The organism is Novosphingobium mangrovisedimenti, assembly GCF_025153475.1.
In the GTDB taxonomy this organism is placed as follows: Bacteria; Pseudomonadota; Alphaproteobacteria; order Sphingomonadales; family Sphingomonadaceae; genus Novosphingobium; species Novosphingobium mangrovi_A.
Window position 1 is genome coordinate 55,967 of sequence record NZ_JANZXA010000003.1, and the last position, 56,446, is coordinate 112,412.

Annotated in this window: 53 protein-coding genes and 1 tRNA gene (2 of these 54 cut by a window edge); 20 read left to right on the forward strand and 34 right to left on the reverse strand. The window is 65.7% G+C overall.

What is annotated here, in order from left to right; translation table 11 throughout:
• The 13 genes from ahpF to NZK81_RS05975 all read right to left on the reverse strand — a co-directional run.
• Window positions 1-287 carry the start of an alkyl hydroperoxide reductase subunit F gene (gene ahpF / locus NZK81_RS05915; RefSeq protein ID WP_260044841.1) on the reverse strand. 1,303 nt of this gene lie to the left of the window's left edge, so the window shows 287 of its 1,590 coding nt (coding positions 1-287); the start codon lies at window positions 285-287; the stop codon falls past the left edge of the window.
• Window positions 288-420: 133 nt separating this feature from the next.
• Entirely contained in the window at window positions 421-984 is a 564-nt protein-coding gene (gene ahpC, locus NZK81_RS05920) for an alkyl hydroperoxide reductase subunit C (protein ID WP_260044843.1), read from the reverse strand.
• Window positions 985-1,497: 513 nt separating this feature from the next.
• Window positions 1,498-1,956: a hypothetical protein gene (locus NZK81_RS05925; protein ID WP_260044845.1), complete on the reverse strand. Its 459-nt coding sequence runs from the start codon at window positions 1,954-1,956 to the stop codon at window positions 1,498-1,500.
• Between the two features lie 175 nt (window positions 1,957-2,131).
• Window positions 2,132-2,605 (reverse strand): hypothetical protein, encoded by a 474-nt coding sequence (locus tag NZK81_RS05930; protein ID WP_260044847.1) that lies wholly within the window; start codon window positions 2,603-2,605, stop codon window positions 2,132-2,134.
• A gap of 148 nt (window positions 2,606-2,753) precedes the next feature.
• Window positions 2,754-4,004 (reverse strand): adenosylmethionine--8-amino-7-oxononanoate transaminase, encoded by a 1,251-nt coding sequence (locus NZK81_RS05935; protein ID WP_260044848.1) that lies wholly within the window; start codon window positions 4,002-4,004, stop codon window positions 2,754-2,756.
• Window positions 4,001-4,636 carry a dethiobiotin synthase gene (gene bioD, locus NZK81_RS05940; protein ID WP_260044850.1) on the reverse strand — a complete coding sequence of 212 codons (636 nt, stop codon included), beginning with the start codon at window positions 4,634-4,636 and terminating at the stop codon, window positions 4,001-4,003. The genes NZK81_RS05935 and bioD overlap by 4 nt, the downstream gene beginning before the upstream one ends.
• Before the next feature lie 6 nt (window positions 4,637-4,642).
• A complete protein-coding gene (locus NZK81_RS05945) occupies window positions 4,643-5,410 on the reverse strand; it encodes a methyltransferase domain-containing protein (RefSeq protein WP_260044851.1) in 768 nt (255 codons plus the stop codon).
• The gene (locus NZK81_RS05950; protein ID WP_260044852.1) at window positions 5,407-6,027 is read right to left on the reverse strand and encodes an alpha/beta fold hydrolase; all 621 of its coding nucleotides are present in this window, start codon (window positions 6,025-6,027) and stop codon (window positions 5,407-5,409) included. Before NZK81_RS05950 ends, NZK81_RS05945 begins: the two co-directional genes overlap by 4 nt.
• Window positions 6,024-7,187 (reverse strand): 8-amino-7-oxononanoate synthase, encoded by a 1,164-nt coding sequence (gene bioF, locus NZK81_RS05955; protein ID WP_260044854.1) that lies wholly within the window; start codon window positions 7,185-7,187, stop codon window positions 6,024-6,026. The genes NZK81_RS05950 and bioF overlap by 4 nt, the downstream gene beginning before the upstream one ends.
• A gap of 389 nt (window positions 7,188-7,576) precedes the next feature.
• Window positions 7,577-8,527 carry an endonuclease domain-containing protein gene (locus NZK81_RS05960; protein ID WP_260044856.1) on the reverse strand — a complete coding sequence of 317 codons (951 nt, stop codon included), beginning with the start codon at window positions 8,525-8,527 and terminating at the stop codon, window positions 7,577-7,579.
• A gap of 387 nt (window positions 8,528-8,914) precedes the next feature.
• Entirely contained in the window at window positions 8,915-9,118 is a 204-nt protein-coding gene (locus tag NZK81_RS05965) for a hypothetical protein (RefSeq protein ID WP_260044858.1), read from the reverse strand.
• A complete protein-coding gene (locus tag NZK81_RS05970; RefSeq protein ID WP_260044860.1) occupies window positions 9,118-9,300 on the reverse strand; it encodes a DUF4169 family protein in 183 nt (60 codons plus the stop codon). Before NZK81_RS05970 ends, NZK81_RS05965 begins: the two co-directional genes overlap by 1 nt.
• Window positions 9,301-9,313: 13 nt before the next feature.
• Entirely contained in the window at window positions 9,314-10,801 is a 1,488-nt protein-coding gene (locus NZK81_RS05975) for a helicase HerA domain-containing protein (RefSeq protein ID WP_260044862.1), read from the reverse strand.
• Window positions 10,802-10,945: 144 nt separating this feature from the next.
• Between NZK81_RS05975 and NZK81_RS05980 the strand changes: the two genes are divergently transcribed.
• Both NZK81_RS05980 and NZK81_RS05985 read left to right on the forward strand, forming a co-directional pair.
• Window positions 10,946-11,815, forward strand: coding sequence for an NTP transferase domain-containing protein (locus NZK81_RS05980; RefSeq protein ID WP_260044864.1), 870 nt, complete (start codon window positions 10,946-10,948; stop codon window positions 11,813-11,815).
• An 88-nt stretch (window positions 11,816-11,903) separates the two neighbouring features.
• Window positions 11,904-12,521 carry a hypothetical protein gene (locus tag NZK81_RS05985; protein WP_260044866.1) on the forward strand — a complete coding sequence of 206 codons (618 nt, stop codon included), beginning with the start codon at window positions 11,904-11,906 and terminating at the stop codon, window positions 12,519-12,521.
• An 80-nt stretch (window positions 12,522-12,601) separates the two neighbouring features.
• Here the strand turns inward: NZK81_RS05985 and NZK81_RS05990 are convergent, their stop codons facing one another.
• Window positions 12,602-13,039, reverse strand: a complete 438-nt coding sequence (locus NZK81_RS05990; protein ID WP_260044868.1) for a nuclear transport factor 2 family protein — start codon at window positions 13,037-13,039, stop codon at window positions 12,602-12,604.
• A complete protein-coding gene (locus NZK81_RS05995) occupies window positions 13,036-13,614 on the reverse strand; it encodes a c-type cytochrome (protein WP_260044870.1) in 579 nt (192 codons plus the stop codon). The genes NZK81_RS05990 and NZK81_RS05995 overlap by 4 nt, the downstream gene beginning before the upstream one ends.
• A 154-nt stretch (window positions 13,615-13,768) precedes the next feature.
• Here NZK81_RS05995 and NZK81_RS06000 point away from each other — a divergent pair, with 154 nt between their 5' ends.
• From NZK81_RS06000 to bla, 4 genes are all read left to right on the forward strand, one after another.
• Complete coding sequence (locus NZK81_RS06000; protein WP_260044872.1) at window positions 13,769-15,157, forward strand: MATE family efflux transporter; 1,389 nt, start codon at window positions 13,769-13,771, stop codon at window positions 15,155-15,157.
• Between the two features lie 168 nt (window positions 15,158-15,325).
• Window positions 15,326-15,610 carry a co-chaperone GroES gene (locus NZK81_RS06005; protein WP_260044874.1) on the forward strand — a complete coding sequence of 95 codons (285 nt, stop codon included), beginning with the start codon at window positions 15,326-15,328 and terminating at the stop codon, window positions 15,608-15,610.
• A 124-nt stretch (window positions 15,611-15,734) separates the two neighbouring features.
• A complete protein-coding gene (groL, locus tag NZK81_RS06010; RefSeq protein ID WP_260044876.1) occupies window positions 15,735-17,387 on the forward strand; it encodes a chaperonin GroEL in 1,653 nt (550 codons plus the stop codon).
• Between the two features lie 308 nt (window positions 17,388-17,695).
• Window positions 17,696-18,688 carry a class A beta-lactamase gene (bla, locus tag NZK81_RS06015; RefSeq protein WP_260044878.1) on the forward strand — a complete coding sequence of 331 codons (993 nt, stop codon included), beginning with the start codon at window positions 17,696-17,698 and terminating at the stop codon, window positions 18,686-18,688.
• A 106-nt stretch (window positions 18,689-18,794) separates the two neighbouring features.
• Here the strand turns inward: bla and NZK81_RS06020 are convergent, their stop codons facing one another.
• Window positions 18,795-19,106 carry a hypothetical protein gene (locus NZK81_RS06020; protein ID WP_260044880.1) on the reverse strand — a complete coding sequence of 104 codons (312 nt, stop codon included), beginning with the start codon at window positions 19,104-19,106 and terminating at the stop codon, window positions 18,795-18,797.
• Window positions 19,107-19,353: 247 nt separating this feature from the next.
• Here NZK81_RS06020 and polA point away from each other — a divergent pair, with 247 nt between their 5' ends.
• From polA to NZK81_RS06040, 4 genes are all read left to right on the forward strand, one after another.
• Complete coding sequence (gene polA, locus NZK81_RS06025) at window positions 19,354-22,194, forward strand: DNA polymerase I (protein ID WP_260044882.1); 2,841 nt, start codon at window positions 19,354-19,356, stop codon at window positions 22,192-22,194.
• A 243-nt stretch (window positions 22,195-22,437) separates the two neighbouring features.
• Complete coding sequence (locus NZK81_RS06030; RefSeq protein ID WP_260044884.1) at window positions 22,438-23,577, forward strand: mechanosensitive ion channel family protein; 1,140 nt, start codon at window positions 22,438-22,440, stop codon at window positions 23,575-23,577.
• A 189-nt stretch (window positions 23,578-23,766) separates the two neighbouring features.
• Window positions 23,767-23,837 (forward strand) — tRNA-Phe (locus tag NZK81_RS06035).
• A gap of 437 nt (window positions 23,838-24,274) precedes the next feature.
• On the forward strand, window positions 24,275-25,420 hold the full coding sequence (locus tag NZK81_RS06040) for a slipin family protein (protein WP_260044886.1): 1,146 nt from the start codon (window positions 24,275-24,277) through the stop codon (window positions 25,418-25,420).
• Window positions 25,421-25,494: 74 nt separating this feature from the next.
• Here the strand turns inward: NZK81_RS06040 and NZK81_RS06045 are convergent, their stop codons facing one another.
• The 3 genes from NZK81_RS06045 to NZK81_RS06055 form a co-directional block, all read right to left on the reverse strand.
• Entirely contained in the window at window positions 25,495-27,810 is a 2,316-nt protein-coding gene (locus NZK81_RS06045; RefSeq protein WP_260044888.1) for a CDC48 family AAA ATPase, read from the reverse strand.
• 528 nt (window positions 27,811-28,338) lie between these two features.
• Complete coding sequence (locus NZK81_RS06050; RefSeq protein WP_260044890.1) at window positions 28,339-29,121, reverse strand: universal stress protein; 783 nt, start codon at window positions 29,119-29,121, stop codon at window positions 28,339-28,341.
• A gap of 121 nt (window positions 29,122-29,242) precedes the next feature.
• Window positions 29,243-30,124, reverse strand: coding sequence for a LysR family transcriptional regulator (locus NZK81_RS06055; RefSeq protein WP_260044892.1), 882 nt, complete (start codon window positions 30,122-30,124; stop codon window positions 29,243-29,245).
• 89 nt (window positions 30,125-30,213) lie between these two features.
• Between NZK81_RS06055 and NZK81_RS06060 the strand changes: the two genes are divergently transcribed.
• The 4 genes from NZK81_RS06060 to NZK81_RS06075 all read left to right on the forward strand — a co-directional run bounded on the left by NZK81_RS06060 (window position 30,214) and on the right by NZK81_RS06075 (window position 33,262).
• Window positions 30,214-30,921, forward strand: coding sequence for a CoA transferase subunit A (locus NZK81_RS06060; protein WP_260044894.1), 708 nt, complete (start codon window positions 30,214-30,216; stop codon window positions 30,919-30,921).
• Window positions 30,921-31,574 carry a CoA transferase subunit B gene (locus tag NZK81_RS06065; RefSeq protein ID WP_260044896.1) on the forward strand — a complete coding sequence of 218 codons (654 nt, stop codon included), beginning with the start codon at window positions 30,921-30,923 and terminating at the stop codon, window positions 31,572-31,574. Before NZK81_RS06060 ends, NZK81_RS06065 begins: the two co-directional genes overlap by 1 nt.
• A 111-nt stretch (window positions 31,575-31,685) precedes the next feature.
• On the forward strand, window positions 31,686-32,642 hold the full coding sequence (locus NZK81_RS06070; protein ID WP_260044898.1) for an NAD-dependent epimerase/dehydratase family protein: 957 nt from the start codon (window positions 31,686-31,688) through the stop codon (window positions 32,640-32,642).
• 74 nt (window positions 32,643-32,716) lie between these two features.
• On the forward strand, window positions 32,717-33,262 hold the full coding sequence (locus tag NZK81_RS06075; protein ID WP_260044900.1) for a glutathione peroxidase: 546 nt from the start codon (window positions 32,717-32,719) through the stop codon (window positions 33,260-33,262).
• A 73-nt stretch (window positions 33,263-33,335) separates the two neighbouring features.
• Here the strand turns inward: NZK81_RS06075 and NZK81_RS06080 are convergent, their stop codons facing one another.
• Window positions 33,336-34,187: a sulfurtransferase gene (locus NZK81_RS06080; protein ID WP_260044902.1), complete on the reverse strand. Its 852-nt coding sequence runs from the start codon at window positions 34,185-34,187 to the stop codon at window positions 33,336-33,338.
• A gap of 4 nt (window positions 34,188-34,191) precedes the next feature.
• Entirely contained in the window at window positions 34,192-34,314 is a 123-nt protein-coding gene (locus NZK81_RS06085) for a hypothetical protein (protein WP_260044904.1), read from the reverse strand.
• 340 nt (window positions 34,315-34,654) lie between these two features.
• On the opposite strand from NZK81_RS06085, the gene NZK81_RS06090 reads away from it, so the two are divergent.
• Complete coding sequence (locus NZK81_RS06090) at window positions 34,655-36,706, forward strand: S46 family peptidase (RefSeq protein WP_260044906.1); 2,052 nt, start codon at window positions 34,655-34,657, stop codon at window positions 36,704-36,706.
• Between the two features lie 117 nt (window positions 36,707-36,823).
• Here NZK81_RS06090 and metK read toward each other — a convergent pair whose 3' ends face one another.
• From metK to hisS, 6 genes are all read right to left on the reverse strand, one after another.
• Entirely contained in the window at window positions 36,824-38,038 is a 1,215-nt protein-coding gene (gene metK, locus NZK81_RS06095) for a methionine adenosyltransferase (RefSeq protein WP_260044909.1), read from the reverse strand.
• Between the two features lie 47 nt (window positions 38,039-38,085).
• Window positions 38,086-39,768, reverse strand: coding sequence for an apolipoprotein N-acyltransferase (gene lnt / locus NZK81_RS06100; protein ID WP_260044911.1), 1,683 nt, complete (start codon window positions 39,766-39,768; stop codon window positions 38,086-38,088).
• 73 nt (window positions 39,769-39,841) lie between these two features.
• Window positions 39,842-40,615, reverse strand: coding sequence for a DUF4167 domain-containing protein (locus NZK81_RS06105; protein WP_260044913.1), 774 nt, complete (start codon window positions 40,613-40,615; stop codon window positions 39,842-39,844).
• A 233-nt stretch (window positions 40,616-40,848) separates the two neighbouring features.
• Window positions 40,849-41,706, reverse strand: a complete 858-nt coding sequence (gene prmC / locus NZK81_RS06110) for a peptide chain release factor N(5)-glutamine methyltransferase (RefSeq protein ID WP_260044915.1) — start codon at window positions 41,704-41,706, stop codon at window positions 40,849-40,851.
• A complete protein-coding gene (prfA, locus tag NZK81_RS06115) occupies window positions 41,703-42,773 on the reverse strand; it encodes a peptide chain release factor 1 (protein ID WP_260044917.1) in 1,071 nt (356 codons plus the stop codon). Before prfA ends, prmC begins: the two co-directional genes overlap by 4 nt.
• Window positions 42,770-44,014, reverse strand: coding sequence for a histidine--tRNA ligase (gene hisS / locus NZK81_RS06120; protein ID WP_260044919.1), 1,245 nt, complete (start codon window positions 44,012-44,014; stop codon window positions 42,770-42,772). Before hisS ends, prfA begins: the two co-directional genes overlap by 4 nt.
• Before the next feature lie 104 nt (window positions 44,015-44,118).
• Between hisS and NZK81_RS06125 the strand changes: the two genes are divergently transcribed.
• Window positions 44,119-46,062, forward strand: coding sequence for a M61 family metallopeptidase (locus NZK81_RS06125; RefSeq protein WP_260044921.1), 1,944 nt, complete (start codon window positions 44,119-44,121; stop codon window positions 46,060-46,062).
• Between the two features lie 109 nt (window positions 46,063-46,171).
• Window positions 46,172-46,711 carry an inorganic diphosphatase gene (ppa, locus tag NZK81_RS06130; protein ID WP_260044923.1) on the forward strand — a complete coding sequence of 180 codons (540 nt, stop codon included), beginning with the start codon at window positions 46,172-46,174 and terminating at the stop codon, window positions 46,709-46,711.
• Between the two features lie 148 nt (window positions 46,712-46,859).
• On the opposite strand, the gene NZK81_RS06135 is transcribed toward ppa, so the two are convergent.
• The 6 genes from NZK81_RS06135 to NZK81_RS06160 all read right to left on the reverse strand — a co-directional run bounded on the left by NZK81_RS06135 (window position 46,860) and on the right by NZK81_RS06160 (window position 52,998).
• Window positions 46,860-47,609, reverse strand: a complete 750-nt coding sequence (locus NZK81_RS06135) for an SDR family NAD(P)-dependent oxidoreductase (protein ID WP_260044925.1) — start codon at window positions 47,607-47,609, stop codon at window positions 46,860-46,862.
• A gap of 90 nt (window positions 47,610-47,699) precedes the next feature.
• Complete coding sequence (locus tag NZK81_RS06140; protein ID WP_260044927.1) at window positions 47,700-48,590, reverse strand: alpha/beta hydrolase; 891 nt, start codon at window positions 48,588-48,590, stop codon at window positions 47,700-47,702.
• The gene (locus NZK81_RS06145) at window positions 48,590-49,753 is read right to left on the reverse strand and encodes an LLM class flavin-dependent oxidoreductase (protein WP_260044929.1); all 1,164 of its coding nucleotides are present in this window, start codon (window positions 49,751-49,753) and stop codon (window positions 48,590-48,592) included. Before NZK81_RS06145 ends, NZK81_RS06140 begins: the two co-directional genes overlap by 1 nt.
• A gap of 4 nt (window positions 49,754-49,757) precedes the next feature.
• On the reverse strand, window positions 49,758-50,576 hold the full coding sequence (locus tag NZK81_RS06150; protein WP_260044930.1) for an SDR family NAD(P)-dependent oxidoreductase: 819 nt from the start codon (window positions 50,574-50,576) through the stop codon (window positions 49,758-49,760).
• A gap of 41 nt (window positions 50,577-50,617) precedes the next feature.
• Window positions 50,618-51,817, reverse strand: a complete 1,200-nt coding sequence (locus NZK81_RS06155; protein ID WP_260044932.1) for an amidohydrolase family protein — start codon at window positions 51,815-51,817, stop codon at window positions 50,618-50,620.
• A 122-nt stretch (window positions 51,818-51,939) separates the two neighbouring features.
• A complete protein-coding gene (locus tag NZK81_RS06160; protein ID WP_260044934.1) occupies window positions 51,940-52,998 on the reverse strand; it encodes an AraC family transcriptional regulator in 1,059 nt (352 codons plus the stop codon).
• 120 nt (window positions 52,999-53,118) lie between these two features.
• On the opposite strand from NZK81_RS06160, the gene NZK81_RS06165 reads away from it, so the two are divergent.
• From NZK81_RS06165 to NZK81_RS06175, 3 genes are all read left to right on the forward strand, one after another.
• Window positions 53,119-54,168, forward strand: a complete 1,050-nt coding sequence (locus tag NZK81_RS06165) for a hypothetical protein (RefSeq protein ID WP_260044936.1) — start codon at window positions 53,119-53,121, stop codon at window positions 54,166-54,168.
• Between the two features lie 101 nt (window positions 54,169-54,269).
• On the forward strand, window positions 54,270-54,902 hold the full coding sequence (locus NZK81_RS06170) for a DUF1326 domain-containing protein (protein WP_260044938.1): 633 nt from the start codon (window positions 54,270-54,272) through the stop codon (window positions 54,900-54,902).
• A 38-nt stretch (window positions 54,903-54,940) separates the two neighbouring features.
• Window positions 54,941-55,729, forward strand: a complete 789-nt coding sequence (locus tag NZK81_RS06175; protein WP_260044941.1) for a DUF2182 domain-containing protein — start codon at window positions 54,941-54,943, stop codon at window positions 55,727-55,729.
• A 4-nt stretch (window positions 55,730-55,733) separates the two neighbouring features.
• On the opposite strand, the gene add is transcribed toward NZK81_RS06175, so the two are convergent.
• Window positions 55,734-56,446, reverse strand: the 3' portion of a protein-coding gene (gene add, locus NZK81_RS06180; RefSeq protein ID WP_260044943.1) for an adenosine deaminase. 415 nt of this gene lie beyond the right edge of the window; only the last 713 of its 1,128 coding nucleotides appear in the window; its start codon lies off the right edge, out of view; the stop codon is at window positions 55,734-55,736.

Here is a 56,446-nt window from a genome sequence, read left to right on the forward strand (position 1 = left end):
CACAGCAGGGCGAGCACCAGCGAGGTGAATTCATGGCCCATCGGCACGCCGGCGAAGCGCACTTCGGCTTCGGGCCGGGCCCTGGCGGCAATGGTAAAACTGGGCTTGCGGGTATTGTCACCGTCGAACCGGGCGCTGACCTTGTCGGACAGGCCGGCGATCACTTCCAGCAACTCGCGGGTTTCTGCCGACTTTGCATCGTCGCCAAGCGAGGCGACGAGCTCGATCGGCTCGCGCAGCATGCCGAGGTATTGCGAGAGCTGCTGCTTCAGGGTGGCGTCGAGCATGGTCAGGGGTCCTGTCTGATGAATCGGGTTGGGAACGAGTGGCGGCCCGGGGCTGGGGGGAGGGGGGCTGCCCCGGGCCGCGCCGTTCAGTGGCCGTCAGGGCCACTGTCCTCGGAACGACCCGAGGGGAGGCTCAGAGCTTGCCGACGAGGTCGAGCGAGGGAGCCAGGGTCTCGGCGCCTTCTTCCCACTTGGCCGGGCAGACCTGGCCGGGGTGTTCGCGCCAGTACTTGGCGGCCTTGATCTTGCGGACGAGTTCGGTGGCGTTGCGGCCCACGCCCTCGGGGGTGATTTCCATGATCTGGATCACGCCGTCGGGATCGATCACGAAAGTCGCGCGGTCGGCAAGGCCGGCGTCACGCAGCACGCCGAAGTTGTTCGACAGCTCGTGGTTCTGGTCGCCGAGGAACGGGTAGGTGCACTTGGCGATCTTTTCCGAAGTGTCGTGCCAGGCCTTGTGGCAGAAGTGGGTGTCGGTCGACACGCCGAACACTTCCACGCCCATGCCCTGCAGGGTCTCGTACTGCTCGGCGAGGTCTTCCAGCTCGGTCGGGCAGACGAAGGTGAAGTCGGCCGGATAGAAGAAGAACACGGCCCACTTGCCTTCGATGTCCTTTTCGGTGACGTCGAAGAAGTCCTTGCCTGCCTGGAACGCGGTGTTCTTGAACGGCTTGATGCTGCTGCCGATGATACCCATGGATTGTGTCTCCCTCGATTGGGTGTTGAACTGACGAGAGGGAGATAGTCGCACCGCATGACGATTTGTAGCGCGATGATTCGATTGATCTGATCGACTGAGGCGATCAGCGGGCGGCGGATTGTGCGATTACATCGATAAGATGCGATTCACTCGCGGTAGCGGAGCTGTCCCTGGCCGCAAGGTGACACTTCGGTTGACACGGCTGACACGGTCCAGAGGGAAAAAGCGTCACCTTGTGGGCGAAAGTGTCACTTTGCGGCCGGGAGGTGTCACCTTGCAGTGATGAGATGTCACTTTACCTGCCGCGATCACGTCCGTTGGTTACGGCGCGTCCGTGGAGGTGGCGGAATGCACAGTTCAAGGAGCGGTGGCTGAGAGCCTGAGCCAATGTGACAGGCTGGGCGTGTGTAGGAAAGCGTTGGTGCCTGGTTGGGCCGGTTGCGGACCGTCCGCTTTTCGCTTCCTCGCACATTGAAGCTGCCATTCGGCAAACGACAACGGAGCGGACCTTCATCGTGACATGCGATTTGCTTTCCAGCAAGGTTCCAACCTTGCTAAGCTATCATCGACCCATTGCGCCAAGGGTGTGCCACTGTTCGAGTTAAACTCGATGGTTCCTAGTCCGTGCTCAGGATATTGAGCGTCCGCCTTTAAGTGATAACCTGTGCCATCAGCGGTGACGATTAAATCCTTGCCCAGCAGGAATGGTATGGAAACAGCTGGGCTTTCTAATTTCTCCGCTGAAATCAATACGTCAAGTGCCTGAGGACAGCGCCTCGTATCCGTCCAATAGACTACTTCGCCATGCTCATTTCGAACGGTTCGTCTGAACTCGTAACTGAAGTCTTCGTCGTCGTGCAGGGTTCCAACCTCAATCGTCTCAGAAGAATGTTCACGTGCTGGTGATCGATCGAAGATCAACCAAGGGTCGAAGGATGTGGCAGAGGCTAGTAGAAGGGCTGCAATCATTTGAAACCAATATCACTTTGTATGTCGGCTTCCCACTCATCTCGGGCGTTTGACATTTTAGTCGCCAGGAAGAACCGGACAGTCGGGATGCGGGGACGTCAAATCAGCCCTCGAACGACCGACATGGGCACCAGGCCGCCGGTTAGAGTATTTGCTGGAATGCCGTGTTCGCGCGTCAAACTTGGAAAAGCTCGGTGTCAGAGCAGAGCGCTTTGAAGACGCGTGCGCACAGGTGTGGCACATCGTGCAGCCGACCATCCGGCGTTTCCACAACCACGGCCTCCGGCATGTCAGACCAAGTTACATTGCCTGCGAAATAAGACCCGTCGCTAAACGCCGCGCCTTTCCCTCTGACCATGTGCTCAGCACGCAGCCCTATCAACTCAGACTTCGGATGGCGGGTCAGCTCTACGTGCTTGCCTGCGTTGGCAATCGCCCGGATCGTGTGGAAGTCCGGGACCTTCGCCGCGATCTCGTCCGCGACTTCATGTGGCTTACCGCCCCGCACGTGGGCCACCACATCAGCAAAATGGTACAGAATGATGCAGGTCGCAATGGCGAGGTCGTAGGCGGTTGGCTCCGCCTTAAGGCGACGGCAGAGCGGCCCCGCCAGTTCGGCCATGTACACTTGAGGATTCGAGAAGGCCATGATTGAGGCATACTCGGACCCGACCAACTATTCTACCGGACAGCATCACCGCCGTTCCAATCCCGTCAGTCACTATGTCCGCTTTCAGGATATCGGCAGGGTTACCCTTATGACCGAGATGGGCGCATAGCTGCCGTCCCGCCGCAGATCAAAACGAAATCACCGCTTCCCCAATCGCGTCCCACACCTGCGCCAGTTGGTCGTCGGTGATGCAGTAGGGCGGCATCACGTAGATCGTGTTGCCCAGGGGGCGCAGCAGCACGCCTCGCTCGCGGAAGAAGGCCATCAGGCGCGGGGCGAGGGTATCGAGGTAGCCGCCCTCGCCGCTGGTCTTGAGGTCGAGCGCGGCGAGCGTGCCGAGCTGGCGCGGATTGTTGAAGTGGCAGAACTGGCCGAGCTTCTCCAGCCATGCGGCCTGCTTTGCGGCGAGCGCGGCGATGCGCTCGCGCACCGGTTCCTCGCGCCAGATCGCGAGGTTGGCGCTGGCCGCCGCGCAGGCGAGCGGGTTGGCGGTGTAGCTGGAGGAGTGGAAGAACATCTTCGCGCGGTCGGTCGACCAGTGCGCCTCGAAGATCGGCTCGCTCGCCATGGTGACGGCAAGCGGCATCGAACCGCCGGTCAGCCCTTTCGAAAGGCACAGGATGTCGGGCACGACATCCGCCTGTTCGCAGGCGAGCAGGGTGCCGGTGCGGCCCCAGCCGGTCATGACTTCGTCGGCGATGAACAGCACGCCGTGGCGCGCGCAGATGGCGTGCATCGCCGCCAGCGTCTCGGCGGAATAGACCAGCATGCCGCCCGCGCCGAGCACCAGCGGCTCGACGATCAGCGCGGCCGTGTCGGGCTGCTTGCAGAAGGCCTCCAGCGCATCGAGCGTTTCCTGTTCGGCGCTGGCAGCGGGGAAGGGAATGCGCGCCACGTCGAACAGCAGCGGCTCGTAGGCCTGGTTGAACACGCCGCGCTCGCCCACGGACATCGTGCCGATGGTGTCGCCGTGATAGCTGTGCTCCATCACCACGATGCGGTGGCGCTGTTCGCCGCGCGCGTGCCAGTAGCCGAGCGCCATCTTCAGCGCGACTTCGACGCAGGTCGAGCCGGAATCGGAAAAGAACACGCGCGTCAGGCTTTCGGGCATGATCGCGCGCAGGCCCGCCGCGACATCCTCGGCCGGCTGGTGGGTCCAGCCCGCGAAGATCACCTGGTCGAGCTTCTGCGCCTGTTCGGCGATCGCGGCCATGATGCGCGGGTTACAGTGGCCGTGCGTCGTTACCCACCACGAGGAAATGGCATCGATCATCGGCCCTTCGGCGGTTTGCAGGAGGGCACCTTGCGCGCTTTCCACCAGCGGGATCGGTTCCTGCAGGCCGTGCTGGGTGAAGGGGTGCCAGATGGATGAAGTCACGCGGTGAAGTCCTCCAGTCGGAAGTTCTCTGAAAAGGCGGCCCGCAGCGACTTGGGAGTCAGCGGGTCGAGCACGGGCAGGCGACCGAGGCGGCGGACCTTGCCCATGGCGCAGATCGTCGCCTCGCTGTCCTCCACCGGCTCGCCGACGAAGGCCACGCCCAGGATCGGCACGCCGCGCGCGCGCAGCGCCTCGATCGAAAGCAGCGAATGGTTGATGGTGCCGAGCGTGGTGCGCGCGACCAGCACGGCCGGGGCCTGCCAGCGGGCGAACTGGTCGGCATAGGTCTCGCTGCGGCTGATCGGCACGAGCACGCCGCCGGCCCCTTCCACCACCAGCGGACCGGCGACGTCCGGCAGGGCGAGGCGGGCCGGGTCTATGGCGATGCCGTCGATCTCGGCAGCGAGGTGTGGGGAACAAGGCGTGGCGAGGCTGTAGGCTTCGGGCAGCACCTGCTCGCGCGGCATGCCGGCAAGGCGCGCGACCCGTTCGGCATCGGTGCCGTCGTCCTCTATCCCGGCCTGAACCGGCTTCCAGTAATGGGCGTGGAGCGCGCCTGTGAGCGCGGCGGCGAAAACGGTCTTGCCGATGCCGGTATCGGTGCCGGTGACGATGATGGGATGCGCCTGCATGGCGCGTCACCTAGCGCGGTGAAGGTGACAGGTCACGACCTCGTATGTCACTTCGCCTCCGTTTCGGTCGAAAGCGGCCATGACGCGGCGCAGGGTAGCGGGCGGTAGCGGGCGGTGGCCGGGCCCGGGCGTGCCGGCGCCGATCGCCTTCACCGCATGGAGGAAGGCGCGCGCATCGGCGTGGCGCTCGACGCGATTCTCGACCGTCAGCGATTCGGGATCAAGTGCGGCGAAGGCTTCCACCGGCGCGAAAGGCGGGGTTCCGGGCTCCAGCCCTTCGGCTTCGTGCGCGGCGCGCCATTCGGCGAAGCTGCCGGGGCCGAGCGTGGTGACGATGCAATGGCCGCCCGGCGCGAGCCATCCGGCCATGCGCGCCAGCGCGGCGGGGGCATCGTCGAACCACTGCAGCGCGAGGCTGGAGCAGATGAGGTCGAAGGGGCCGCCTTGCGGCGTGTCGTGCTCACCGTCGAGCACAGCGAAGTGGCGATGCGGCGTCTCGCCCAGCCGCTCGCGGCAGCGCGCGAGCATGTCGGGGGCGATGTCAGTGATGAGCCAGTCGCCGTCCCCGCCGCCCCCTATGCCAGCCTCTGCCAGCGCCTGCGTCAGGAAGCCGGTGCCGCAGCCCACTTCGAGCACGCGCGGGTTTTCCGGCAGGTCGAGCGCGGCAATGCGCGCGGCAAGGGCCTGCGCCACCTCGCGCTGGATTCGGGCGTGGCGGTCATAGTCCCGCGCCCCGGAAAAGGCCCGGGCGATCCGTTCGCGCTGCTCGCTCATGCCAGTGCGTCCAGTGCCCCGCGGATGGCCTGCGCGCACAGTTCGGGATGTTCGATCGGAAGCAGGTGTCCCGCTGCCTCATGGTCCACGCGCCGCACGTCGCATCCGGCGAAAACCGAGGTGCGCATGTTCGGCGGCAGGATCGGATCGCGCCCGCCGCTCAGCACCACGACCGGCACTTGCGGCAGCGGCGGTCGGGCATCGCGCAGGCGCAGCAGGTCGGCGCGCAGCGGGGCCTCGTCGATCTCGCCGAAGGGATCGTCGCACCCGCAGGTGTGCCGGAAGTCCGCGAGGACCGCGCGCGGGTCGGTCTCGAAGCGGCGCAGCATGCGGTCGACCACGCGCACCGGCACGCCGGGCTTGCCGGGCAGCGCGGTGAACCGCTCGAAGCCGTTGATCGCGACGAGCCCGGCAAGGCCCGGCGGCGGATCGGAAAGCACGCGCATGGTGCCGAAGGAATGAGTCACGGCAAGGCACGGCCCCTCGACCCGCGGCGCATCGGGCGCGCCGAAATAGCCGCGGTCGTCGATGGCGTGGGGCCATTCGGGCAGGAGCGTGGCGAGCGCGTCCCAGACATGCCGGTCGAATCCCCAGCCGTGCGCGAAGAGCAGCTTCACAGCGCGGCCTTTAGCGCCGCCAGGAACGCATCGACATCTTCGCGCGCATGGCTGGCGCGCAAGGCGAGGCGCAGGCGGCTGGTGCCCGGCGGCACCGTCGGCGGGCGGATGGCCGAGGCGAGGAAACCTGCCGCTTCCAGCTTTGCGGAGAGCGCCAGCGTGTCCTCCTCGGCGCCGATCATGGCAGGCACGATCTGCGTGGACGAAGCGCCATGGTCCAGCCCGAGCGCGGCAAGGCCGGTGCGCAGGCGCTCGCCCAGCGCGGCGAGGTGTGCGCGTTCGGCTTCCATGCCCGGCACGATATCCAGCGCCGCGTCGATCGCGCCCAGTACGGCGGGCGGCGGCGCGGTGGTGAAGACGAAGCCGCTCGCCGTATTGACGAGGTAGTCGATCAGCACCTGCGATCCCGCGACATAGGCGCCGAAGCCGCCCAGCGCCTTGCTGAAGGTGCCCATGATGAGGTCGATCCGGCCCGGCACTTCGGCGCTCAATCCCTTGCCCTGGGGGCCGAGTACGCCGGTGGCATGAGCCTCGTCGACGAACAGCGCGGCATCGTGCGCTTCGGCAAGCGCGGCCAGGCGCGGCAGGTCGGCGCGGTCGCCGTCCATCGAGAACACGCTTTCGGTCAGGATCAGCCGCGCCGGGGCATCGGCGCCCTTGCTCGCCAGCAGCGTTTCGAGGTGGTCGAGATCGTTGTGGCGGAAGCGGTGCTGGCGCACGCCGGCCATGGAGACGCCGGCATGCATGCTCGCGTGGATCAGCCGGTCGGTGAACACCGCCGCGCCCGGGATGGCCGCCAGCAGCGCCGGGATCACCGCCGCGTTGGCCTGCCAGCCGGTGGCGAAGAGCAGCGCGGCCTCGGTGCCCTTGAACGCGGCGATCTTCGCTTCGAGCGCGAGATGGGCCGCACTCGTCCCCGTCACCAGCCGCGATGCGCCCGAGCCGGTGCCGTGGGCCGCCGTCCATTCGCGCGCGCGCTCGACCAGCAGCGGGTGCCGGGCAAGGCCGAGGTAGTCGTTGCTCGAAAAGTCGACCAGCTCACGCCCCTCGCGCAGCACGCGCCCGCCCGGTGCAAGCGTGCTGGCGCGCAATGTCCGTCGCTGCCCCGCACGCTCGATCCGCGCGAGGGCGGCTTCAAGAAAGGAATCGAGCCGGCTCATCGCGCCTGCCGGTATGGCATGGCGCGCCCGGGCACAATGGCTGAGGGCGCAGCGGCGTGCCGGTTCGTGCCGTTTGTGCGCTTATGCCAGGGCTCTTGGACGGGACGTCATACGTTCAACGTTCACCGAAGGCGGTGCGGGCTCCCATGGCAGCTATCCGCGATTTTCGCGCAAAGCTGCCTTTCCGGACATGCAGACAAAGGTGTCATCGCACCTATGGCTGCTACGCGCCCTAGTCGGTCGTTCGAGGGCCGATTCTACGCGCCAGGGAACGGATCTTCCGGTCTCGTGCCGACCTCATCGGCCAGCAGCGAAGATGGGTGGAAAGCTGCAGTTCAGAACTGCCGTGTCAGGCAAGAAGGTGAGCTAGCAAAACAACCTACGACGAGTCACAGCTCAAAGGAGGCAAGCCCCATTGCTGCGCCAATCGGGTACCAGACATTTTGCCATCTGACCCTAGCGAGATCCGTCCCAACAAAGGAGGTCTCGTCGTTTCCCTTTCGCAGAAGCTTGCCCCCTTCCAGAAGCTCATAGTTCTGACCGTCGAGAACACGATCGCTGGACTTCACAGACAGCACCGATCGGAGCGGAAGAACGTAGATGGGATCATCTGCTACTAGATAAAACTCGTCAAACAGGTGTGCGTAGTTCTCCATGTGGACGCCAAGTTCAACGGAATAGAGGTCATGTGCCAAGACATTGATCCGAACCTCACCCTTGTCGTACTCTGTCGTCTGCCCGTCCAATTCCTTAATGTAGTATTCGTCCTCCGGCGGGACGAACACAAACGCGGTAATGAAGGATTTTTCGTGCAGCCAGCCAACGGCATGAGTGATGAATAAATCTAAACTGGGGAGGCGCAGCGACTTGTCGGGATGAAGATCCTTATAGAAGCGCATCGCTTCTGACATCTGGCGGATCAGAAATTGGTAGTCGATGTACAGAACGCGATACTTCACCGGCGCACGTTGAATCCGCTCCTTGTACATCTCTCGCACCTCGCGCACGCAAGCAGCGGGGTCTCGATTGATCTCCCGTCCGGTGAACCGGATGACCGAATAGCCAGCCCGCGTGAGATATCTCTGTCGGATCGCGTCTTTCTCGAGTTGCTCTTTGGTTGAATGATATTCGTGACCATCAAGCTCGATTATCAACCGGGCATCTTTCAGGATGAAATCGACCCGGTATCGCGCGTGCTTTGCAGTATCTCCAAACCAGTGTTCACTTTCAATCAGGTCAGCCAAATCGCCGAGCTCAGCTGAAAACTGCTTCTCGATGTAGGATTGACCTCGGTCTCGATACCAAGCTGGAGCTGATTCTGGTTGTCCAAGAGGGCGCATGGATATCCTGAAGATGATTGGTCAGTCGGGTTGAGTCTATAGGACAAAATGAGGCAGTTTGATGCGTGCACTCTTGGGTAATTGCCGGCGGAGCTTCAAGGGTCGAAACGGGCACGTCGCCGACCGGCAGCGTCAAACTTGCGAGTGACCTGTTCCGGCGTTTACCCAACGGCAGAAAAATCCACCCTCAAGCGCTCCCCGTAGCGAAAGGCGACAGGCAGCTATTGCGGTCGCCCAACCGGTCAGCCGACAGTCACCTACCGGCCCATCATCGTCATACCGGCCTACGCGGAGAATGTCTGTCCACCCCTATCCTCCGGCCACTAGGCAGCCTTTCGGGCCTGCCAAAAGCGGACAGTCATTCAGCGCGGAACTTCCCCAAGCTGCCTACCCTTCAAGCAGGTCGAGATAGGCCACCACATCGTTATCGGTGGCGATGAAGAGGCCGTCCTGTACCTCTTCGCTCTGCTGGGCGGCGATGCGCATGGCTTCGGACAGGGGGCCGTAGAACAGAGTGTTGGCCGCGCCGCCCTCGGGGCCTGAATCGAGGTGATAGAGGCGCACCGTGGCTTCCAGATAGGTGGTGCGCATCAGTCGTCGGTCTCGCGGCGGGCGCCTTCGACGGTGCGGGTCAGGCGGGCGGCTTCGGCCTCGGTGGCCTTGCGTTCGGTTTTGGTGCGGCCGTGCTGGGCGCGGTTGGCGTCGGCCTGCGCCTTGTCGGCGGCGCGGGCCTTGGCCTTGCGGGCCATCCTGAGGTTGACGATTTCGGCCATGGTGGCCGCGTTGTTACGCTTCCATGGGGGCGGTTGTCACGCCCATGTCGGGCACGCCGACCGAGCGCTTGCCCGAAAAGTCGGTGCGCACCACGATCAGCCCGTCCTTTTCGAGGTAGTCGAGCAGGCGCTGCACGCGGCGCGGGCTGCTGGTGCCGTAGATGCGCGCCAGTTCCATGTCGTCGGGGCAGGGCTTGCCGTCCATGGCCGCGCGCGCGATCAGGTAGAACGGCGCGAGGGCATCGTCGGGCACGTGCTTGGCGAGGTTCTGCAGGTCGAACCAGCGCTCGTCGTCGGGGTCCTCGATCCCGGCGATGGCGGCGGCAAAGCCCCGGCGGAACATCGTCGCGTCGAGCCCGCGCACCGAGATGCCCTTCATCCGGCAGCGGATGGTGAAATCCTGGAACAGCGTGGTCGAGGACTGGAAGGTGCAGTCGTCCTCCTTCGCCATCTCGTTCATGATCTCGACCATCGCCGCGCGGTTTTCCTCGGGCTCCGGCTCGGCGCGCTGGCGTTCGGCCTCGCGTTCGCGCGCGGGGCCGCCGGTCGGCTCGAGCATCTCGTTGGCGGCGATGCGGCGCGCGACCGATTCGGCATCCTCGATGCGCGGGGCCGGGCGCGGGAATTCGGGGCGCTCGGGCTCGACGTGGAGATTGTCGTGCAGCAGCTCGCGCATGTCCTCGGTGCTCGCCGTCGGCAGCGGGACGAGGCCGGGCGTCACCGACTTGGCGCCGGTGCGCACCGCGCCGATGTTCACCGCGACCGGGCGGCGCGCGATGGCGGGGCCGAGGCCGAGGAACTGGCCGCGCGCCAGATCGCGGATCTGCTCGGCCTGCCGGCGCTCCATGCCCAGCAGGTCCGCCGCGCGCACCATGTCGATGTCGAGGAAGGTGCGGCCCATCAGGAAGTTGCTGGCCTCTGCCGCGACGTTCTTGGCCAGCTTGGCAAGGCGCTGCGTGGCGATCACGCCGGCAAGACCGCGCTTGCGGCCGCGGCACATGAGGTTGGTCATGGCGCCGAGCGAGATGCGCCGGGCTTCCTCGGAAACCTCGCCGGCGGCGGCGGGCGCGAACATCTGCGCCTCGTCGACCACCACCAGCGCCGGATACCACTGCTCGCGCGGGGCATCGAACAGGGCGTTGAGGAACTGCGCGGCGCACTTCATCTGCTGGTCGATCTCCAGCTCGTCGAGCGCGAGCACGACCGAAGCGCGGTGCTGGCGAATGCGCGCGCCGAGCCGGACGATCTCGGCCTCGCCATAGGCGGCGCCGTCGATCACGACATGGCCGAATTCCTCGGCCAGCGAAACGAAGTCGCCTTCCGGATCGATCACAACCTGCTGGACGATGCCCGCGCTCTCTTCGAGCAGGCGGCGCAGCAGGTGCGACTTGCCGGACCCGGAATTGCCCTGCACCAGCAGGCGGGTCGCGAGAAGTTCCTTGATGTCGATCTCTATCGGTTCCCCGCGCGGGGTGTCGCCGATGACGATGGATGCGCTCACGGCCCCGCTAGTGCCAAAGCGGGGCGGGGCGGCGCAAGGCAAATGCGCGCGTTATCCATAGGCTGGCGCGGATTGCGCGTGGAACCCTCGCAAATGTGGGTGGTGTTTCACGACCTTGTAACATGACTGCGCGAACGATCCGCCATGGAGACGCACCTGTCGGCATTGCCGGAGACATCCTCTGCATTGCGCCTGATCGTGCTGGCCGGTCAGCAGGGCGGTGCCGCCGATCCGCTCGCGGAACGTTTCGGGAAGAGCCATCGCAGCCTGATCCCGCTCGCCGGTCAGCCGATGATCGCGCACGTGCTGCACACCGGGCTCATGCATCCGAATGTGGCGAGCCTTGCCATCTGCATCGAGAAGGAAGCCTTCGCGCCCTTGTGGGACGTGCTGACCCGCCTCCCCGGACGCGGCACCGTTGCGCTGGTGGAAGCGCGCGAGCACCTGGCGGATAGCGTCCGCGATGCCGCGCGCGGCTGGGAAGGCCCCTTGATCGTGACAACGGCCGACCATGCCTTGCTGAGTGCCGATGCGATCGATGCCGTGGCCGGCGCGCTCGGGCAGGCCGATGCCGTGATTGCGCTCTCGCCGCGGGATTGCGTCGAGGCGATGCACCGCGCCGCGCCGCGCCGCTTCCTGTCCTTGCGCGACGGAGATTTCGCGGCCTGCGACGTTTACGGGATTGCCGGACCTTCAGCGGTGCGCGCGGTGGAAGTGTTCCGGGGCAACGGCGGGTTCGATCGCAGCGGCACGCGGATCCGGAGGGCCGCCGGCCTGCTCGGCCTGCTTTTGATGCGTTGCCGGATGCTGACGCTTGCCGCAGCGGCCGAGTTCGCCTCGCGTCGCCTCGGACTGCGGCTTTCGGCGGTCGTGCTGCCCGACGGTGGCCAGGCGATCGACGTCGATGACGACCACAGCTACGCAGTGGTGCGCGATCTGCTCGACGGCAGGGCCGCGGCGTCGGTCAAGGTCGGGCAGGCTCGCGACGCGCGGCGCCTGGCCGGTACGGGCTAGGCCCGTGCGGCCTCTGTAATCGGGCGTTCAGCTTCGGCGGAGCAATATCCGGCATCGCAATGGGACGAGTCACAAGGAGGAATCCCGAATGCGAATGCCCCCCCGCAAATATCTGATCGCCGGCGCCGCGCTGGCGCTGCTCGGTGCCGGCGTGGCCCAGGCCGCGACGGCGAAGTTGCACACGATGGAAGTCGATGCCCCCGACGGGGCGGTCGTGCAGGTGCAGTACACAGGAAAGGTCGCGCCCCGGGTGCGGATCTTGCCGGTCGATGCGGTGCCCGTTGATGTCGTGGCGGTCCCCGCGGTCATGCCGGCGATGGCTGATCCGTTCGTCGAAATGGCGCGCGTTTCGGCGATCATGGATGCGCATATGCAGGCGATGATGCAGCGCGCCGCGTTGGTGCGACAGCAGGCCGCCCGGATGCAGCAGGAAGCCGTCGTGCATGGTGCCGCCCCTGCGGCGCCGGGCTTCACGCTCGCCGGCGACATGCCCAGGGGCATGCACGTGACCTATTATTCGTCGACGACGGACGCCAGCGGCTGCACGCGGACCATTTCCTACAGTTCGGATGGCTCGGGCGCCGCGCCCAGGCTGACCAAGGCTGCTTCCGATGGCTGCGATGCGGCCGCGCCCGATACGGCGGTGGTGCCTGCCAAGGCCGTCAAACCCGCCGGACAGCCTGCAGCACCGGGCCAGAAAGTCTGATCCCGTTTCCTTCGTCCTGTCTCCTGGGGATGAGGGTTGAAGGGGCGGTGCCGCCCCCGCAGTCTCGGCGCCGCCCCTTTTCAGTTTCCGGCGTGCAGCACGCTCTGCGCGTTGATCCACAAGGTGCGGGGACGGCGATGGGCGATCAGCCATTCGCCCTCTTCGCGCACAAGCTTGTCGATGTAGTAGCCGTTGTGGTCGAGCCCGGTCGCGCTCGTCACCAGCCAGTAGGTGCGCACGGTCGCGCTGTCGGGGCCGGTGAAGTCGACATGGCAGGTCGTCAGGTGATGACTGATGAATCCGGCGGCGCCGTCGGCGGACGGCGGAATGACCGAGGGGGCCTTCATCCACGCCAGGATCGCCGTGCGCCCGGCGATCGTCTCGTTCACCAGTTCGAGAATGCCCTCGCGCGCGAAGCATGCGGCATAGGCTTCGGCCTTGCGGGCGTCGCCCGCCTGGGTGCAGGCCGCGAGGCGCTGGTGGATTTCCGCCAGCGCCTCGGTTTGCGCCTCCGTCACTTCAGCGTTTCGAGATAGTCGATAATCGCCTTGCGCTTGGCGGCGTCGGGCACGGAGATCACCATCTTGGTGCCGGGAACCATCTTCATCGGGCCCTGCAACCAGGTGTCCAAGCTGGCCCGGTCCCAGGTGATGCCGGACTTCTTGAGCGCGGGGCTGAACGCGTAGTTCGGCACTTCGCCCGCCTTGCTGCCGGCGATGGCGAACAGCGTCGGGCCGACGCCGTTCTTCGCCGGCTCGACCGAGTGGCAGGCGCGGCACACCGCGAAGGCGGCTGGCGGCTTTGCCGCGACCTGCGGTTGCGCCGCGGCGACAGCTGCTGCCGGAATCGCGCTGGCTTCCGTGGTGGGTGCCGGGCTGGGGGTGGCGGTGGTTGCTTCGGGCGCGGGCTTTTCGGCGGCAGGCGTTTCCGATGCGGTCGCTTCGGCCGAAGGCATGGCCGCTTCCGGCGTGCTGCTGGCCATCGCTTCGGTCGCGGGAGTGGCCTCGGCAGTGCTCGTCTCGTCCGGTCCGGAGCCGCCGCAGGCAGCCAGCAGGGCGAACGGTGCGATAACGACCAGATTCCTGTAACTCATCGATCTTTCTCCTCGATGCGGCTGCGTATTATAGGCGCGCGCCAAAGGAAAGCGGCAGTTTGGCCGCAATTTTGCCGGAAGGCCCCGAAATGGCGGGGCGCGGGGCGTGAAAAGGCTTTCGCCGCAGGGCGGTTCCTCCTAGGGCTCGCGCGCCATGTTGCCCGCGCCCGCTTCCCGACCTTTCCAGACCGAACTCCGCGCCACCTTGCGGCTGGCCGGGCCGCTGGCGCTTGCCAACCTGTTGCAGATGACGGTCTACGCCACCGACGTGATGTTCGTCGCGCGGCTGGGGCAGGAGGCATTGGCGGCATCCAGCCTTGCCGTGGCCATCATCGCGGTGCTGATGATGGGGCTCAACGGCGTGACCGGCGCGGTCGCCCCGCTGATCGCGGCGGAGATCGGCCGCAGGAGCAACGCCGTGCGCGAAGTGCGCCGCTCGGTGCGCATGGCGCTGTGGATGGCCGTGGGGGGCGGCCTTGCGTGTATCGGGCTTTGCCAGTTCTCCGTGGCCTTCATGCTGGCGACCGGGCAGGAGCCCGAGCTGGCGACGCGCGGCGGGGATTTCCTGGCGATCCTTTCGGTTTCGATGGTGCCGATGGCCGTGGCCAATGTGCTGCGAACCTTCGTTTCGGCACTGGGCCGACCGATCTTCGCGACGGTGATCACCGCCGCGTCGATCCTGATCAACGTGGTGGGCGACTATGCGCTCGTCTTCGGCCATTTCGGGGCACCCGCGCTGGGCCTGACCGGCGCGGCGCTGGCCAGCATCATCACCGCGTCCTCGACGGTCATCGCCTATGCCGTGGCCATTGCCGGTGATCGCAACCTGCGGCGTTTCCATGTGTTCGGACGCTGGTGGCGGCCCGAATGGCAGAGAATGCGCCAGATGCTGGCGCTCGGCCTGCCGATTTCGGCGACGCTGGTGGCCGAGGGCGGCCTGTTCAGCGGCGCGGCCTTCGTGATGGGGCATGTCGGTGAAGCGCAACTGGCCGCGCATACGGTGGCGTTGCAGATTGCCGCCTTCGCCTTTCAGGTTCCCTTCGGCGTCGGGCAGGCGGCGACGATTCGCGTCGGCTATCATTTCGGTTCGGGCAATCGCGAGGGGGTCGGCCACGCCGGGTGGGCCGCGATCGCCATCGGCATGGCCTTCATGGTGCTGTCCGCGCTGGCCATGCTCGCCATGCCCGGGCTGATCCTGTCCGCCTATATGGACGTTTCCGCACCGGGCAATGCGGTCATGATCGGCTATGCCCTGAGCTATCTGTTCATCGCTGCGATCTTCCAGCTGGTCGACGGGCTGCAGGCCGTCGCGGCCGGCGTGCTGCGCGGGGTGCAGGACGCGCGGGTGCCGATGTTCTTCGCGCTGATCGGCTACTGGCTTGCGGGCTTCGGCACTTCGCTGGTGCTGGGGCTGTTCACGCCGCTCGGCGGTGTCGGCGTGTGGATCGGACTCGCGGTGGGACTGACCGTCGCGGCGGCGCTGCTGGTGGCGCGCTGGCATTGGCGCGATCGCTTCGGGCTGGTCCCGCAGCCTGCCGCCTGACTGCCGCATCCCGGGAACGGTTCGTCGGCAAGCCGGGCGGCCTCTGAAATTTTTTGTGCCGGGACCGCTTGACGGCATTTGGTGCCAAGACCATATCCGCGCCGGTTGGCACTCTGACCATTGGAGTGCCAATCCCAGTTTTCTGTTCGTAGGATAAGGGAGAATCCCATGGCATTCCGTCCGCTGCACGATCGTGTTCTCGTGCGTCGCGTCGAGGCTGAAGAAAAGACGGCCGGCGGCATCATCATTCCCGATAGCGCCAAGGAAAAGCCCGCTGAGGGCGAGATCGTGGCTGCCGGCAACGGCGCTGTGGTCGATGGCAAGGTTGCGCCGCTCGACGTCAAGGTCGGCGACCGCGTGCTGTTCGGCAAGTGGTCCGGCACCGAAGTCAAGGTCGACGGTGAAGACCTGCTGATCATGAAGGAAAGCGACATCCTGGGAGTGATCGCCTGAGGCGATCGCGGACATCCCGGCGCAGGCCGGGATCTCAGGCGTTTGACTGAACCTCGATAGGGCAGCGCAAGCTGCCCACGATCCCAGCCTTCGCTGGGATGACGATGAGAAAAGGAATTCTACAATGGCAGCCAAGGACGTAAAGTTCTCGCGCGACGCCCGTGAGCGCATTCTCGCCGGTGTCGACACCCTCGCCAACGCCGTGAAGGTCACGCTGGGCCCCAAGGGCCGCAATGTCGTGATCGACAAGAGCTTCGGCGCCCCCCGCATCACCAAGGACGGCGTCACCGTCGCCAAGGAAATCGAACTCAAGGACAAGTTCGAGAACATGGGCGCCCAGATGCTGCGCGAAGTGGCCTCGAAGGCCAACGACGCAGCCGGTGACGGCACCACCACCGCCACCGTTCTGGCTCAGGCTATCGTGCGCGAAGGCATGACCGCTGTTGCCGCCGGCATGAACCCGATGGATCTGAAGCGCGGCATCGATCTCGCCGTCGCCAAGGTCGTCGAGAACATCCAGGGCCGCTCGAAGGACGTTTCGGGCAATTCTGAAATCGCTCAGGTCGGCATCATCTCCGCCAATGGCGACAAGGAAGTCGGCGAGAAGATCGCCGAAGCCATGGAAAAGGTCGGCAAGGAAGGCGTCATCACCGTGGAAGAGGCCAAGGGCCTCGAATTCGAACTCGATGTCGTCGAAGGCATGCAGTTCGACCGCGGCTACCTCTCGCCGTACTTCGTCACCAACCCCGACAAGATGACGGTCGAACTCGACAGCCCCTACATCCTGATCCACGAGAAGAAGCTCTCGAACCTGCAGTCGATGCTGCCGATCCTCGAGGCCGTGGTGCAGTCGGGCCGTCCGCTCCTCATCATCGCCGAGGACATCGAGGGTGAGGCCTTGGCCACGCTCGTCGTCAACAAGCTGCGCGGCGGCCTCAAGGTTGCTGCCGTCAAGGCTCCGGGCTTCGGCGACCGCCGCAAGGCCATGCTGGGCGACATCGCGACCCTCACCGCCGGTGAAATGGTTTCGGAAGACCTCGGCATCAAGCTCGAGAACGTCACCCTCGGCATGCTCGGTCAGGCCAAGAAGGTCACGATCGACAAGGACAACACCACCATCGTCGACGGCGCCGGTTCGGCTGACGAGATCAAGGCCCGCGTCGAGCAGATTCGCGCCCAGATCGAAGTCACCACCAGCGACTACGACCGCGAGAAGCTGCAGGAGCGCCTTGCCAAGCTTGCCGGCGGCGTTGCCGTGATCAAGGTCGGCGGTGCTTCGGAAGTCGAGGTGAAGGAGCGCAAGGACCGCGTCGACGACGCTCTCCACGCGACCCGCGCCGCGGTTGAGGAAGGCATCGTCCCCGGCGGCGGTACTGCGCTGCTCTACGCCACCAAGGCTCTCGAAGGCCTGAAGGGCGCGAACGACGATCAGACCAAGGGCATCGACATCATCCGCCGTGCGATCACCGCGCCGGTGAAGCAGATTGCCACGAACGCCGGCCACGACGGCGCGGTCGTTTCGGGCAACCTGCTGCGTGAAAACGACGAGACCCAGGGCTTCAACGCCGCCACCGACACCTACGAGAATCTCGTGGCTGCCGGCGTCATCGACCCGACCAAGGTCGTGCGCACCGCGCTGCAGGATGCGGCTTCGGTCGCCGGTCTGCTGATCACCACCGAAGCGGCGATCAGCGACGCGCCCGACGACAAGGCTGGCATGCCGGCAATGCCCGACATGGGCGGCATGGGTGGCATGGGCGGCATGGGCGGCTTCTAAGCCGACCATCGTCCATCCGACGAAACAGGAAGGGCCGGGAGCGCGATCTCCCGGCCCTTTTTGCTGTCTGGCGCGGCCCGATGGCGTGCAAGCGTGTTTGAATCGGTCTTCGGTACGACAAAAAAGTGCCTTTTGCGGCAATTACCGCTCATCGCATGCAATTCATCGCGCTGGACTGGCGTTTTGTCACTGTTGCGTTAACCTCGCGGGAAGACAGACGAATCTAGGGTAGGAACTGCATGACCGGGGCAGGCGACCTTTTCGCGCGGTGCCGTGCTGGCACGAGGCGCTTCATCGGATTGATGGCCATGACGGCTGCGGCTTCGCTGGCGTCGGCTCCCGCGCAGGCGGATCAGGTCACGCCGAATGCCCAGCCCACGCAGCAGGTCGTCGAAGTCCAGAACACGTTCGATGCGCTGTTCGGCACCCAGATGCGCGGGCCGCGCACGTATTCCACCGTTCTCGGGCAGCAGCTTGCCGCCGTCGCCGAAGCCTCGGATGGCCGTATCGGCGTTGCCGCCGTCGATCTCGCGACAGGGCATGCCGTCGACGTCCTGGGCGATCAGCGCTTCCCCATGGCCAGCACCAGCAAGGTCGCCATCGCCGCGACTTTCCTGGAGGGCGTGGATCAGGGCAAGTGGAGCCTGACCAGCGAATTCCCGCTGATGATCCCGGTCCGCTCGGCGCCCTTCTCGTCTGCGGTCGCGCCGGTTCGTCCCGGCACCTACATGACGGCCGGACGCCTGATGGAGCTGATGCTCACGCGTTCGAACAACTATGCCACCGATGCCCTGCTCAAGGTCGTCGGCGGTCCCGCCGCGGTCAACGAATGGGTGCGGCGCGCCGGCATCGAGGACTGGCACATCGATCGCGACATCGCCACGCTGGTGCGCGACGACGGGGCGATCGATCCGGCAGCGGTCATCGACAAGCGCGACAGCGCCACGCCGCTGGCAATGGTTCGCCTGCTGACCGGCATCTACCAGGGCAAGTGGCTGAGCCCGTCGAGCCGCAAGATCCTGCTCGATACCATGGGCCGCTGCGTCACCGGCAAGCGCCGCATCGTCGCGGGCCTGCCCGAAACGGTGCAGGTGCTGCACAAGACGGGATCGTTGCACAACACCTCGAGCGACATTGGTATCATCGAGACCCCCGATGGCCGCGTTTTCGCGGTTGCCATCTATGTCACCGGGCAGGGCAGCCGCCCCGGCCGCGAGGCACGCATCGCCAGCATCGCCCGCACCATCTACAACGGCTACCTCGCGGAAGGCCCCGGCTACCACCATACCGCTTCGCGCTGAGGTCAGTTCCGCAAGCTGAACCGGTCACAAAAAGGGCCCGCAGGAGTTATCCCGCGGGCCCTCTTTCGTGATGGCGGGCGGGTCCCGGGGACCCGCCTTTCGCGCATCAGTTGTTGCTGTGGTCGTCCAGCGCCGCTTCGGCGTCCTTGGCGGCCTGCGCCGCGCTGGCGGCCGTGTCGCTCACGGTGTCGGCGGCCTGTGCGCCGGCATCCTTGGCGGCATTCATGGCATCGCCCGCCGCGTCGCTCATGGCATCGCCTGCCGTGTCGACGGCAGTGGCAGCATCGGTGGCCATTGTCTGCACGTCGTCAGCTGCCGAGGAGGCGGCGGCTTCGGTCGTGTCCTGTGTCTTCTGCGAGCATGCGGCCAGCGCGATGGCGCCGATGGCGGCAGTAGCAGCAATAAGGATCTTGCGCATTTTTAAGTCTTCCCTTGGTTCAAGGTTCGATTCGGCGGCGGGACGCCGCGCTGCATGTCCAGTTCTCCAGACCTGCTATGCCCCGTGGAGTAGGCGCATGGACCGGTCGTTTCAAGCATACCGGCCGTTTAGTGCATGTGGGCCGTTTCAAACATACGGGGCCACAAACGCGGTTCGCGCGATCTGGTTCCCGCTGACAATGCACTCGCATGCTGACGGCCCGGTCCGGCGCTGCTAGGGCAGGCGCATGGAGTCAAAGCAGCATCTCTACCTCGTCGACGGCTCGGCCTACATCTTCCGCGCCTATCACCGCCTGCCGCCGCTGACCGATCCGGAAGGAACGCCGGTCGGCGCGGTCTATGGCTATACCACGATGCTGTGGAAGCTTGCCGAGGATCTGCACAAGGCGGACGGGCCGACGCACCTCGCGGTCATCCTGGATGCGGGCAGCAAGTCGTTCCGCAATGATATCTACGAGGACTACAAGGCCAACCGTCCGCCGCCGCCAGAGGATCTCAGGCCGCAGTTCCCGCTGGTGCGCGATGCCACCCGTGCCTTCTCGCTGCCCTGCATCGAGGAGCCCGGATTCGAGGCCGACGATCTCATCGCCTCCTATGCCCGCGCCGCCGCGGCGCAGGGATGGGACGTGACCATCGTCTCCTCGGACAAGGACCTGATGCAGCTCGTCGGCACCTGTGAGAAGGGTGGCGGCAAGGTCGACATGCTCGACACGATGAAGAGCCAGCGCATCGACATTCCCGAAGTCGTCGAAAAGTTCGGCGTGCCGCCCGAAAAGGTGGGCGACGTGCTCGCGCTGATGGGCGATTCGGTCGACAACGTTCCGGGCGTCTACGGTGTCGGGCCCAAGACGGCGACCAAGCTGATCCAGGACTATGGCGATCTCGAATCGGCGCTGGCTGCCGCGCCGACGATGAAGAAGTCCAAGCTGCAGGAACGCCTGATCGAACAGGCCGAGCAGGCACGCCTGTCCAAGGTGCTGGTCACGCTCAAGGAAGACTGCACGCTGCCGCTGGACATCGAAACGTTCAAGCTCGACGCGATCCCGCCCGAGCCGCTCGCGGCTTTTCTGGGCAAGCATGGCTTTACCAGCCTGCTCAAGCGCCTCGACGGCGGCAATGGCAGCCCCGAGCGGGCGACGCAGCTCCATCCGGCCAAGGTCGTCACCGCCGGGGCGGCGCCGAACGAAGGCGCGGCGCGCCAGCCGGTGCCGGACATGCCCGGCGTGGACTATGCCGCCTATGAATGCGTCCAGACGGTGGAAGCGCTCGAAGGGTGGATCGCGAAGGCTGCTGCGGCGCACGTGGTTGCGGTCGACACCGAAACCTCGGCGCTGGAAGCGATGCAGGCGGATCTCGTCGGGGTGAGCCTTGCCGTGGGTCCCAACGAGGCCTGCTACATTCCGCTTGGCCACGGCGGCAGCGATATGTTTGCCGAAAAGCCGCCGCAGGTGCCGCTCGACAAGGCGATAGACCTGCTCAAGCCGCTGCTGGAAAGCGATGCGGTGCTCAAGGTCGGGCAGAACATCAAGTACGACCTCAACGTGCTGGCTCGCTACGGGATCGAGGTCGCGCCGGTCGACGATACGATGATCGAAAGCTTCTGCCTCGATGCCGGGCGGCAGGCCGACGGGATCGGTGGCGGGCACGGCATGGACGAGCTGTCCGAACGCCATCTCGGGCACAAGCCGATGGCCTTCAAGGACGTGTGCGGCACTGGCAAGAAGGCGATCCCCTTCGGCGAGGTTCCGCTCGACAAGGCGACCCACTATGCCGCCGAGGATGCCGACGTCACCTGGCGCCTGCACACACTGCTCAAGCCGCGCCTTGCCGACGAAGGCGGCACGCGCATCTACGAGCGGGTCGATCGCCCGCTGATCCCGGTGGTGGCGGGGATGGAGCGCCACGGCATCCGTGTCGACCGCGAGAAGCTGGCGCATCTTTCCAGTCAGTTCGCCGAGGCCATCGGTGCGCTCGAAACCGAAATTCACGGGATGGCCGGGCAGGAATTCACCATCGGCAGCCCCAAGCAGCTGGGCGAGATCCTGTTCGACAAGCTTGGCTACAAGGGTGGCAAGAAGGGCAAGTCGGGTCAGTATTCGACCGACCAGTCGGTGCTTGAAAGACTGGCTGGCGAAGGGGCCGATGTCGCCACCAAGGTGCTCGAATGGCGTCAGCTGTCCAAATTGCGCTCGACCTATACCGAGGCGCTGCAGGCGGCGATCAACCCGAAGACCGAGCGCGTGCACACCAGCTATTCGCTCGTCGGTGCGCAGACCGGCCGCCTGTCCTCGACCGATCCGAACCTGCAGAACATTCCGGTCCGGACCGAGATCGGCCGCCAGATCCGCGATTGCTTCGTGGCCGAACCGGGCAATGTCCTGCTCTCGGCCGACTATTCGCAGATCGAGCTGCGCCTTGCCGCGCACATGGCCGATGTGCCCAGCCTGAAGGAGGCCTTCGCCAGCGGCGAGGACATCCACGCGCGCACGGCGCAGGAAATGTTCGGTACGGTCGACCGGGATACCCGCGGGCGTGCCAAGACGATCAACTTCGCCATCCTCTACGGCATCTCGCGCTGGGGCCTTGCCGGCCGGCTGGGCGTGGACGCGGACGAGGCGCAGGCGATGATCGACCGCTATTTCGAGCGGTTCCCCGGCATCCAGAAGTACATCGTCGCCACGCTGGAGCAGGTGCGCGAGTGTGGCTATTCGGAAACGCTGTTCGGCCGCAAGACCTGGTTCCCGCGCATCAACTCGAAGAACGGTGCCGAGCGGCAGGGCAGCGAGCGCGCCGCGATCAACGCGCCTATCCAGGGCACCTGCGCCGACATCATCAAGCGAGCCATGGTCCGCATGGGTCCCGCGCTGGCCGATGCGGGCCTCGGCCATGTGAAGATGCTGCTGCAGGTGCACGACGAACTCGTGTTCGAACTGCCCGAAGGCGATGTCGCCGCCGCCTCGCCGGTGATCGAGCGAGTCATGGCCGAAGCGGCGCTGCCCGCGGTCCCGCTCGACGTGCCGCTGGGCGTGGAGATCGGCTCCGGGTCGAGCTGGGGTGATGCGCACTAGGGCGGATCGACATTCAGCCCTGACGGCCTGCAAATGGCGCTTTTCCGTGCTTCCGGTGCTCACGTACTAAAAGTACGCTGCGCTCCGGATCCCGTAAAAACACCATTTTCGGCTCGCCATCTTCTGAATGTCGATCCGTCCTAGGACGTTTTTCGGACCTTCCGGCTGCGTGCCATGCGTCAAATTGAGCCGATCGCGGCCTCTTGAGTTGAATCTCGGCGCCGGGGCCATACGATAAGCGCCATGGTTTACTGGATCGAACAGGTCACCGGGCAGCTGCCCGCATGGAGTGAGCAGCTTGTCATGGGGGCTATCGCCGCCATGGTGGGAATCGTGGTGGCACTGGTCGCCCATCGGGTGCTTTTTCGCGTGCTGCATCGCGTCGCGAAGGCCAGCGAGAGCGAGACCGACGACATTCTCGTCGCCCAGCTGGGGCGTCCGGCCCGCTATGCCTTCATCGCGCTCGGCATTGCCTATGTCGCGCGCGAGACCCCGGCGCTCGATGCCTTGTGGAACAGGCTATCCGGCTTCGTCATGCCGTTCCTGCTGGGCTGGATCGTGCTCGCGCTGCTGCACAGCTTTGTCGAGGCGATGAAGATCTGCACCGAGACGACCCTCGCCGACGACCGGAATGCCCGCCGCCGTCGCACGCGCCTTGCGATCTTCAATCGAATCGGCACGTTCATCGTCATCTTCGTGACCGTCGCGCTGATGCTCTTCGCCATCCCGGGCGTGCGGCAGATCGGCATTACCCTGATGGCCTCCGCCGGTCTGGCCGCCCTGGCTGTCGGCGCGGCGGCCCAGCCCGCGCTCAAGGCGCTGATCGGCGGCTTCCAGATGGCGCTGACCGAGCCGATCGCGATCGACGACGTCGTGATCGTCGATGGCGAATGGGGCCGGATCGAGGACATCCGCACGACCTATGTGATCGTGAAGATCTGGGATGAGCGCCGGCTGGTGGTGCCGTCCAACAAGTTCCTGGAGAACACGTTCCAGAACTGGACCAAGACCGGATCGCAGATCACCGGCACCGTGTTCCTCTACCTCGATCACGCGACCGATCTGGCGCCGATCCGCGCCGAGTACGAACGCAAGGTCTCGGCCGATCCGCGTTGGGACAAGCGTGCGCAGAACGTGACGGTCACCGACATGACGAACGAGGCGATCGAAGTGCGCCTGCTGATGACCGCCGCGAACTCGAGCAACCTGTGGGACCTGCGCTGCGCCATGCGCGAGGGGATGATCGACTGGATCCGCCGCGAAATGCCCGATGCCCTCGTCCGCCGCCGCAACATGGCCATGGCGCCGATCGAGCTGGCCGCCGGTCCCTCGATGGTCGAGGCGATTGCCGTGGCAGGCGAAGGGAAGAGCGAGCCCGGGTGACTTCCGACCTGCGCATAAATATTTCTTTATGTCGTAATTTTACATTGAAATTGCTGCACTGCACAATTATTGGCGCGCCTCCCGGCCAGTTGGCTGGGTAGTCGACAACGGTTGGGGTTCCGGATCCCCGCCCGCATGGTCCGGCCTTGCCGGTGCCATGTACGGTTGGCTGCCTGGTCTGGTCAGGCACGGTATATGGCTCAAGGGAAGAGCATCGGTCCGAAAGGCCGAAGGTGCGGGTTCGAGTCCCGTTATACCACCATGCCATGGATAGCTCAGGCGGATAGAGCACTAGACTTGCAATCTAGGTGTCGAAGGTTCGAATCCTTCTCCACACGGTCCTGAAAAGACCACCACCCTCCAACGGTGTCCATAACATGGGTTCGGGGACTGGCTTGCGGATGGCGGCGCAGCGGCTTGCGGCCGTGCCTTCGGGTGCGGGCGGAGGGCGCGTGCGTCTCCTGAAACCAGGGCCAGGTGTCTGGCGGGCGGCAATGATCGCGCCGTGCGAATGGCTGGAGGGCAGGGTTCTCGAACACCGTCCATGCTCGCCCCTCGTGCTGCCGGTCCGCTTGCCGCATCGTCCGCACGTGGCCTTGCCGCCGGTCCCCGGATCTTTTCCGCCGGGATGTGAATGAAACCAGAGAACGAAAGGAAAATCGGCGTGTCCTAGCGCATGATTGTAACGGTGAATAAGATGTTGAAGCGTTTGATAGATCTCCTGATGGGCCACCGCCGCGTGCTCATCAACGAAGACGAGCGTGCGGTCTGGCTCTACAAGGGCGAGGTCCGCGGCATTCTGGGCTCCGGTGAGCATGTCCTGCCCAATTGGGACGGTTCGCTGAAGGTCGATGTGTGCAAGCTCGTCCAGCCGATGGTCGTATTGTCCTATGCGCAGGCCTTGCTCGACAAGCTGCCGGAGGATGCGGCGCGTCACCTGATGGTGGTGCGTACCGGCGAGAACGAGATAGCGGTCATCGAACGTGACGGCATGCTTCACACCGTTCTCGCGCCGGATACGAAGGTGATCCTGTGGACCGATGCGGGTCCGTGGAAGACCCGGCTGGTCGACATCGGCGAGACCGCGCTGGTCGAGCCGAAGCTGCTCCGGCGCCTGCAGCGTGCGGGCAAGGTGCAGCTCGTCAGCCAGTTCGAGGTCGAGGACGGCAAGCTGGGCATCCTGACCATCGATGGCGTGCTTGCGGGTGAACTGCAGGCGGGCGTCTATGGCTACTGGAACCCGGGCCGCAAGATCGCGGTGCGCCAGGTCGACCTCAAGCGCCAGTCGCTCGACGTCACGGGTCAGGAAATCCTGACGCGCGACCGGGTGACGCTGCGGGTCAACATCGCGGCCGAGTACCGCGTTGCCGATCCGCGCAAGGCCGTCACCAGCGTGAAGGACTATGCCGATGCGCTCTACCGGGCGCTGCAGTACGCCTTCCGCAAGACGCTCGGCGCGCTGACGCTCGACCAGATCCTCGAACAGAAGATCTCGGTCGACGCCGATGCCGCCGCGAAGGTCCGCTCCGACATGGAGGCCATCGGGCTGGAGGTTTCCGAAATCGCCCTCAAGGACGTGGTCCTGCCGGGCGACATGCGCGAGATCCTGAACCAGGTCGTCTCCGCGCAGAAGGAAGCCGAGGCGAACGTGATCCGCCGGCGTGAGGAAACGAACGCCACGCGCTCGCTGCTCAACACGGCGAAGGTCATGGCCGAAAACCCGGTCATGCTCCGCCTGAAGGAGCTGGAAGCGCTGGAGAGCATCGCCGGCAAGGTCGACAAGCTGACGGTCCTCAACGGGACCAGCGGGTTGATGAACGACCTTGTGAAGCTGTCCGGCTGAGGCAGGCCTCACGGGCTGAAAAACGAGGGGCGCGGCAGAGATGCCGCGCCCCTTTTTTGCATTTCAGGCCGGGATCAGTCCCCGTGCTTCTTGTCGCGGGTGCTTTCGACCATGCCCGGGGTGATGAAGCCGATCGGCGAGACTTCCATGGCGCGCTTTTTCAGTTCGCCCTTCATCTTCGCGTATTCGGCTTCCATCTCTTCGGTCACCGTCGCGCGGCTGTCTTCGAGGGCGTCGTCGAAATCGGCCATGGTCACGGACTCCACGTCCGCGCCGCGCTTGCGGATGGCGATCAGGCCGGCGCGGCGGACCACGTCTTCCAGATCGGCGCCGGTGAAGCGCTCGGTGCGGTCGGCGATGGTGCCGAGCTGCACGTCATCGGCCAGCGGCATGGCTGCGGTGTGGATACCGAGGATGTGCTCGCGTCCGGCCGTATCGGGCGTGCCGACATAGACCAGCTCGTCGAAGCGGCCGGGGCGCAGCAGTGCCGGGTCGACCAGCGCCGGGCGGTTGGTGGCGCCCACGAGCACGACCGACTGCAGTTCCTCCATCCCGTCCATTTCAGCGAGGATGGTGTTGACGACGCGGGCGGTTACTTGCGGCTCGCCCATCCCGCCGCCCATCCCGCGCGCGGGCACAAGGCTGTCGATCTCGTCGATGAAGATAACGCAGGGGGCGACCTGGCGGGCGCGGGCGAACAGCTTCGCGATCTGCTGCTCGCTCTCGCCGTACCATTTGCTGAGCAGGTCCGACGACTTGATCGAGATGAAGTTCGCCTCGGCTTCCTTGGCCACCGCCTTGGCCAGCAGCGTCTTGCCGGTGCCCGGGGGGCCGTAGAGCAGGAAGCCCTTGGCGGCGCGGATGCCCAGCTTGTGGAAGGCCTCCGGGTTCTTCATCGGCAATTCGATGCCTTCGCGCAGCGTGCGCTGCGCCTCGTCGAGGCCGCCGATGTCGGCCCAGCCGATGTTCGGCACCTGCACCATGACTTCGCGCATGGCCGAAGGCTGGACGCGCTTGAGCGCCTCGATGAAATCCTCGCGCGTGACCGAGAGGCTTTCGAGCACTTCGGCCGGGATCGTGCGGGCTTCCAGATCGAGCTGGGGCATGATCCGGCGTACCGCCTCGATCGCGGCTTCGCGGGTCAGCGCGGCAAGGTCGGCGCCGACGAAGCCGTGGGTGGTGCGCGCCAGTTCCTTGAGATCGACCTTCTCGCCCAGCGGCATGCCACGGGTGTGGATGGCCAGGATCTCGCGGCGGCCCGATTCGTCCGGCACGCCGATCACGATCTCGCGGTCGAAGCGGCCGGGGCGGCGCAGCGCCTCGTCGATCGCATCGGGCCGGTTGGTGGCGGCAATGACGACCACGTGGGCACGGCTGTTGAGGCCGTCCATCAGGGTAAGGAGCTGGGCGACAAGGCGCTTTTCCGCCTCGCCGTGGACCTGATCGCGCTTGGGGGCGATCGAATCGATCTCGTCGATGAAGACGATGGCCGGTGCGGCCTTGGTCGCTTCCTCGAAGACCTCGCGCAGGTGCTTCTCGCTCTCGCCATAGCCCGATCCCATGATCTCGGGGCCGTTGATCGAGAAGAAGTTGGCTTCGCTCTCGTTGGCGACGGCCTGGGCAAGGCGCGTCTTGCCGGTTCCCGGCGGGCCATGAAGCAGCACGCCCTTGGGCGGAGCGACGCCGAGGCGGGTGAACAGTTCGGGATAGCGCAGCGGCAGTTCCACCATCTCGCGCAGCTGGCGGATCGTGTCGCTCATGCCGCCGACGTCGTCGTAGTTGACGTCGCCGCGCGCGTCGTGGGCTTCCTCGAAGGTCTCGCGCAGCTCGACTTCGGTGCTTTCGTCGATGTGGACGATGCCGCGCGGCGTGGTCGAGACGACGTTGAGGCGGATCTGCGTCAGTGCATAGGCAGGCGCATTGAACATGCGGCGTAGCTGCGGGGGAATGTCCGCGACCTGCTGCTGGCCGGCGGTGGCGACAAGATCGCCCTGGACCATGGGCCGGCCGAAGAAGTTGCGCTTGAGCGCCACCGAGGGGCCCTGAAGGCGCATGTCCTTCTGCGCGGGGGCGAAGACCACGCGCTGGGCGGGGCGCGATTCGCCCTTGCGCACGATGACGTGATCGCCCGAGCCGACTTCGGCATTGCCGCGCTGGAGGCCGTCGAGCCGAATCACGGACAGCCCTTCATCCTCGGGGAAGGCCAGCACGGCGCGGGCCACCGTGACCGACTTGCCGGTGATTTCGAGAACGTCGCCTTCCATGGCGCCGATGGCCGAGAGCGATTCGCGCGAGAGGCGGGCAATGCCCTGACCGCTTTCTTCCTGCCGGGCCGCTGCGACCTGCAGTTTCACGTTGCGATCCTCTACCTGGGTTTCCGTGTCCACCATGCCGTTCCTTTCCGCCCGGCGGCCCGCGAAGCCGTTCGCGGGTTCCGGCGATGTGCATGTACGCAGCTAGGTATCGTCTTGCGCGATTTCAAACCAGCAATAGCCGGTCCGCGATGGCAAGAAAAAAGGCCCGGTCGTTGCCGACCGGGCCGTGGAAGTTTTGGGAGAGGATGCCTGAAAGGCACTCTCTATATGCATGCACCCCTGTTTTTGTGCAAGTGCGAAATCACTTCACGCGGTTGCAAAAAACACAATAGATGTTGCATGGAACCAAATCACTAAACTGTCATCAACCAAAAACGCCTGAATTCCGTTACTTGTGAAGCTCGATTCACCTTTCTCTTGCGTTTCCGTCAAGAGTCGCCGCAGCCTCGCGGGCATCTTCTGAGCCTCGGACTGTTGCGTCGCGCAATTTACTCACCCTGCTGAGCAAATTTCCCGAAAATCAATTGCATACCGCTCGCTTGGACGAACGGGCCTTCGCTGTGCCGCGAGGCCGGACCGTTTCGCGGCCCGGCCACTGGCGGCTCAGTGCCCGAGAAGCAGTGCCGGCGCCTTGCCTTCTTCCAGGAAGTACGCGGTCACGCCGCCGAACAGGAATTCGCGCATGCGGCTCTTGCCATAGGCGCCCATGACCAGCAGTTCCGCATGGGCCTGGGCGACGGCGACGGCCAGCGTTTCCTCGGTCGAGCCGCGCCTCTCGTGCTCCTCGAACTCGGCGTGGATCCCGTGGCGGGAGAGGTAGCGCAGCGCCTCGGTGGCCGGGAAGCCGCCGGGCTTTTCGATGACCGAGATCACCTTGACCGTCTGGCAGCTATCCAGCAGCGGCACCGAGGCACGCAGGGCCGATGCCGCCTGTTCGCCGCCGTCCCAGGCGATGCAGGCCCGGCGGACGGGCAGTTCCAGCGCCTTGTCGTCCGGCAGGGCCAGAACCGGCGTGCGCGAGGCAAGCGCAAGCTCTCCGGCGAGGCCGCCGGAACGCGAGACGATCACCAGATCGGCGAGGCGCGCGGCATTGGCGAGCGCGCTGACCGGGTCGTCCTCGCTGCGCAGGACATCGAAGGGAACGTCGCCGCGCGCCATGCGCGCCTCGATCGCGGCCGCCGCCGCGTCATCCTCGCCGCGTGCCTTTTCGAGCGCGTCGGACACGACGTAGCTGCCGCCCATCGGGTCCATCGCGATGTAGCGCGTGACCGGGGTGTCGACGAGCACGCTGACGTGGCCGCTGAAGCGGCGGGCGATTTCGAGCGCCGTGTCGATACGGGCATCGTTGCCCGGTTTGCGGTCGGCATTGACGAGAATTGAGCGCATGATCTGTATTCTCCCTTTGATGCACCGACCCTAGTGGATGGCGGTGTTCGAACCATGACCAAGATCAACCATTTACGTGGCTCCTGGCCAATCGCCCGGTGCAATGGCTGCCTGTCGTTACTCAGCCTGAATCGGCGTCGATTTCAAGCCGTGCCGCACGGGCGAAGAGGTCCAGGATCACCGGGTCGCGTTCCCGGGTGCGGATGGCGGCCTCGAAATGGACGGTCTGGTGCGGTCGGGGCAGAACTTCGCGCAAGGTGCCGGCGCGCAGGTGCTCGCGTATCATCGTCTCGGGCAGGACTGCCGCGCCGGAGCCGTCGGTAACGATCTCGATCAGCGTACGCACGTTGTTGCAGGTGTGCAGGGCCGCGGGGGCGAGCCCCTGGGCCTCCAGCGTTTCGAGCGTCACGGCGTGGAGCGGCGAGTGGTCGGGCAGCGACCAGACCGGCAAGGGGCTGGCAAAGCCGCCCGCTTTGGCCACCGCTGCGCCGGCTGTCCAGACGAGTTCGACCGAACCGATCGGCGCGGTGCGCAGGCCCGGGCTGGCGACGGGGCCGGCAAGGAACACGATGTCGCGGGTCCCTGCCAGCAGGTGCTGGAGCAGGCGGGCGGTCAGGTCCAGTTCGATCTCCATTGTCACCCCCGGCCTTTCGCGCTCGATCGTCTGGATGAAGGCGGGCAGGCAGCTTGCCGCCGCGATCTCGCCCGAGCCGATGCGTACCGTGCCCGTGGCGCCGGCATGGTCGCTGGCTTCCAGCAGCACTTGTTCGAGCCCCCGGCACAACGGCTCGCTGGCCTGGACCAGCCGTCGTCCGCGCGCGGTGAGGACCATGCGGCGCCCCTCGCGCTGGAACAGGGCGACGCCCAGCTGCTCCTCTATCTCGCGCACCCGTGCGGAGATTGTCGGCTGGGTGGTATTGAGACGCTGCGCGGCTGCCGCGAAGGTACCGAGACGTTCGATCCACATCAGCGTCTCGAGGTGGAAGAGAGCAATGCGTTTCATAAGAAATATCAATCAATATTGATAAAAATTAATCGCTATTCGTAATGGGAAGGCTTGTCTAGCTTGCCTCGAAACGCGGAGAGAATCACATGAACAAACTCTACCCCAGCGCCGAAGCCGCGCTGGACGGCCTGCTCAAGGATGGCCTGCTGATCGCCAGTGGCGGTTTCGGCCTTTGCGGCATTCCCGAATGCCTGCTCGACGCTGTGCGCGATTCGGGCGTGAAGGACCTGACGTTCGCCTCGAACAATGCCGGCATCGACAACGAGGGCATCGGCAAGCTGCTGCGCACCAAGCAGGTGAAGAAGATGATCTCGTCCTACGTGGGCGAGAACAAGGAATTCGAGCGCCAGTTCCTCTCCGGCGAGCTGGAAGTCGAGTTCTGCCCGCAGGGCACGCTCGCCGAGCGCATGCGCGCGGGCGGCGCGGGCATTCCGGGCTTCTACACCAAGACCGGCGTCGGCACGCAGGTGGCCGAGGGCAAGGAAACCAAGGTCTTCGACGGTCAGGAATATGTGCTCGAACTGGGCATCTTCGCCGATCTCGCGCTGGTGAAGGCGTGGAAGGCGGACGAGAGCGGCAACGTGATCTTCCGCAAGACCGCGCGCAACTTCAACGTGCCCGCTGCCACCTGCGGCAAGGTCTGCGTGGTCGAAGTGGAAGAGATCGTGCCGACCGGCTCGCTCGAGCCCGATGCCATCCACCTGCCCGGCGTCTACGTCCAGCGCCTCGTGCTGGGCGCACCTTATGACAAGAAGATCGAATTCGTGACGACCCGCGAGAGGGAGACTGCCTGATGCCCCAGGAAATCAAAAAAGGCTGGAACCGTAACGAGATGGCCGCGCGCGCAGCGAAGGAACTGCAGGACGGTTTCTACGTGAACCTCGGTATCGGCATTCCGACGCTGGTGGCGAACTATGTGCCCGAGGGCATCACCGTGACGCTGCAGTCGGAAAACGGCATGCTCGGCATCGGGCCTTTCCCCTATGAGGGCGAGGAAGACGCCGACCTGATCAACGCCGGCAAGCAGACCGTCAGCGAGCTGCCGCAGACCGCCTATTTCGACAGCGCGCAGAGCTTCGCGATGATCCGCGGTGGCCACATCGACCTTGCCGTTCTGGGCGCGATGGAGATTGCCGAGAACGGCGACATCGCCAACTGGATGATCCCGGGCAAGATGATCAAGGGCATGGGCGGCGCGATGGACCTCGTTGCCGGCGTGAAGAAGATCATCGTCGTCATGGAGCACACCTCCAAGAACGGTGATCCCAAGTTCATCCCCGAATGCACGCTGCCGCTCACCGGCAAGAACGTGGTCGACATGATCGTGACCGACCTGTGCGTGTTCCAGCGCCCCGATCATAACAGCCCGTTCAAGCTCGTCGAGCTGGCCCCCGGCGTCACCGCCGAGGAAGTCGCGGCCAAGACCACCGCGCACTACGTGAGCTGACCTTTCGATAGGCTCAGGGTGAGCGGAGGACTGGAAAAGGTTCTTCGCTCGTGCTGAACTTGTCGAAGCGCGCTTTGGCAGCAAGCTGAAGCGGGACAAAGGAGGCCGCCGATGAAAATCCTGCTGACTGGTTCTTCAGGCTGGCTCGGCAGGCACCTTGCGCCCTTGCTGCAATCGCGCGGGCATGACGTCATCGGGCTCGATGTCGCGCCCGGCGATCATACCCGCGTGCTGGGCTCGGTCGCGGATCGCGATCTGGTGTTCCAGACGGTCGCGCAATTCGGCATCGAGGCGGTGATCCATGCTGGCGGGCTGCACCAGCCGGACATCGTCCGCTTCCCGCGGCAGGCGTTTGTCGACGTCAACGTGACCGGTACGCTCAACCTGCTCGAAGCGGCTGCGGAGGCGGGCCATGCGCGCTTCCTGTTCACGTCCACCACGTCGCTGATGGTGCGGGCCGATGTTCGCGCCGGGGCAGGCGATGGCGGGGCTTGGTGGATGGACGAGGATTTCGGCCCGCTCGAACCGCGCAACATCTACGGTGTCACCAAGATGACCGCAGAGAACCTGTGCCGGCTGGTCTCGCGCGAGAGCGGCATGGCGGTGGCCATCCTGCGCACCGGGCGGTTCTTTCCCGAGGACGATGATGTGCATGCCGTGCCGTCGGGTCCCAATCTCAAGGCCAACGAGCTTCTCAACCGTCGCCTCACCGTGGGCGACGCCGCTCTGGCCCATCTCGCGGCGCTGGAGCGGATAGAGGGCTGCGAGACTTTCGTGCTCTCCGCGCCGCCGCCCTTCGCGCGCGAGGATGTGGCCGAGCTTGCCGCCGATGCCCGCGCAGTGATCGCCCGCCGCTTTCCCGAGGCGGCAGGGCTCTATGACCGGCAGGGCTGGGTCCTGCCCGAGCGGATCGAGCGGGTCTACGATCCGGCCAAGGCCGAGCGCCTGCTCGGCTGGCGGGCGCAGACGGATTTCGCGGCGGTTCTCAAGGCCTTGCGCGAAGGTGCCGCGCTGCCCTTCGCGCACGATCCGGACTGGATTTCGCCCGTGCTCACGCAATCGCCCTGACGCACAGGGGTGGTCTTGCCGCAGTCATGCGCGGGCCCCATACTCTCCCTAAACAGCACGGGAGAATCCGAGACATGACCGATATCGCCGCTATTCCGCTGACCCGCATCGACGGCGGTTCCGACAGCCTGGCCGAGCACAAGGGCAATGTCCTGCTCGTGGTGAACGTTGCCAGCAAGTGCGGCCTCACACCGCAGTACGAAGGGCTGGAGAAGCTCTACACCGAATACAAGGACAAGGGCTTCGAGGTGCTGGGTTTCCCCGCCAATGACTTCGGCGCGCAGGAGCCGGGCACGCACGAGGAGATCATGGAGTTCTGCTCGGTCAACTACGGCGTCTCCTTCCCGCTGTTCGCCAAGGCCGATGTGACGGGCGAGGGCAAGCAGCCGCTCTATGCCGCGCTGACCGAGGCGAAGCCCGAGAAGGTCGGCCCGGCAGCCGAATTCCGCGAACGGCTCAAGGGATACGGCATGACGCCGACCGAGGATCCCGAAGTGCTGTGGAACTTCGAGAAGTTCCTGATAGCCCGCGACGGCACGGTCGCCGGCCGTTTCGCGCCGGGCGTCGAGCCGGGGGCGTCCGAACTGGTCGATGCGATCGAGACTGAACTGGCGAAGTAAGTCCGTACGCCATCTTCCCCACCCTCTCGTCGTCTCGCGAAGGCGGGCGTGGCGAGAGGGGCGGGCTTCCCGATCAGGTCTCGCCTGTCTCCACGGGCCGGGCTGGATTGCTGATCCATTCGCTCCACGAGCCGGGATAGAGCCGGGCGCCGGGCATTCCCGCGATTTCCATGGCGAGCGCGTTGTGGCACGCGGTGACGCCCGATCCGCAGCTCAGCACGGCGGGCTTGCCGCCCAGCAGCGCGTGGAAATCCGCAGCGAGTTCGGAGGCCGGGCGAAACAGGCCGTCGGGCCCGAGATTGTCCCGGAAGAAGCGGTTGCGTGCGCCGGGAATGTGTCCTGACACCGGGTCGATCGGATTGGGATCGCCCCGGAAACGCGAAGGATCGCGTGCATCGAGCACTTGCGCCTCACGGCCTTCGATGTTTTTCAGCACCGCCGCTGCATTGACGGGCGCGCCCACCAGCGGGTCGCCGGCTTCGAAATCGCCGGTCGGGGTCGGGCCGGGCTCGGTCGTATCGAGCGGCAGGCCCGCGGCGATCCAGGCAGGCTTGCCGCCGTCGAGCACCGCGACCTGGGCATGCCCCATCCAGCGCAGCAGCCACCAGGCCCGCGCCGCCCAGGCGCCGCCATGGCTGTCATAGACGACGACCTGCTGGCCCTTGCGCAGGCCGAGCGAGCGCAACCACGCAGCCAGCGCCACTCGTGCGGGCAACGGATGGCGTCCGTTGGTACCATCCGGCGGTCCGGCGAGGTCGTTGTCGAGATGGGCATAGCGCGCGCCCGGCAGGTGCCCCCTGGCATAGAGCGAGGGGCCCTTGTCCGGCGCTCCCAGTTCGAACTCGCAGTCGATCAGCAGAATGTCGCTGCCTGCCGCGAGCAGGTGCTGGAGCTGTGCCACGCTGATCAGGGTTTCCCACGTCATGTTCTTACCCCGGCAGCGCTGCGATCTTGTCGATAGTCCCGCCGCTGGCGGCAAGCAGCGCGCGGTACGTTGCCGGACGGGTCCTGTCCAGACCCGCGCCGCCGGGCATGGGGGGAAGCGCCTTCACGCCGCGACAGTGCGTGCACACAGGCCGGAATCGCTTGCGCGTGCCACGCGGGCGCAGCGCATGGCGGGCCGGGCGGCCTTGCGCCCAAGTCGCGAAGGCGGGATTCGAGCATGCGCACCTGTGCCCCTTGATGCCCCTGGGGGAGGACGGTCAATATCCTGCAGAACATAGGCAGGACCTGCGAAGACAAGGTTAAGCTTGTTGCTTTCTATGACCTTTCCGGCATCGATCCATGTCGTGTCATGTCCATGTTTCGCAACGTTCTTTTCGGGTTCGGGATTTGGCTGGACATAGCAGGTTTCCGTGGGAAAACCGGGGCAATCAGGAACAAGGAAACCCCATGACGACCCGTTCGCTTTCCCTGCTTGCCGGCACCGCTGCATTGCTGGCGTTCACCTCCTCGTCCGCGCGGGCGGACGAAGGCATGTGGACCTTCGACGGCTTTCCGCGTGCAAAAATGGAGGCCGACTACGGCTGGGCGCCCGACCAGGCCTGGCTCGACAAGGTCCGCAACGCCGCCGTGCGCCTGACCGGCGGTTGCTCGGCCAGCTTCGTGTCGGGCAATGGCCTGATCCTCACCAACCACCACTGCGTCGCCTCCTGCCTGTTCGACAATTCGACGGGCGAGGATGACCTTCTCGACCATGGCTTCATCGCTGCGCGCCTGTCCGACGAGAAGAAGTGCCCCGGCCAGCAGGCCGAAGTGGTCACGAAGGTCATCGACGTGACCGGCGACGTGAAGAAGGCGATCGGCTCGCTCGCCGGCGAAGCGCTGACCAAGGCGCGCGATGCGCGGATTGCCGAGATCGAAGCCGGCAATTGCACCGACCGCGAGACTACCCGCTGCCAGGTCGTCACCCTGTTCGGCGGCGGGCAGTACAAGCTCTATACCTACCGCAAGTATTCCGACGTGCGGCTGGTCTGGGCGCCCGAGGACAGGGCTGCGACGTTCGGCGGCGATCCCGACAATTTCAACTACCCGCGTTACAGTCTCGATGGTTCGTTCCTGCGGGCCTACGAGAACGGCAAGCCGGTCAGGACGCCGAACCATCTCAAGTGGAACCCGCGCGGGCCCGAAGAAGGCGAAGTCACCTTCGTTGTCGGCAATCCGGGGTCGACGTCGCGCCTGTACACCCAGAGCCAGCTCGCATTCGAAAGAGAAGTGCGCCTGCCAGCGATCGTTACCACCTATTCTGAACTGCGCGGCAGGCTGATTCGCGCCATGCAGGAAAGCCCCGAGCACGAACGCGAAGGGCTCGACATGCTGAACGGCGTGGAGAACAGCCTGAAGGTCTACATCGGCCGCATGAACGCGCTGAACGATCCGGCGTTCACCGGCAAGCTGGCGGCGGCCGAGGCCGACCTCAAGGCGAGGAGCGCGGGCAAGGCCGGTATCGGAGACCCGTGGAGCGACATGGACAAGGCCGTGCAGGCTTACCGCAAGCTCTACTTTGCAAGCCGTTCGATCGCGCCGTCGGGCGATCTCTATCACTATGCCCGGACGCTGGTGATGGGTGCTGCCGAACGCGCCAAGCCGAATGCCGAGCGCCTGCCCGGCTATACCGACAGCGCATTGCCGCTCACCGAGAAGCGGTTGCTCGATGCCGCGCCGGTCTATTCATGGCTCGATGAACTGCGCCTGGGATGGAGCCTGTCGAAGGCGCGCGAATACCTCGGCGTCGATGATCCCGATACCAGGCTGCTGCTCGGCAAGGAAAGCCCCGAGGGGCTGGCGCAGCGTCTGGTCTCGGGCACGAAGCTGGCCGACCCGGCCTATCGCAAGCAGCTTTGGGACGGCGGCGAGGCCGCGATCGCGGCTTCGGACGATCCGATGATCGTCTATGCCCGCAAGCTGGAGGCGCGGCAGCGCGAACTGGAGAAGCAGGTCGACGAGGCGTATGCGGGACCGGCTACGGCCGCTGCGGCGAAGCTCACCGATGCCCGCTTCGCGGCCTATGGCGATACGATCTATCCCGATGCCACGTTCACCCTGCGCATCAGTTACGGCAAGGTCGCGGGCTGGTCCGAACGGGGCAGGCCGGTGCCGTTTCAGACCGTGATCGGCGGAACCTTCGATCGCGCCACCGGCGCACCGCCGTTCGATGTGGCCCCCGCCTTCGCCGCGAAGGAAAAGCAGATCGACAAGGCGGTGACCTATGATTTCGTCTCCACCAACGACATCATCGGCGGCAATTCCGGTTCGCCGGTGATCGACAAGGCGGGCACGGTGATTGGCGCGGCCTTCGACGGCAATATCCACTCGCTGGGTGGCAACTACGGCTATGATCCGGTGCTGAACCGCACGGTGACCGTTTCTGCGGCCGCGCTGCAGGAAGCGCTGGAGACGATCTATCCCTCTCCGCGACTGGTCAGGGAACTGGCCGGAAAGTAACGGCATGAAGGGGGGCGGTTTCGGCCGCCCCCAAACCGTTCAGCATGGATAGCGCTTGCCCGGTGCCGAGGCAGCTCGTCCGGGATTTGCCGCCGGCCGCGTGGGCCGGCGCGCGGTTCAGGCCAGCGCGGCCTTCAGGTCGTCGGCCAGGTCGGTACGCTCCCAGGGGAACAGGTCGCCTTCCGGCTTGCGGCCGAAGTGGCCGTAAGCGGCGGTCTTGGCATAGATCGGCTTGTTGAGGCCGAGGCCCATACGGATGCCGCGCGGGGTCAGGCCGCCCAGCTTTGCGGCCGCAACCCTGGTCAGCGCGCCTTCGAGCGCTTCCTCCGACACGGTGCCGGTGCCGTGCAGGTCGACGTAGAGCGACAGCGGTTCGGACACGCCGATCGCATAGGAAACCTGGATCGTGCAGCGCTTGGCAAGGCCCGCCGCGACCACGTTCTTGGCGAGGTAACGGGTAACATAGGCGGCCGAGCGGTCGACCTTGGTCGGGTCCTTGCCCGAAAAGGCGCCGCCGCCGTGCGGGGCCGCGCCGCCATAGGTATCGACGATGATCTTGCGGCCGGTGAGGCCCGCGTCGCCATCCGGCCCGCCGATCACGAAAGTGCCGGTCGGGTTGATGTGGAACCTGGTCTCGTCGGTAATGAAGCCCGCCGGCAGGATGTCGGCGACCACGCCTTTCACGTAGGCCTGCAGTTCCGCGCCCTTTTCGCCCGCGTCGTAGCCTTCCCGGTGCTGGGTCGAGACGACCACGGCGGTCGCGGCAACCGGCACGCCGTCCTTGAAGCGCAGCGTGACCTGGCTCTTGGCGTCGGGTTCGAGGAAGGGCACCGCGGCCGAATGGCGGTCTGCGGCAAGGCGCTGGAGGATCTTGTGGCTGTAGTCGAGCGTCGCGGGCATCAGGTCGGGGGTTTCATCGCAGGCGAAGCCGAACATGATGCCCTGGTCGCCCGCGCCCTCGTCCTTGTTGCCGGCGGCGTCCACGCCCTGCGCGATGTGCGCGGACTGGCCGTGCAGGCGATTGATGAACTCGAAGGTCTCCCAGTGGAAGCCGTCCTGCGCATAGCCGATCGTCCTGACGACGTTGCGCACTGTCCGCTCGATCTCCTCGAGCGCGCCCGGGGCCCATTCGCCGTTCTCGTAGACGCCCTTGCAGCGGATTTCGCCCGCCAGAACCACCAGCTGGGTCGTCGTCAGCGTCTCGCAGGCCACGCGCGCTTCGGGATCCTTGGACAGGAACAGATCGACGATCGCATCGGAAATCTGGTCGGAAACCTTGTCGGGATGTCCTTCCGAAACACTCTCGGACGTGAAGACGTAGTCGCTGCGCATGGGGAGACCTGCTGATATAAAGAAAACTTTATGTGTGTCTCCGAGCTCTACCTGCGCGGACGGCGCAGTGCAACCATGGAAAGTGCCGCGAGGCCCAGCAGGGCGGCGAATATCAGCGGCAGGGCATTGCCGTATCGGGCGAATGGCGTCGGCTCGTGCGGTGGCGGGATTCGTCCATCGATGCGCTGCGCGACGTGGCGGGGAACGGCAGCGCGCACGATACCGTCGGCGTCGATCACCGCGCTGATCCCGTTGGTGGTCGACCGCAGCACCGGCAGCCCTTCCTCGATCGCCCTGAGGCGGGCCTGCGCCAGATGCTGGGGCGGACCCCACGCGCCGAACCAGCCGTCGTTGGAGGGGTTGTATATGTAGTCGGGCCGGTTCAGCGGATCGACGACTTCACCGCTGAACACGATCTCGTAGCAGATCTGGATCCCGGCCTCGCCCCAGGCGCCGAGGTCGTATGTGCGCGGGCCCGGGCCCGGCCAGAAGTCGAGCGCGCCTGCCACAAAGCGCGAGGCGCCGAGCGGTTCGAGCAGCCAGCGCAGCGGCAGGTACTCGCCGAAAGGAACGAGGTGGGCCTTGGAATAGCCGGCGACAATATCGCCCTTGCCGTCGATGGCGGTCACCGAATTGCGCGCGGCGATGCCTTCGTCGTCCTTCATCACCAGGTCTACCGCGCCGGTGAGCAGCAGTCCGTAGGGTCCGATGACCGAGCCGATTCGCTCGCGTGCGATCATGGGGTCGGCACCGAAGGTGTAGAGGCGGTAGAGGTAGGGTGGATAGCCGTCGCGAAGGTAGTCGCCCAGCCCCGATTCCGGCCAGAATACCACGCGCTTCTCCCCCGGGGTGCGTGGCAGCGAGAGGCGGGCCAGTTTGAGGAAGTTGGCTTCATAGTATCGGGGGTCGTCGACGATCTCCTGTCGTAGGTCGGGCTGGACCAGCGTGAAGCGCACGGCGCCCTCCTCGCGTCGGACCCACGGGTCGGGTTCGATCATGAGCGCGCTCAGCGCTGCCGCGATTGCCAGCGCCGGCAGGGCCCAGATCCAGCGCCGTGGCGCCGTCGTGGCATGCATGCCCGCGCGCAGGAAAAGGCCGGGCAGGCCTGCCAGCAGGACCAGCAGGCCGGACAGTCCGTAAGTGCCGATCCATGGCGTTACCAGCGCCAGTCCGCGTGTCTGGAACTGGCCGAGCAGCGCGATTCCGATCGGGTTCCAGGCGAATCCGGTGAAGACCCAGGCGCGCATCCACTCGGTGACGATCCACGCCGAAGCGAAAGCAAGGACGAGTGCGAGGAAGGTTCCGGTTCCGCTGCGCCCGGCCGCGCGCGCGCGGTCGGGGCGGATCACGAGCCACGCCGCCAGCGTCGCCAGTGCCGGATAGATCGCAAGGTAAAACGAGAGCAGCACGACCGCTATACCGCCCAGCCATGCGGGCATGTTCGCCTGATAGGTGAAGGCGGTCGCGATCCAGTTGTCGCCCAGGGTGAAATGGCCGAGTCCGAAGCACCAGCCGATCATGAGGGCGCCGCGCGCCGTGCCCGTGCGCGAGACGATCTCAAGCAGCAAGGCTATTCCCAGCAAGGTCAGCGGCCACAACGACAACGGCTGGAAGCCGCAGGCGGCGATCGCTCCGGCCATAATCGCGAAGCCCGCCGTCGTCAGGCGGGGAAAGCGCGCAAGCGGCGGTGGGATTTTCGGGAAGGGCAGGGCGCGCCGGGGAGAATGCATCGGCGCCGGGTTGTAAGCCCGCCCGGCAGCGACGCAAGCGAAGTTGCGCGCGCCGGGCCTGACTGTCGTAAACTCAGCCGTTTACGGTTTCGAGCGTACCGCCCGCATCGTCCGCCGGAGGAGCGGTCTTGCGCGTACGGCGGCGCTTGGGCTTTTCCTCGGCCACTTCGTCGCCACTGTCGGCGGCAGCCTTCTTCGGCTTTGTTTCCTTGGCGGAAATCGCCGGCGGAAGCGTGGCCGGGTCGAGGTTGCCTTCGGGCTCGTTGCCCTCGGACGGGGCCTCTGCGTCTTCGCCCTCGTCGGTGTCGCGCGTGCGGCGGCGCGGCTTGCGCGGCTTGGGGGCGCGTGCGTTCCGCACGAACGGGTTCTCGGCCGGTTCGTAGATCGAACCTTCCTCGTCGACCGCTTCGCTGGCGTTGCTTTCGCCTTGGTCGGCGTCGGACCGTTCCTCGGACGAAGCGTGCTCGCGCGGTTCGCGTTCGCTGCGTTCGCCACGAGGGGCGCGGTCGTACCGACTGCCCTCGCCCCGACTGCCCTCGCCATCGCCCGAACCGGCATCCTCGCCGCTTTCCTGCTGACGATCGTCCCGGCGCGGCTGGCGTGCCTCTTCCTGGCGCTGCTTCTGGTCGGCGATGACGCGGAAGTAGTGATCGGCGAACTGGAGGTAGTATTCCTCCTGAACCCGGTCGCCGTTGAGATGCGCGTCGTGCGCCAGCTTCTTGTACTTCTCCAGCAGCTGCGGAGCGTTGCCCCGTGCCCTGCTGTCGATACGGTTCATCTGCTGACCGCCCTGCTGGCGATTGTTACCGCGGCCACGCCTGCGGTTGTTACCACGATTGTTATTCAAGGATAATTTTCCTCAAAACCCCTGGCATGAGATCGGACCATCTGGCCGAATAGCCGTACATCATATGATCACGGCACGCCCCCCGGTTGCCGAGACTTCCACATCTGCCTTGCCGCGGTGCCCATACCGCGACCGCTTGCAAATAATGGAGGTGAACCGGGCATGGGAATTTCCGTCCATTAGCCCGTTCACGTAATCCTTAAGCATTCCAGGCCGGAATTCCAAGTGAAATCTTATGCAACATGGCCTGTTTCCGCAGAAAAAGCGACGACTCGGGCGCGTCCTGCCAGATCGCGATGAAGCCTCGATGTCAGTCCCGCCCATGCGCCGATTTCCGCCACGGCCCCGGCCTGGCGGTATCCGATTTCGACGAGGGCGAGCCCTTGCGGGGCCAGCAGAGCGGGCAATTGCGGGATTAGGATCCGATAGGCGTCGAGGCCTTCCGGACCGGCGAACAGGGCCCCGGCCGGCTCGTGATCGCGCACGACCGGTTCGAGCGCGGCATCGTTTTCGACATAGGGCGGGTTGGCGAGGATGAGGTCGAACGACGCGCCCAGTCCATGCGCCCAGCCGGGCTGATCCCAGTCGCGCAGGTGGAAGGCCGCGCGTTCCGTCAGTCCCAGCTTCGCAGCGTTGCGCGCCGCTACCGCCAGGGCATCGGTGCTGCGATCGATGCCGACGCCGGCGGCCTCGGGGAAAAGGCTGAGCGCGGCAAGAAGCAGCGCACCCGAGCCGGTGCCGCAGTCCAGAATGCGTGCCGGGGGGCTTCCCGCGAAAGCGTCGCGGGCGGCTTCGATCGCGGTTTCGGAATCCGCGCGCGGGATCAGCACCGCCGGCGTCACCTCCAGTTCCAGCCCATAGAACTCGGCCGTTCCCAGAATATAGGCGACCGGCTCGTTCGCCAGACGCCGCGCCAGAAGGGGTTCGAAGCCATCGGGAGCCGGGTCGCGCATGTGCCGCAGCAGGAGTTCCGACCGGCTCACCCCGAATGCGGCGGCCATCAGCAGTTCGGCATCGAGCCGGGCGGTGGAATTGCCCGGGCCCAGCCGTTCGGTAGCGTCACGCAGCCGCGCGGCGACGGTGGTGTTCACGAATCCATGGCCGCCAGGCGCTTCGCCTCGTCCTCGGCGATGAGCGCGTCGATCAGTTCGCCGAGTCCCGGTCCTTCGAGGATTTCGGGCAGGCGGTGCAGCGTCAGGTTGATGCGGTGGTCGGTCACGCGCCCCTGCGGGAAATTGTAGGTGCGGATGCGTTCCGAGCGGTCGCCCGAGCCGACCATGGCCTTGCGCGCCTCGGCTTCGGCGCCGTGGGCTTCCTCGCGCATTTTCTCGTAGAGGCGCGCGCGCAGGACCTGCATCGCCTTGGCCTTGTTCTTGTGCTGGCTGCGTTCGTCCTGGCAGATCACGACAAGGCCGGTGGGCAGGTGGGTGATGCGCACGGCCGAATCGGTGGTGTTGACGTGCTGCCCGCCCGCGCCGCTGGCGCGGTAGATGTCGATCTTGAGGTCCTTGTCCTCGATCTGCACGTCGACTTCGCTGGGTTCGGGCAGGACGGCGACGGTGGCCGCCGAGGTGTGGATGCGCCCGCCAGATTCGGTCACCGGCACGCGCTGGACACGGTGGACGCCGCTTTCGAACTTGAGCTTGGCGAAAACGCCGGTGCCCGAGATATGTGCGACCACTTCCTTGAACCCGCCGATGTCGCTGGCGTTGGCCGAGATCATCTCGACCTTCCAGCCCTGATCGGCGGCATAGCGCTCGTACATGCGGTAGAGATCGGCGGCGAACAGCGCGGCCTCGTCGCCGCCGGTGCCGGCGCGGATTTCGAGCATGGCCGGGCGCTGGTCGGCACTGTCGCGCGGCAGCATGGCTACGGCGAGCTTGCGTTCGGCCTCGGGCAGTTCGGCCTTGATCCGCGCGACTTCTTCTTCGGCCAGCGCGCGCATGTCGGGATCGGGATCGTCGAGGGCGCGCAGGCTTTCCAGCTCCGCGCGCATGGCAACGACTTCGGCAGCCACGCGCGCCACCGGTTCCAGCTCGGCGTAGTCGCGGCTCGCGGCAACGAAGGCCTCGCCTTCCAGCGTGCCCGAGGCCAGTCGCGCTTCCAGTTCTGCGAAGCGGTGCGCGATCTGGGCCAGGCGTTCGTCCGAGACGCTCACGACTGAATCGACTGGATGACCTGCTCGACTGCCAGATATTCCGCAGTTGGCTCTGCCGCGCGCAGGTTGGCGACGGGAACGCCGTCGCGCATGACGAAGGAGACCAGCACCCTGGCATTGACCTTCACGGCCTTGTCGAAGCGCTTGCGCGGGCTTCCGGTGGCGATCATGTCGGTGTCGATGCCCTGGTGGCGCAAAGCGGTGATGGCCTTTTGCGCATAAGGCAGAGCCGCATCGTCCTCGACCGCCAGGATCGCGGTAAGCGGCGCTTCGCCTGCCGCGCCGGCCTCTTCCACCAGCATTGCCAGCCGCTCGATCCCGGCGGCCCAGCCCACGGCCGGCGTGTACGGGCCGCCCAGCGCTTCCATCAGCCCGTCGTAGCGGCCGCCGCCCAGCACGGTACCCTGCGCGCCCAGACGGTCCGTCACGAATTCGAAAGCAGTGTGCCTGTAGTAGTCCAGACCGCGCACAAGGGCCGGGGCTCGGACGAAGTCCACCGAGGCGGCCTCGAGCCCTTGTGTCACCTTCCCGAAGAAGTCCTGCGCCTCGCCCGAGAGGAAGTCGTCGATGCGCGGTGCATCGGCGGTGAAGGGCTTGTCGCGCGGGTCCTTGGAATCGAGGATACGCAGCGGATTGCGTTCGAGGCGCTCCTGCGAATCCTCGCTGAGCGACGCCTTGTGGTCGCGGAAGTACTCGATCAGCGCGGTACGCCAGGCCTCGCGGCTTTCGGCGTCGCCCAGCGTGTTGAGCTGCAGCGTCACGCCTTCGGCAACGCCCAGTTCCTTCAGCAGCTGGTCGGCCATGACCAGCAGTTCCACGTCGGCCATGGGTTCGGCGGCGCCGATGACTTCGGCGTCGATCTGGTGGAACTGGCGATAGCGCCCCTTCTGCGGGCGCTCGTAACGGAACAGCGGGCCGTGCGTCGCCACCTTGAGCGGCGCATACTGCTTCCAGCCGTTGGTGAGATAGGCGCGGGCGATGCCGGCGGTGAATTCGGGCCGCAGTGTGAGCGATTCGCCGCCGCGGTCGTCGAACGAATACATTTCCTTGGAAACCACGTCGGTCGTTTCGCCCAGCGAGCGCGAGAAGACGGCGGTCTTCTCGAAGACCGGCATCTCCACGCGGCGGAAGCGATAGAGCTTGCGCACGCGTTCGAAGGTCTCGACGACGTGGGCGAACGCTTCGGCATCGGCGCCGAAGATGTCCTGGGTTCCGCGGATGGCTTGAGGTGTACTGCTCATGGGCGCGCCGCTTAGCCCGAATGGGCGCGGCAATAAAGTGGTCGTGAGTCGGGAGCGGGACTGGATGGTTGCCAAATGAAGTAACAGACGCAAAGATGGGCGCAATGAAGCATCTCTCCGCGGTCGCCACGCTCTCCGCCCTCCTGTTCCTTTCCGCTCCCGCAACGGCGCAGGATCCCTCACGCACGACGCCCATGGCGCCGCCGCTGCCGGCGCCGATCCCGGCTGCCAGGGACGTCCCCTATCCGGGCACCATCGCCCTGCAGATCGATGCCAGCGACACCGAACGCGGCGTCTATCGCGTGACCGAGCAGGTGCCGGTCGCACCCGGGACCGCCAGTCTCACGCTGCTCCAGCCCGGCTGGCTGCCGGGCAATCACTCGGAAACCGGGCCCTATGCCTTGCTGGCGGACATCCACTTCTATGCCGACGGGAAGGAAATCGGCTGGGACCGCGACACGGTCGCGGTCAACGCCTTCCACCTCTCGCTGCCCGAGGGCACGAAGCAGGTGACCGCGCGGTTCGTTCACACTTCCCCCGTGCGCTCGAGCGAGGGGCGCGTGACGATGACGCAGGAAATGCTCAACCTGCAGTGGGAGAAGATGAGCCTCTATCCGGCGGGCCACTACGTGCGCGCCATTCAGGTGAAGCCGACCGTCACGGTGCCGAAGGACTGGACCGTTTATACCGCGCTTGGCGGCATGACGCGTCGCGGCGATACGGTGACCTGGAGCGCGACGGACTACGAACGCCTTGTCGATTCGCCGATCTTCGCCGGCATCCACGCGAAGCGCTGGGACCTGGGGCACGACGTCTACCTCGATGTCGTCGCCGATGAGCCGGAACAGCTCGCGATTGCACCGGAACACCTGCAGACCTACCGCAACCTCGTCGATCAGGCTCTCCTGACCTTTGGCGCGCGTCACTTCGACCGGTACGATTTCCTACTGGCTCTGACCAACCGCATGGGCGGCATCGGCCTCGAGCACCACCGTTCCAGCGAGAACCAGTACGAACCCACGTCGTGGACCGACTGGGACAAGATGGACTGGGATCACAACGTCATCCCGCACGAGTTCACGCATAGCTGGAACGGCAAGTACCGCCGCCCGGCGGACCTGTGGACGCCCGATTACCAGCAGCCGATGCAGAACACCCTGCTGTGGGTCTACGAAGGCCAGACGCAGTTCTGGGGCTATGTGCTGGCGGCGCGTTCAGGCGTGCAGAAGAAGGATACCGTGCTTGGCATGTGGGCGGCTGCGGCCGCCAAGTATGCCGAGGGCACGCCCGGTCGCGGCTGGCGGTCGGTGGAGGACACGACCGCCGCGCCGCAGCTCAACCGGCGTCGGCCGCTGCCCTATCAGTCGCTGACGCGCAGCGAGGACTATTATGTCGAGGGCGCGCTGACGTGGCTCGAGGCCGACCAGATCATCCGCAAGGGCACGCATGGCGAGAAGGGGCTCGACGATTTCGCCAGGGCCTTCTTCGGCGTGCGTGATGGCGACTGGGGCGAACTGACGTACGATTTCGACGAGGTCGTGCGCACGCTCCAGGCGATCTACCCTTACGACTGGGCAAGCTTCCTGCGCACCCGGCTCTACTTCCCCAACCAGCCCGCGCCGATGAACGGCATCCGGATGGCGGGCTACAAGCTGGTGTGGAAGGACAAGCCCAATCCCTACGAGCAGGGCATCGCCGATGCCCGCGGAACGGTGGATCTCACCTATTCGCTGGGTTTCGCGCTCGACAAGGAAGGCAGCGTGACATCCACCTTGTGGGATGGCCCGGCCTACAATGCGGGGATCATCAACTGGACCAGGATCGTCGCGGTGGACGGCCGCGCCTACAACCAGAACCTGCTCAGGAACGCGATCGTCCAGGCCAAGGAACCGGGGGCGAAGCCGATCGCGCTGCTGGTGAAGCGGGGCGAGCGCTACGAGACGGTCTCGATCGACTATCACGGAGGGCTGCGCTGGCCTTGGCTGGAAAGCACGACGCCGGGTAAGACGAATGGTCTCGATCGTCTGCTTGCGGCCAGGCGCAACTAAATTTCGCGCGGGCGAGAAGGCTGTTGCGGTGCAATAAAGGCAAGGCTAAGTCGCGCGCATCTTGATCCATCCGGTATCTCTTCGTGAGAACCAGTAAAGAAGGGCCATCATGCGCATCGACAAAGTTCCCGTAGGCGACAATCCGCCGGAGAGCCTCAACGTCATCATCGAGGTCCCGGTCGGCGGCGAGCCGGTCAAGTACGAGTTCGACAAGGATTCCGGCGCGCTGTTCGTGGACCGCATTCTCCACACGCCGATGCGCTATCCGGCGAACTACGGTTTCGTGCCGCACACGCTCTCGCCCGACGGTGACCCGCTCGACGCGCTGGTCGTTGCCCGCTCGCCGTTCATCCCGGGCTGCGTGGTGCGCGCGCGTCCGATCGCGGTTCTCAACCTGGAAGACGAGCACGGCGGTGACGAGAAACTGGTCTGCGTGCCGGTCGATTCCACCTTCCCGTACTACACCAACGTGAACGAGAAGGACGACCTGCCCGAAATCGTCTTCAGCCAGATCGAACACTTTTTCACCCACTATAAAGATCTTGAAAAGGAAAAGTGGGTACGTATCGGTACATGGGGCGGCGCCGAAGATGCGCGCAAGATCGTTCTGGAAGCGATTGAGCGGTATAAGGGTGCAGCCTCCGCCTGATTCGGATTTGCCTCTATTGACGAGGTCCACTCCCCCATGTGGATCGGGGGCCGGCGGCACAAGTCGCCGGCCCCTTGCTATTTCAGGGGTATGACAAGGTGTGCGGGACATTGCCCACAGGTGTTCTCCCGGTTCCGAAAGGGGCCTTTCAGGTGACGACGCGGCCGCCGTTGACGCCGATGGTCTGCCCGGTAACGTAGCCGCTGCGTTCGTCGCAGAGCCATGCGCAGGCATTGGCGATATCGTCGGGCTCGCCCATGCGGCGCACCGGGATCGTCTGCAGCAGCACTTCTGTCGGGATCTGGAACTTCTCTCGGTTCGCTTCCGACATGATCGTGCCCATCACCGAACCCGGCGGGATGTTGTTCACGGTGATGCCGTAAGGCCCGAACTCCTGCGCCATCGAGCGGGTCATGGTGATCACCGCGCCCTTCGACGAGGAATAGGGGATCATGTTGATCGCGCCGGTCTGGCCGCTGGAGGACGAGATGTTGACCACGCGGCCCCAGCCGGCGTTCTTCATGTCGGGCAGGCATTCCTGCGTCAGGATGAAGATGCCTCGCACGTTGACGGCATAGATGAAGTCCCAGCGCTCGTCGGTCAGCTCCTCGAACGGGGTGAAGTCGGTAACGCCGGCGTTGTTGACGAGGATCGAGACCGGGCCAAGCTGTTCGCGCACTTGTTCCACCGCGGCCTGAACCGAGGCGCGGTTGGACACGTCGGCGCCCACGGCAATAGCGGTGCCGCCCGCGTCCCTGATCGCCTTGACCGTGTCGGCGCAGCGTTCGGCATCGAGATCGAGCACGGCGACGGCAACGCCTTCCTGGGCAAGGCGTCTGGCGCAGGCGGCGCCGATCCCGGCGGCAGCGCCGGTCACGATGGCAACTTTGTAGGACATGCAATTCTCTCCCGGTCGTATTCAGCAATTGGGGGAGAGCTAAGCGACAAACGGTGCGGTTGGAAGGGTGAATTTGTACAGGTGTTCAGACTACGCCCGGGCGGGGAGGGACACGATGCCGTCGATGAAATCGGCCATCGCAGCGAATGTCTCGCGCGCACCGGGCAGGTCGGCACCGCGCACGACGGCGACATGGTCCATCCCCGCGATTTCGACGAGGCGGCAGTTGCATCCTGACGCAGCCAGTTTCCCGGCGAACCGGCGCGAATCCTCGACCAGCACTTCGCCCGTTCCGACGCTGACGAGGCATGGCGGGAAGCCGGCAAGGTCGGCGAAGAGTGGCGAGGCGAGCGGGTGGCGTGCCTCGAAGCCCTGCAGATAGAGGTCGGCGGCGATCCGGGCGGATTCGGTGCCGAACAACGGGTCGCTGGCGGCATTGGCGGCGTAACTCGGCGCGGTGACGGTCAGGTCGAGCCAGGGCGAAAGCAGGATCATGCCGTCGATGCGCGGCGCCTTCCCGGCAGCGGCGAGGATGCCCAGACTGGCGGCAAGGCCTGCCCCGGCGGAATCGCCGGAAACGATCAGCGGTGCCGATCCCGCTTCCGCGCGCAGGGCGACGAGCGCGGCAAGGGCATCGTTCAGGCCTGCCGGGAAGGGGGCCTCAGGCGCGAGCCGGTATTGCGGGACGGCGATGTTCACCGCGCAGCGTGTGGCTAGCGCCTCGCTCAGCGGCGCTTCGAACTCGGGGCGGCCGATCCGGAAACCGCCCCCGTGAAGCTGGAGCATGTACCCGCGCGCCTCACCTTCCGGGGCGAAGCGCAGGCAGCGCAGGCCGCCCAGCTCAGTCTCCTGCGCGGGCTGGTTCGTCGCGAAGGCCCCGCCCGCGATTGCCGCGCCCATCTGCGCGCGCCGTTCGGCGAGATCGGGCGGCGCCGGGTAGCCGGGGCGCTCCGCGGGGAGCGCCAGCACGGTTTCCGGCATTATTCGGCGGCCTGAAGCGCGATCGATTGCTCGAGGCCGCGCGCCGTACGTTTTGCGCCCATCGCCTTCAATTCGGGGATGACGTAGTCGCCCAGCAGCGTGATCGATTCGAGCACGGCTTCCTGCGGCAGATAGCCGAAGTTCACGTAGCACAGCACCTGATCGATCCCGGCGTCTTCGTACTTGAGGAACTTCTTCAGGCATTCCTCGGGCGTGCCGATGATGACCATGTCCTGCTCGTCGAAGGAATGGATGTCGAAATCGCCGGCGGCCTGCTTCTTGAGCAGCGGGAAGGCCTTGTCCTGCGCCTCGGGGGGCAGGTGCGCCATTTCCCATTTGAGGATGAACTCGGCGCTGGCGCGGTACCACCACCACATCGAATCCCACACGCGGTTGGTGTCGAACTTGCTGCGGCTCTCGGTGCAGTGGACCAGCGTATAGACGCCGACCTTGTTGGTGTGGACGTGGCTCACCGGCACCGCGTTCTTCTGTTCCTCGCGGTAGATGTCGATCAGCGCGGCCAGCTTGTCGAGCGGTTGCATGATCGAGAAGCACAGCAGGCCAAGGCCGTTCTGCCCGGCCATGCGGATCGTCTCTTCGGAACTGGCCGCCATCCAGCACGGCGGGTGCGGATACTGATAGGGCTTGGGCGTCACCATGCGCTTGGGGAATTTCAGGTACTCGGAGTCTTCCTCGTAGTATTCCTGGGCCCACATTTCCGAGACGGTCTTGCAGGCAGCCAGCATCTTCTTCTTCGATTCGGCGGCATCGACTCCGAAGGCGATCTGCTCCATCGGCGTGGAACGGCCCATGCCCCATTCGGCGCGGCCCCGGCTGAGCAGGTCCACCGTCGCCACCTTCTCGGCCACGCGCACCGGGTGGATGAACTCGTGCGGCATCAGCGTGACGCCGAAGCCGAGGCGGATATTCTCGGTGATCTGCGAGAGCGCGCCCAGCACCACGTCGTTGCAGGGCATGTGGCTGCGCCCCTCGCGGAAATGGTGCTCGACCAGCCAGGCGGTGTGGAAGCCCTTCCTGTCGGCCAGCGCAATCTGCTCGATGCAGTTCTTGTAGGCCTGCCGCTCCTTGGTGCGCTGGCCCCAGGGGTGTTCGCCTTCCCAGGGCTTGGGGGCTTCGAATTCGTAGAGAAGTCCGAGTTCCATGGCGTCAGGCCTCCTGCTTTTCGGCTTCGAGCTGCTTGCGGCTCTTGCGCGCACCGGCGCAGAACTTGGTGGAAAGCGAGCGGTCGACGGTCAGGCTCTGGCCGGAAATGCCGCTGGCAAGGTCGGACAGGAGGAAGACGATCGCGTTTGCCAGTTCCTCGGGCATCGCGAAGTTTTGTTCGCTCCCCTGCACGACGTTCTCGGAAGCCACGCGGGTCATCACCCGCTCGGTATAGACGGCGCCGGGCAGCACCGAATTGGCGCGGATGCCGAACTCGTGCCACTCGTTGGCCATCGTCCGGGTCAGCGCGGTGATGCCCGATTTCGCCGCGCCATAGGGCCCGTGCCAGGGCGCCGATGTCAGCGAGGAGACCGAGGAGACATTGACGAGGGCGCCGCGTTCCTCGCGCGCGATCCATGTCTTGGCGGCATCGCGGCACAGCGTGAAGATGTAGCCGAGATTGAGCTGGAAGGTCTGCCAGAAGCTGTCGGTGGGCGTCTCGTCGAGCGGCATCCATTCACCCTCGCGCGTGCCGCCCGCAACATTGGCCATGCCGTGGAGCGTGCCGAACCGGTCGAAAACCTTCGCGATCACGGTCTCGCAGGCGGCCTTGTCCATCAGGTCGACGACCATGGGATGGATCGTGCCGCCAAGGGCCTCCACGTCTTCCACGGTGGGCGCGATCAGCGCCTCGTCCTTGTCGAGCGCAATGATCGTGGCGCCTGCCTTGGCGAGCTGGCGGCAGGTCGCCCCGCCGATGCCGCCGCGGGCAACCCCGCACACGAGGATGGTTCGACCGGTCAGGTCGATGGCGAGTGTCATGGCTTTTTCTCCCGTTGTCCGCTCTGGCGGCGGACCCTTGGTCAGATGTCGATGCGGTAGAGTTTGGCGGCGTTGCCCCCGAGCACCTTGGTCTTTTCCTCGTGCGTCAGGTCGCCGTAGCGGGTGTCGAGGTTCTCGATCGGATAGAGCCCGGTGGGGTGCGGGAAGTCGGTTTCGAACAGCACGTTGTCGATACCGACCTTGCGCATCATGTCGGCCGCGGCCTGGCCCTGCTCGAACCAGAAGCAGGCGTAGAAGTTGCTCTGGAAGTATTCGCTCGGCTTCTTCTCGAAGCCCTTGCCCTCGGCGATCTCGATCAGCTGGTAGTCGAGCGCTTCCATCATGAAGGGCACCCAGCCGATCCCGCTTTCCACCGAGACGAACTTGAGGTTGCGGAAGCGGTCGAGCAGCCCCGAATAGATCAGGTTGGCGACGACCTTGCCGTTGTTGAAGAACAGCATCGCGCCCGAAATACCCGAGCGCAGGTCGCGCGTGAGCGAGGGCCAGCCCTGCTGCCCCATCCAGTCGATCGAGGTTTCCGAGGCGCCGATGTGGAAATTCACCGGCAGGTTCATGTCCTCGCAGACTTCCCACAGCGGATACCAGTGCTCGTGCGCGAGGTCGGGCAACCGCTCACCGCCCAGATCGACGAGGTGCGGGTCCGAATTGATGTTGATGCCGCGCAGGCCCATGGCAGCGCAGCGCTCGGTTTCCGCGATGGCCAGCTTCACATCCCACCAGGGCAGCAGCGCCATCGGGAAGAAGCGGCCGTTCGAATCGGCCTGCATTTCGGCGACGGCATCGTTGTAGATCTTCACGCAGGCGAGCCGCAGGTCGGCATCGACCTTGGCCGCTGCCTGTCCGCCGAAGCCGAGGATGTTGGGATAGACGATCTGCGCATAGATCCCGGTCTCGTCCATCACCTGCAGGCGTTCCTTCAGCGAGGAGGAGCCGGTGTGGACGTCCTCGAACTGCAGCTTGAGGAAATCGTCGAGCACGCGGACCTTGCCGCCGTCCTTCAGGATCGCGCTGTTGGGGTGCGCGCCGGTGCCGATCGACTTGTCGCCGTCGATCACCCACGAGCGCACGCCGTCGAGCATCTTCACCTGCGGCACCCGGTCGCGGATCGAGGCAGGCGCGCGGCTGGTCCACATGTCGTGCGGTTCGGTGAGGTGGGTATCGGCGTCGATGACCTTGCAGGCGGTCTTCGCGCCGGGCTTGTCCAGGCTGGCCGAGGCCATGGCATTTCTCCCGTGATCTGTTTCTTGGGAGGATTGGTCGCCCAGGTGCCGGGCAATGAGAAGGCCTGCATCTCCACCTGCCTTGCTCGATCGTCCACGCTCGATCGTCAACGTGGGGCTGATCAGTCGCGCGGGCCCTGCGTGAAGAAGACCTTGCCGGGGGCGACGGTGCTGGAGGTCGCAACCGATTCGGACGTGTTGTCCGATACCCGCACGGCACGGCTACGCGCGCCGGCAAGCAAGGCGCGGAAGCCGGGTTCTGGGACCTCCTCCCGCGCCGCACGCGCCTCTTCGCGCAACTGGCTGGGGGTGATTCCGAAATGGCGGCTGAAGCGGCGGCTGAACGCGGCTTCGGACCCGTAGCCTGCCAGTTCGGCGATCTCGGCGACTTTCATCCGGCCCTGCCTCAGCAGCGTGGCGGCATGTTCCATGCGGTGTTCGGCCACCACTTCCATCGGCGCCTTGCCCACCGATTGCGTGAAATGCGCTGCGAAGTTCGAGCGGCCCATGCCCACGGCGCGCGCCAGCGATTCGACGGTCCAGGCCTGCGCGGGGCTGGCGGCGATCAGTTGCAGGGCATCCTCTATGGGATCGCGCGTTTCGGCGGAAAGGATGCGGCGGCAGCCCGGATCGGCGCGCAGGGCGGCGACCAGCAGGGTCTCGGCGATCCGCGTCAGCAATGCCGCCGATCCCGCGCCCATGCCCGCCAGCGGTAGGGCGTCGGGCTGGAACAGCGCGGTGCCGGTCCTCAGCAGCGAGGGCAGGGCGGAGCGCGACACGTCTCCCGGCCACTGCGCGCGCAGGCGGGCGCTCAGCACCCGGGCGGTCACGCGCGCACCTTCGCCGAACGCGATGGCGGGCGGCACGTCGTAATCGGCCTCGCGCCGCAGACCGTCGTGGGGCTGGGCTGCGGCGCCGGGCGCCGTGCGCAGCGCATGAGCCTCGCCCGAGAGGACCATGGCGACATCGCCGGGCCCCAGCTCCGCCATGGCACCGCCGGCGCAGGCAAGGCGCACCGCGCCGTGGATCACGGCATGGACGAAAACGGCATCGCCCGGCGCAATGGCACACCCGGCCTGCCCGGCGAAGTCGCCATAGACCCAGGTCCGGCCCGACAGGCGCACGTCGCCCAGCAGGCCCGATAGGCTGCGCGAAACCGGTCTGGATGGCTTGCCGGACACCTGCCGTTATTCTCCCGCTTTGCCGATCCTCTGGACGATCGGTCATGTGGACCTGAGAATATGGGATTGCCCCGGCCCGTCAATCCACGCATCAAGCGCCTGATTGGGAGAAGAACAACCGTGCGGCAGATAGAACTTGCCATCGACGTCAGCGATGCCGTGGGACTGGGCGTGCCGGCCCGGATCGCCGCGAGCGTGTTCCTGCCCGAGCCGAAAGACCTGCCCGAGCGTCCACTCGTCTGCGTCGCGCTGCCCAGCAGCAGCTATGCGCGCGGCTATTACACCTGCGACCTGCCGGGTGCCGGAAGCGGCGCGCAGGCGGCCTTTCACGTGGCGCGCGGCTGGATAGTCGTCGCGCTCGACTGGCTGGGATGCGATGCCGCCTCGGGGCTCGATCCGGAAGATCTGGGCTACGCGGCCCTGACCACGGCCGCGCATGCCGCGCAGGCGGAGATCCTGTTGCGGCTGGCCAATGGCGTGCTCGAGCCGGGCTATCCGCCGGTGGGGCGGCCCTGCGTCATCGGAATCGGTCAGTCGCTCGGCGGCGGGCTGCTGATCTATCAGCAGGCGCGGCACGGCAGTTTCGACGGAATCGGCGTGCTGGGGTTCAGTGCGATCCACGCGCACCCGGCCACGCCGCCGGGCGGCGAGCCGGTGGTAGTGGCGTGGTATCCGCGCGATGCGAGTCTGGAGGACTGCCGCGAACCGCTCAATGCCGCTGCCCTGTCCGGCGCGCAGGCGGCGCAGCAAAAGGCCGCCTGGGAAGCCGTGGCCTGGGGTTTCCACTATGACGACGTGCCTGCCGATGTCGTGGAGCAGGATCTGATCCACTACGAGGGCATTGCCCGCGGGATCGACGCCGATGCGCCGCTGCCCCCTTGGTATGCGCGCCGCACCCCGCAGCGCGCGGCGCGTTCCTCGCTGACGCCGGGCGTCGTCGCGGCAGAGGCAGCGGCGGTCACCGTGCCGGTGCTGGCGGCGATGGGCGTGCGCGATCTCGTGCCCGACCCGCGCAGCGAGCCGCGCGCCTATTCCTCCGCGCGCTCCGTCGATGTCTTCGTCTGCCCGCGCATGGGTCACATGCACAACATGGCCGGCACCCGCGCCCTGCTGTGGGAACGCATCCACTTGTTCGGGCAATGGTGCGCGGCGCTCAAAGGGCAGGAGTGAGCCGGGACAGGGGGCCCGTTTTCCGGCGAATTGTGCTATAGGCGGAAACATCGCAGTCGCCTTGCCGGCGACTCAATGCATTGCTCACGGGAGATGAGGCAATGGCATACTGGAAACTCAAGGGACGCGAACTCGCCAACTGCAATTGCGAGTACGGCTGCAACTGCCAGTTCGGCGGTCTGCCGGACAAGGGCGGTTGCCAGGCGGTATTCGGCATGGCGATCGACGAAGGCATTCACGGCGACGTCGACTTGTCCGGGCTGAACATCGCCGCGGTTTTTCGCTGGCCGGGGCCGATCCACGAAGGGCATGGCGAATGCGCCGCCTTCGTCGACGAACGGGCCAGCGAGGCGCAGCGCAATGCCCTGCTGACGATCATGACCGGCGGCGATACGGACCCGTTCGCGACCGTTTTCGCGGTCTTCGCCTCGACCATCGAGACCATGCACGAACCCCGGTTCCTGCCGATCGACTTCGAGGTCGATGTCGAGGGGCGGACCGGCAGGCTGCGGATCGATGGGCATGTCGAGATGGACGGCGAGCCGATCCGCAGTCCGATCGACGGGCACGAAATCCGCGCGCGCATCAACCTGCCGGACGGCTTCGAATACGAGGTCGCCGAAATCGGCGCGGGGCGCAGCCGTGCCTATGTGCCGATGCAGCTCGAACATGGTTCCAGCTATGGCCAGTTCGCGCACCTGCACCTCGATAGCCATGGAGTCGTGCACGCCTGATGGCGCCGGTGGAGGCATTGCTCGCGCGGCATCGGGCCGTGTCCGTCGCCATGCTCGCTGTCCTGACGGTGCTGGCGTGGGTCTGGCTGGCGCTGGGGGCGGGCATGGCGCCGGGGCTGTCGCTGCCCGCGCTCCTGCCGCATGACGGCGGCATGATGCCGGGCATGGAGACCGGCGGCATGGCCATGCCCGCCTCCGCAGATGTCCCGGGGGCATGGTGGCCGGCCTCGCGCTTCCTCCTCACGTTTTCGATGTGGTGGGTGATGATGGTGGCCATGATGCTGCCCTCGGCCACGCCGATGGTCCTGCTCTATGCCCGCACTGCGGTGTCGGGCGGGGTCACGGTCTCACCCGCGACCGGCAGCTTCCTGTCGGGATACCTGCTGGTCTGGGGGCTCTTCTCGCTTGCTGCGACCGCGCTGCAGATGGTGCTCGAACGCGCGGGCGTCGTGGCCGGGATGGACATGGTCTCGGTCAGCCGACCCTTTTCGGGGGCGCTGCTGGTCGCCGCGGGGCTCTATCAGCTCTCGCCGTTCAAGGAGGTGTGCCTTCGCCATTGCCGCAATCCGGCGCAATTCCTGACGCACTATTACCGGGCTGGCAGGGCAGGCGCCTTGCGGATGGGCGTGCGGCATGGCGCCTTCTGCGCCGGTTGCTGCTGGCTGCTGATGGCGCTGCTGTTCGTGGGCGGCGTCATGAACCTCGTGTGGATAGCGTTCCTGACGCTGCTGGTGGCGGCGGAAAAGATGCTGCCCGGCGGGCGCTGGATTGCGATCGGCGGGGGCATCCTTTGCCTGGGCTGGGGCGGCTATATGTTCCTGGCCTGAGGGCCTAGGCGGTCAGGTCCCAGCTCTGCGCATAGGCGTCCAGCCTCGCCAGATAGCCGTCGCGTTGTTCCGCCGGAATCCACGCGGTCTCGAAGGCATTGCGCTCGATGCGGACGAGTTCGGCGGGCGTCAGGGCGCTGTCCTTCTGCGCGCGGACCAGCACTTCGGTGATGTATTCGCTGCCCATGTAGGCCGGATCGTCGGAATTGACCGAAACCTTGAGCCCGGCATCGAGCATCTCGCGCAGGGCGTTGATCGGCTGGCCGTCATCCATGACCTTGCCCGAGAAGGTCGGGCAGACGGTGAAGGGAATGCCGAGGCTCTTCGCCAGCGCGACCAGTTCGGGCGACTGGACGATATTGCCGCCATGGTCGATGCGCTCTGCCTTCAGGTCGACGAGGGCCGTGCGGATATTGCCGAGCGTGTTTTCCTGATTGACGTCGCAATGCATCGTCACGTGCAGGCCCGCGGCGCGCGCCTTGGCGAAGTGTTCGGCGAATTTCTCGGGTGGATTGCCCTTCTCGTCGGAATCGAGCCCGACGCCCACCAGCTTGTCCTTGTAGGGCAGCGCGGCATCGAGTGCTTCCATGGCCGAGGCCGCGCTGAGATCGCGCATGAAGCACAGGATCAGCTGCGACTGGATGCCCAGCGTCTTCGCCGCATCGGCGCGTGCACGGGTGATGCCGCCGATTACCGCCTCGATCGGCACGCCGCGCT

Bases quoted from the DNA above. Each gene is read 5' to 3' on its own strand.
- ahpC (WP_260044843.1), bottom strand. From the start codon at position 984: ATGGGTATCATCGGCAGCAGCATCAAGCCGTTCAAGAACACCGCGTTC.
- NZK81_RS05925 (WP_260044845.1), bottom strand. From the start codon at position 1,956: ATGATTGCAGCCCTTCTACTAGCCTCTGCCACATCCTTCGACCCTTGG.
- NZK81_RS05930 (WP_260044847.1), bottom strand. From the start codon at position 2,605: ATGGCCTTCTCGAATCCTCAAGTGTACATGGCCGAACTGGCGGGGCCG.
- bioD (WP_260044850.1), bottom strand. From the start codon at position 4,636: ATGCAGGCGCATCCCATCATCGTCACCGGCACCGATACCGGCATCGGC.
- NZK81_RS05945 (WP_260044851.1), bottom strand. From the start codon at position 5,410: ATGAGCGAGCAGCGCGAACGGATCGCCCGGGCCTTTTCCGGGGCGCGG.
- bioF (WP_260044854.1), bottom strand. From the start codon at position 7,187: ATGAGCCGGCTCGATTCCTTTCTTGAAGCCGCCCTCGCGCGGATCGAG.
- NZK81_RS05960 (WP_260044856.1), bottom strand. From the start codon at position 8,527: ATGCGCCCTCTTGGACAACCAGAATCAGCTCCAGCTTGGTATCGAGAC.
- NZK81_RS05965 (WP_260044858.1), bottom strand. From the start codon at position 9,118: ATGCGCACCACCTATCTGGAAGCCACGGTGCGCCTCTATCACCTCGAT.
- NZK81_RS05970 (WP_260044860.1), bottom strand. From the start codon at position 9,300: ATGGCCGAAATCGTCAACCTCAGGATGGCCCGCAAGGCCAAGGCCCGC.
- NZK81_RS05980 (WP_260044864.1), top strand. From the start codon at position 10,946: ATGGAGACGCACCTGTCGGCATTGCCGGAGACATCCTCTGCATTGCGC.
- NZK81_RS05985 (WP_260044866.1), top strand. From the start codon at position 11,904: ATGCGAATGCCCCCCCGCAAATATCTGATCGCCGGCGCCGCGCTGGCG.
- NZK81_RS05995 (WP_260044870.1), bottom strand. From the start codon at position 13,614: ATGAGTTACAGGAATCTGGTCGTTATCGCACCGTTCGCCCTGCTGGCT.
- NZK81_RS06000 (WP_260044872.1), top strand. From the start codon at position 13,769: ATGTTGCCCGCGCCCGCTTCCCGACCTTTCCAGACCGAACTCCGCGCC.
- NZK81_RS06005 (WP_260044874.1), top strand. From the start codon at position 15,326: ATGGCATTCCGTCCGCTGCACGATCGTGTTCTCGTGCGTCGCGTCGAG.
- groL (WP_260044876.1), top strand. From the start codon at position 15,735: ATGGCAGCCAAGGACGTAAAGTTCTCGCGCGACGCCCGTGAGCGCATT.
- bla (WP_260044878.1), top strand. From the start codon at position 17,696: ATGACGGCTGCGGCTTCGCTGGCGTCGGCTCCCGCGCAGGCGGATCAG.
- NZK81_RS06020 (WP_260044880.1), bottom strand. From the start codon at position 19,106: ATGCGCAAGATCCTTATTGCTGCTACTGCCGCCATCGGCGCCATCGCG.
- polA (WP_260044882.1), top strand. From the start codon at position 19,354: ATGGAGTCAAAGCAGCATCTCTACCTCGTCGACGGCTCGGCCTACATC.
- NZK81_RS06030 (WP_260044884.1), top strand. From the start codon at position 22,438: ATGGTTTACTGGATCGAACAGGTCACCGGGCAGCTGCCCGCATGGAGT.
- NZK81_RS06040 (WP_260044886.1), top strand. From the start codon at position 24,275: ATGTTGAAGCGTTTGATAGATCTCCTGATGGGCCACCGCCGCGTGCTC.
- NZK81_RS06045 (WP_260044888.1), bottom strand. From the start codon at position 27,810: ATGGTGGACACGGAAACCCAGGTAGAGGATCGCAACGTGAAACTGCAG.
- NZK81_RS06050 (WP_260044890.1), bottom strand. From the start codon at position 29,121: ATGCGCTCAATTCTCGTCAATGCCGACCGCAAACCGGGCAACGATGCC.
- NZK81_RS06055 (WP_260044892.1), bottom strand. From the start codon at position 30,124: ATGAAACGCATTGCTCTCTTCCACCTCGAGACGCTGATGTGGATCGAA.
- NZK81_RS06060 (WP_260044894.1), top strand. From the start codon at position 30,214: ATGAACAAACTCTACCCCAGCGCCGAAGCCGCGCTGGACGGCCTGCTC.
- NZK81_RS06065 (WP_260044896.1), top strand. From the start codon at position 30,921: ATGCCCCAGGAAATCAAAAAAGGCTGGAACCGTAACGAGATGGCCGCG.
- NZK81_RS06070 (WP_260044898.1), top strand. From the start codon at position 31,686: ATGAAAATCCTGCTGACTGGTTCTTCAGGCTGGCTCGGCAGGCACCTT.
- NZK81_RS06075 (WP_260044900.1), top strand. From the start codon at position 32,717: ATGACCGATATCGCCGCTATTCCGCTGACCCGCATCGACGGCGGTTCC.
- NZK81_RS06080 (WP_260044902.1), bottom strand. From the start codon at position 34,187: ATGACGTGGGAAACCCTGATCAGCGTGGCACAGCTCCAGCACCTGCTC.
- NZK81_RS06090 (WP_260044906.1), top strand. From the start codon at position 34,655: ATGACGACCCGTTCGCTTTCCCTGCTTGCCGGCACCGCTGCATTGCTG.
- metK (WP_260044909.1), bottom strand. From the start codon at position 38,038: ATGCGCAGCGACTACGTCTTCACGTCCGAGAGTGTTTCGGAAGGACAT.
- lnt (WP_260044911.1), bottom strand. From the start codon at position 39,768: ATGCATTCTCCCCGGCGCGCCCTGCCCTTCCCGAAAATCCCACCGCCG.
- hisS (WP_260044919.1), bottom strand. From the start codon at position 44,014: ATGAGCAGTACACCTCAAGCCATCCGCGGAACCCAGGACATCTTCGGC.
- NZK81_RS06125 (WP_260044921.1), top strand. From the start codon at position 44,119: ATGAAGCATCTCTCCGCGGTCGCCACGCTCTCCGCCCTCCTGTTCCTT.
- ppa (WP_260044923.1), top strand. From the start codon at position 46,172: ATGCGCATCGACAAAGTTCCCGTAGGCGACAATCCGCCGGAGAGCCTC.
- NZK81_RS06135 (WP_260044925.1), bottom strand. From the start codon at position 47,609: ATGTCCTACAAAGTTGCCATCGTGACCGGCGCTGCCGCCGGGATCGGC.
- NZK81_RS06140 (WP_260044927.1), bottom strand. From the start codon at position 48,590: ATGCCGGAAACCGTGCTGGCGCTCCCCGCGGAGCGCCCCGGCTACCCG.
- NZK81_RS06145 (WP_260044929.1), bottom strand. From the start codon at position 49,753: ATGGAACTCGGACTTCTCTACGAATTCGAAGCCCCCAAGCCCTGGGAA.
- NZK81_RS06150 (WP_260044930.1), bottom strand. From the start codon at position 50,576: ATGACACTCGCCATCGACCTGACCGGTCGAACCATCCTCGTGTGCGGG.
- NZK81_RS06155 (WP_260044932.1), bottom strand. From the start codon at position 51,817: ATGGCCTCGGCCAGCCTGGACAAGCCCGGCGCGAAGACCGCCTGCAAG.
- NZK81_RS06170 (WP_260044938.1), top strand. From the start codon at position 54,270: ATGGCATACTGGAAACTCAAGGGACGCGAACTCGCCAACTGCAATTGC.